56 protein-coding genes and 1 other annotated feature (2 of these 57 cut by a window edge) are annotated in these 57671 nt (G+C 44.4%); of the genes, 13 read left to right on the top strand and 43 right to left on the bottom strand.

The window, feature by feature from the left end:
* Positions 1 to 126: the beginning of a DUF441 domain-containing protein gene (locus tag UJ203_RS00940; RefSeq protein WP_010335274.1), read on the bottom strand. It extends 339 nt beyond the left edge of the window; the window shows 126 of its 465 coding nt (coding positions 1-126); it begins with the start codon at positions 124 to 126; the stop codon falls past the left edge of the window.
* 95 nt (positions 127 to 221) lie between these two features.
* Here UJ203_RS00940 and ytvI point away from each other — a divergent pair, with 95 nt between their 5' ends.
* Complete coding sequence (gene ytvI, locus UJ203_RS00935; protein WP_105953419.1) at positions 222 to 1337, top strand: sporulation integral membrane protein YtvI; 1116 nt, start codon at positions 222 to 224, stop codon at positions 1335 to 1337.
* 30 nt (positions 1338 to 1367) lie between these two features.
* Here the strand turns inward: ytvI and UJ203_RS00930 are convergent, their stop codons facing one another.
* From UJ203_RS00930 to dnaE, 7 genes are all read right to left on the bottom strand, one after another.
* On the bottom strand, positions 1368 to 1751 hold the full coding sequence (locus UJ203_RS00930; RefSeq protein ID WP_322008417.1) for an FxsA family protein: 384 nt from the start codon (positions 1749 to 1751) through the stop codon (positions 1368 to 1370).
* 96 nt (positions 1752 to 1847) lie between these two features.
* Complete coding sequence (pyk, locus tag UJ203_RS00925) at positions 1848 to 3605, bottom strand: pyruvate kinase (RefSeq protein WP_105953418.1); 1758 nt, start codon at positions 3603 to 3605, stop codon at positions 1848 to 1850.
* Positions 3606 to 3648: 43 nt separating this feature from the next.
* Positions 3649 to 4608 carry a 6-phosphofructokinase gene (gene pfkA, locus UJ203_RS00920; RefSeq protein ID WP_024122459.1) on the bottom strand — a complete coding sequence of 320 codons (960 nt, stop codon included), beginning with the start codon at positions 4606 to 4608 and terminating at the stop codon, positions 3649 to 3651.
* Between the two features lie 185 nt (positions 4609 to 4793).
* On the bottom strand, positions 4794 to 5771 hold the full coding sequence (accA, locus tag UJ203_RS00915; protein ID WP_024122460.1) for an acetyl-CoA carboxylase carboxyl transferase subunit alpha: 978 nt from the start codon (positions 5769 to 5771) through the stop codon (positions 4794 to 4796).
* Entirely contained in the window at positions 5756 to 6628 is an 873-nt protein-coding gene (gene accD / locus UJ203_RS00910) for an acetyl-CoA carboxylase, carboxyltransferase subunit beta (protein WP_044153863.1), read from the bottom strand. Before accD ends, accA begins: the two co-directional genes overlap by 16 nt.
* A gap of 334 nt (positions 6629 to 6962) precedes the next feature.
* Positions 6963 to 8195: an NADP-dependent malic enzyme gene (gene maeB, locus UJ203_RS00905; RefSeq protein ID WP_095714225.1), complete on the bottom strand. Its 1233-nt coding sequence runs from the start codon at positions 8193 to 8195 to the stop codon at positions 6963 to 6965.
* 136 nt (positions 8196 to 8331) lie between these two features.
* On the bottom strand, positions 8332 to 11679 hold the full coding sequence (gene dnaE / locus UJ203_RS00900; RefSeq protein ID WP_322008415.1) for a DNA polymerase III subunit alpha: 3348 nt from the start codon (positions 11677 to 11679) through the stop codon (positions 8332 to 8334).
* Positions 11680 to 11819: 140 nt separating this feature from the next.
* Between dnaE and ytrH the strand changes: the two genes are divergently transcribed.
* The 3 genes from ytrH to UJ203_RS00885 all read left to right on the top strand — a co-directional run bounded on the left by ytrH (position 11820) and on the right by UJ203_RS00885 (position 12953).
* The gene (gene ytrH / locus UJ203_RS00895; protein WP_024122464.1) at positions 11820 to 12161 is read left to right on the top strand and encodes a sporulation membrane protein YtrH; all 342 of its coding nucleotides are present in this window, start codon (positions 11820 to 11822) and stop codon (positions 12159 to 12161) included.
* A complete protein-coding gene (gene ytrI, locus UJ203_RS00890; protein ID WP_024122465.1) occupies positions 12158 to 12661 on the top strand; it encodes a sporulation membrane protein YtrI in 504 nt (167 codons plus the stop codon). Before ytrH ends, ytrI begins: the two co-directional genes overlap by 4 nt.
* A 100-nt stretch (positions 12662 to 12761) precedes the next feature.
* Positions 12762 to 12953: a hypothetical protein gene (locus UJ203_RS00885; protein WP_010335284.1), complete on the top strand. Its 192-nt coding sequence runs from the start codon at positions 12762 to 12764 to the stop codon at positions 12951 to 12953.
* Between the two features lie 17 nt (positions 12954 to 12970).
* Here the strand turns inward: UJ203_RS00885 and nrnA are convergent, their stop codons facing one another.
* A complete protein-coding gene (gene nrnA / locus UJ203_RS00880) occupies positions 12971 to 13912 on the bottom strand; it encodes a bifunctional oligoribonuclease/PAP phosphatase NrnA (RefSeq protein ID WP_322008414.1) in 942 nt (313 codons plus the stop codon).
* A 131-nt stretch (positions 13913 to 14043) separates the two neighbouring features.
* On the opposite strand from nrnA, the gene UJ203_RS00875 reads away from it, so the two are divergent.
* A complete protein-coding gene (locus UJ203_RS00875) occupies positions 14044 to 14346 on the top strand; it encodes a YtpI family protein (RefSeq protein ID WP_024122467.1) in 303 nt (100 codons plus the stop codon).
* 19 nt (positions 14347 to 14365) lie between these two features.
* On the opposite strand, the gene UJ203_RS00870 is transcribed toward UJ203_RS00875, so the two are convergent.
* From UJ203_RS00870 to sppA, 14 genes are all read right to left on the bottom strand, one after another.
* Entirely contained in the window at positions 14366 to 15685 is a 1320-nt protein-coding gene (locus UJ203_RS00870) for a CBS domain-containing protein (protein ID WP_044153858.1), read from the bottom strand.
* A 117-nt stretch (positions 15686 to 15802) separates the two neighbouring features.
* The gene (locus tag UJ203_RS00865) at positions 15803 to 16486 is read right to left on the bottom strand and encodes a metal-dependent hydrolase (RefSeq protein WP_105953403.1); all 684 of its coding nucleotides are present in this window, start codon (positions 16484 to 16486) and stop codon (positions 15803 to 15805) included.
* Positions 16487 to 16549: 63 nt separating this feature from the next.
* Complete coding sequence (locus UJ203_RS00860; RefSeq protein ID WP_322008413.1) at positions 16550 to 17317, bottom strand: SDR family oxidoreductase; 768 nt, start codon at positions 17315 to 17317, stop codon at positions 16550 to 16552.
* Between the two features lie 128 nt (positions 17318 to 17445).
* Positions 17446 to 17577, bottom strand: a complete 132-nt coding sequence (locus UJ203_RS00855; protein ID WP_010335290.1) for a hypothetical protein — start codon at positions 17575 to 17577, stop codon at positions 17446 to 17448.
* Between the two features lie 64 nt (positions 17578 to 17641).
* A complete protein-coding gene (gene argH, locus UJ203_RS00850) occupies positions 17642 to 19027 on the bottom strand; it encodes an argininosuccinate lyase (RefSeq protein ID WP_322008412.1) in 1386 nt (461 codons plus the stop codon).
* Entirely contained in the window at positions 19024 to 20235 is a 1212-nt protein-coding gene (locus tag UJ203_RS00845) for an argininosuccinate synthase (protein WP_024122485.1), read from the bottom strand. Before UJ203_RS00845 ends, argH begins: the two co-directional genes overlap by 4 nt.
* 168 nt (positions 20236 to 20403) lie before the next feature.
* Positions 20404 to 20916 carry a molybdenum cofactor biosynthesis protein B gene (locus UJ203_RS00840; RefSeq protein ID WP_322008411.1) on the bottom strand — a complete coding sequence of 171 codons (513 nt, stop codon included), beginning with the start codon at positions 20914 to 20916 and terminating at the stop codon, positions 20404 to 20406.
* A 78-nt stretch (positions 20917 to 20994) separates the two neighbouring features.
* Positions 20995 to 22182 (bottom strand): acetate kinase, encoded by a 1188-nt coding sequence (locus UJ203_RS00835; RefSeq protein ID WP_024122488.1) that lies wholly within the window; start codon positions 22180 to 22182, stop codon positions 20995 to 20997.
* A 347-nt stretch (positions 22183 to 22529) separates the two neighbouring features.
* On the bottom strand, positions 22530 to 23516 hold the full coding sequence (locus tag UJ203_RS00830) for a class I SAM-dependent methyltransferase (RefSeq protein WP_322008410.1): 987 nt from the start codon (positions 23514 to 23516) through the stop codon (positions 22530 to 22532).
* A gap of 61 nt (positions 23517 to 23577) precedes the next feature.
* Entirely contained in the window at positions 23578 to 24081 is a 504-nt protein-coding gene (gene tpx, locus UJ203_RS00825; protein WP_010335298.1) for a thiol peroxidase, read from the bottom strand.
* Between the two features lie 109 nt (positions 24082 to 24190).
* Positions 24191 to 24646 carry a GerW family sporulation protein gene (ytfJ, locus tag UJ203_RS00820; RefSeq protein WP_024122491.1) on the bottom strand — a complete coding sequence of 152 codons (456 nt, stop codon included), beginning with the start codon at positions 24644 to 24646 and terminating at the stop codon, positions 24191 to 24193.
* A gap of 13 nt (positions 24647 to 24659) precedes the next feature.
* Positions 24660 to 25340 (bottom strand): DUF2953 domain-containing protein, encoded by a 681-nt coding sequence (locus UJ203_RS00815; RefSeq protein ID WP_105953399.1) that lies wholly within the window; start codon positions 25338 to 25340, stop codon positions 24660 to 24662.
* A 75-nt stretch (positions 25341 to 25415) separates the two neighbouring features.
* Complete coding sequence (locus tag UJ203_RS00810; RefSeq protein WP_322008409.1) at positions 25416 to 25910, bottom strand: RDD family protein; 495 nt, start codon at positions 25908 to 25910, stop codon at positions 25416 to 25418.
* Between the two features lie 12 nt (positions 25911 to 25922).
* Positions 25923 to 26930: a signal peptide peptidase SppA gene (gene sppA, locus UJ203_RS00805; protein ID WP_044153849.1), complete on the bottom strand. Its 1008-nt coding sequence runs from the start codon at positions 26928 to 26930 to the stop codon at positions 25923 to 25925.
* Positions 26931 to 27114: 184 nt separating this feature from the next.
* Between sppA and UJ203_RS00800 the strand changes: the two genes are divergently transcribed.
* The gene (locus UJ203_RS00800) at positions 27115 to 27918 is read left to right on the top strand and encodes an NAD kinase (protein ID WP_024122495.1); all 804 of its coding nucleotides are present in this window, start codon (positions 27115 to 27117) and stop codon (positions 27916 to 27918) included.
* Between the two features lie 34 nt (positions 27919 to 27952).
* Here UJ203_RS00800 and UJ203_RS00795 read toward each other — a convergent pair whose 3' ends face one another.
* From UJ203_RS00795 to UJ203_RS00775, 5 genes are all read right to left on the bottom strand, one after another.
* Positions 27953 to 29545: an amidohydrolase gene (locus UJ203_RS00795; protein WP_322008408.1), complete on the bottom strand. Its 1593-nt coding sequence runs from the start codon at positions 29543 to 29545 to the stop codon at positions 27953 to 27955.
* Between the two features lie 19 nt (positions 29546 to 29564).
* Positions 29565 to 31154 carry an acyl-CoA synthetase MbcS gene (gene mbcS, locus UJ203_RS00790; RefSeq protein WP_105990208.1) on the bottom strand — a complete coding sequence of 530 codons (1590 nt, stop codon included), beginning with the start codon at positions 31152 to 31154 and terminating at the stop codon, positions 29565 to 29567.
* Between the two features lie 177 nt (positions 31155 to 31331).
* Positions 31332 to 31541 (bottom strand): alpha type acid-soluble spore protein SspA, encoded by a 210-nt coding sequence (gene sspA / locus UJ203_RS00785; protein ID WP_014114778.1) that lies wholly within the window; start codon positions 31539 to 31541, stop codon positions 31332 to 31334.
* 92 nt (positions 31542 to 31633) lie between these two features.
* Complete coding sequence (gene thiI / locus UJ203_RS00780; protein WP_024122498.1) at positions 31634 to 32839, bottom strand: tRNA uracil 4-sulfurtransferase ThiI; 1206 nt, start codon at positions 32837 to 32839, stop codon at positions 31634 to 31636.
* A 3-nt stretch (positions 32840 to 32842) separates the two neighbouring features.
* The gene (locus tag UJ203_RS00775; protein ID WP_227598053.1) at positions 32843 to 33988 is read right to left on the bottom strand and encodes a cysteine desulfurase family protein; all 1146 of its coding nucleotides are present in this window, start codon (positions 33986 to 33988) and stop codon (positions 32843 to 32845) included.
* 192 nt (positions 33989 to 34180) lie between these two features.
* Here UJ203_RS00775 and brnQ point away from each other — a divergent pair, with 192 nt between their 5' ends.
* Positions 34181 to 35521: a branched-chain amino acid transport system II carrier protein gene (gene brnQ, locus UJ203_RS00770; RefSeq protein ID WP_024122500.1), complete on the top strand. Its 1341-nt coding sequence runs from the start codon at positions 34181 to 34183 to the stop codon at positions 35519 to 35521.
* A gap of 89 nt (positions 35522 to 35610) precedes the next feature.
* On the opposite strand, the gene ezrA is transcribed toward brnQ, so the two are convergent.
* Positions 35611 to 37299 carry a septation ring formation regulator EzrA gene (gene ezrA / locus UJ203_RS00765; RefSeq protein ID WP_105953393.1) on the bottom strand — a complete coding sequence of 563 codons (1689 nt, stop codon included), beginning with the start codon at positions 37297 to 37299 and terminating at the stop codon, positions 35611 to 35613.
* Between the two features lie 196 nt (positions 37300 to 37495).
* Between ezrA and hisJ the strand changes: the two genes are divergently transcribed.
* Positions 37496 to 38302 (top strand): histidinol-phosphatase HisJ, encoded by an 807-nt coding sequence (gene hisJ / locus UJ203_RS00760; RefSeq protein WP_105953392.1) that lies wholly within the window; start codon positions 37496 to 37498, stop codon positions 38300 to 38302.
* Here hisJ and refZ read toward each other — a convergent pair.
* Positions 38286 to 38921, bottom strand: a complete 636-nt coding sequence (gene refZ, locus UJ203_RS00755; RefSeq protein WP_010335311.1) for a transcriptional regulator RefZ — start codon at positions 38919 to 38921, stop codon at positions 38286 to 38288. The genes hisJ and refZ overlap by 17 nt on opposite strands.
* A gap of 129 nt (positions 38922 to 39050) precedes the next feature.
* Here refZ and UJ203_RS00750 point away from each other — a divergent pair, with 129 nt between their 5' ends.
* Positions 39051 to 39539: a GAF domain-containing protein gene (locus UJ203_RS00750; RefSeq protein WP_024122502.1), complete on the top strand. Its 489-nt coding sequence runs from the start codon at positions 39051 to 39053 to the stop codon at positions 39537 to 39539.
* A 44-nt stretch (positions 39540 to 39583) separates the two neighbouring features.
* Here UJ203_RS00750 and UJ203_RS00745 read toward each other — a convergent pair whose 3' ends face one another.
* Positions 39584 to 41326: a diguanylate cyclase domain-containing protein gene (locus tag UJ203_RS00745; RefSeq protein WP_322008407.1), complete on the bottom strand. Its 1743-nt coding sequence runs from the start codon at positions 41324 to 41326 to the stop codon at positions 39584 to 39586.
* Positions 41327 to 41620: 294 nt separating this feature from the next.
* Between UJ203_RS00745 and rpsD the strand changes: the two genes are divergently transcribed.
* Positions 41621 to 42223, top strand: coding sequence for a 30S ribosomal protein S4 (rpsD, locus tag UJ203_RS00740; protein WP_024122504.1), 603 nt, complete (start codon positions 41621 to 41623; stop codon positions 42221 to 42223).
* Between the two features lie 21 nt (positions 42224 to 42244).
* Here the strand turns inward: rpsD and sr7p are convergent, their stop codons facing one another.
* The 3 genes from sr7p to acsA all read right to left on the bottom strand — a co-directional run bounded on the left by sr7p (position 42245) and on the right by acsA (position 45839).
* Positions 42245 to 42373 carry a small protein SR7P gene (gene sr7p, locus UJ203_RS00735; RefSeq protein ID WP_024122505.1) on the bottom strand — a complete coding sequence of 43 codons (129 nt, stop codon included), beginning with the start codon at positions 42371 to 42373 and terminating at the stop codon, positions 42245 to 42247.
* A 131-nt stretch (positions 42374 to 42504) separates the two neighbouring features.
* The gene (gene tyrS / locus UJ203_RS00730) at positions 42505 to 43773 is read right to left on the bottom strand and encodes a tyrosine--tRNA ligase (protein WP_322008406.1); all 1269 of its coding nucleotides are present in this window, start codon (positions 43771 to 43773) and stop codon (positions 42505 to 42507) included.
* A gap of 48 nt (positions 43774 to 43821) precedes the next feature.
* Positions 43822 to 44063, bottom strand: a binding site (T-box leader).
* Between the two features lie 54 nt (positions 44064 to 44117).
* Positions 44118 to 45839, bottom strand: a complete 1722-nt coding sequence (gene acsA, locus UJ203_RS00725) for an acetate--CoA ligase (protein ID WP_322008405.1) — start codon at positions 45837 to 45839, stop codon at positions 44118 to 44120.
* A gap of 160 nt (positions 45840 to 45999) precedes the next feature.
* Between acsA and acuA the strand changes: the two genes are divergently transcribed.
* Genes acuA through UJ203_RS00710 form a run of 3 tightly spaced genes read left to right on the top strand, consistent with a single transcriptional unit; the run spans position 46000 to position 48466 of the window.
* Complete coding sequence (gene acuA / locus UJ203_RS00720) at positions 46000 to 46632, top strand: acetoin utilization protein acetyltransferase AcuA (protein ID WP_069487059.1); 633 nt, start codon at positions 46000 to 46002, stop codon at positions 46630 to 46632.
* Between the two features lie 26 nt (positions 46633 to 46658).
* The gene (locus tag UJ203_RS00715) at positions 46659 to 47303 is read left to right on the top strand and encodes an acetoin utilization AcuB family protein (RefSeq protein WP_095714527.1); all 645 of its coding nucleotides are present in this window, start codon (positions 46659 to 46661) and stop codon (positions 47301 to 47303) included.
* Positions 47300 to 48466: an acetoin utilization protein AcuC gene (locus tag UJ203_RS00710; protein WP_059335601.1), complete on the top strand. Its 1167-nt coding sequence runs from the start codon at positions 47300 to 47302 to the stop codon at positions 48464 to 48466. The genes UJ203_RS00715 and UJ203_RS00710 overlap by 4 nt, the downstream gene beginning before the upstream one ends.
* Positions 48467 to 48477: 11 nt before the next feature.
* On the opposite strand, the gene motS is transcribed toward UJ203_RS00710, so the two are convergent.
* The 9 genes from motS to UJ203_RS00665 form a co-directional block, all read right to left on the bottom strand.
* On the bottom strand, positions 48478 to 49206 hold the full coding sequence (gene motS, locus UJ203_RS00705) for a flagellar motor protein MotS (RefSeq protein ID WP_105953385.1): 729 nt from the start codon (positions 49204 to 49206) through the stop codon (positions 48478 to 48480).
* Positions 49196 to 50014: a flagellar motor protein MotP gene (gene motP / locus UJ203_RS00700; RefSeq protein ID WP_322008404.1), complete on the bottom strand. Its 819-nt coding sequence runs from the start codon at positions 50012 to 50014 to the stop codon at positions 49196 to 49198. Before motP ends, motS begins: the two co-directional genes overlap by 11 nt.
* 69 nt (positions 50015 to 50083) lie before the next feature.
* Positions 50084 to 51088: a catabolite control protein A gene (ccpA, locus tag UJ203_RS00695; protein ID WP_024122513.1), complete on the bottom strand. Its 1005-nt coding sequence runs from the start codon at positions 51086 to 51088 to the stop codon at positions 50084 to 50086.
* A gap of 281 nt (positions 51089 to 51369) precedes the next feature.
* Positions 51370 to 52446 (bottom strand): bifunctional 3-deoxy-7-phosphoheptulonate synthase/chorismate mutase, encoded by a 1077-nt coding sequence (locus UJ203_RS00690; RefSeq protein WP_024122514.1) that lies wholly within the window; start codon positions 52444 to 52446, stop codon positions 51370 to 51372.
* A gap of 234 nt (positions 52447 to 52680) precedes the next feature.
* Positions 52681 to 53007 (bottom strand): bacillithiol system redox-active protein YtxJ, encoded by a 327-nt coding sequence (gene ytxJ, locus UJ203_RS00685; RefSeq protein WP_322008403.1) that lies wholly within the window; start codon positions 53005 to 53007, stop codon positions 52681 to 52683.
* Between the two features lie 24 nt (positions 53008 to 53031).
* On the bottom strand, positions 53032 to 53487 hold the full coding sequence (locus UJ203_RS00680) for a YtxH domain-containing protein (protein ID WP_044153829.1): 456 nt from the start codon (positions 53485 to 53487) through the stop codon (positions 53032 to 53034).
* 30 nt (positions 53488 to 53517) lie between these two features.
* Positions 53518 to 53937, bottom strand: a complete 420-nt coding sequence (locus UJ203_RS00675; RefSeq protein WP_024122518.1) for a DUF948 domain-containing protein — start codon at positions 53935 to 53937, stop codon at positions 53518 to 53520.
* 162 nt (positions 53938 to 54099) lie between these two features.
* Positions 54100 to 55398, bottom strand: a complete 1299-nt coding sequence (murC, locus tag UJ203_RS00670; RefSeq protein WP_059352187.1) for a UDP-N-acetylmuramate--L-alanine ligase — start codon at positions 55396 to 55398, stop codon at positions 54100 to 54102.
* 246 nt (positions 55399 to 55644) lie between these two features.
* A protein-coding gene (locus UJ203_RS00665; RefSeq protein WP_322008402.1) for a DNA translocase FtsK crosses the window boundary here: on the bottom strand, positions 55645 to 57671 show its 3' portion. It continues 871 nt past the right edge of the window; the window shows 2027 of its 2898 coding nt (coding positions 872-2898); its start codon lies beyond the right edge, outside the window; it ends in the stop codon at positions 55645 to 55647.

Genomic DNA, 57671 nt, shown 5'->3' with positions numbered 1-57671 from the left:
TTTTTGGTCAAGTCCCACGATTTTAATGATCAAAAGGACTGATACAGCAAAAAGCAGCGATTGATTTTTTGCGATAAGTGCAATAGCCAAGAGTAATATTAAAAATAAATTCGCTTGTGTAAACACGCGTCATCCCTCCTTTAAGATGAATGTATTCATATACAGCCGTACCGTGAATAAACATAACAATAGGACATGCTGATGAGAGGAGGATCGTTTTTGTGAATCAATCCTATATCACTATTTTTTTCCGAACCCTCTTTGTCGTGTCGCTTACAGCCGGATCAGCAGCCGCTGTTTATTATTCGTTTCCGTTAACATATCCGTTCCTCATTGCCCTTATTCTTTCAACAGCGATTCACCCTGTTGTAGACTACTTGGACAAGGTGACGGGATTCCCGCGAACTTTAAATGTCATCGGCGTGCTTGCCTTTTTTCTGCTCGCGGCGTTCGGTGTGCTGACCATTGTGGTAGCAGAAATCGTAACAGGGACTGCATATCTTGCAAAAACCCTTCCCCCGCATATCAGCACATTTATCTCTTATTGTGAAAAACTGTTTACCACTCATATCCAGCCGCTCTATCACGAACTGACCGTTTTATTTCATGAATTGGAGACCAACCAGCAGGCTTCCATCGTCACTCACATTCAGACACTTGGAGATTCCGCTGCCAAAAACGCAGGACTGCTGCTGTCTCACATTCTTGAAATGATCCCGAAGTTTTTCGCGCTGCTTCCGAATACCGCGGCTGTTTTGATATTTTCACTTCTTGCTACATTTTTCATGACAAAGGACTGGCACAAGCTGAAAGCGATGCTCGTTTCAGTGCTGCCGGATCGAATAACAGCAAACGGAAAGGCGATCAGCAGCGAGCTGAAAAAAGCAATGACCGGTTTCATTAAAGCGCAGGCTGTTCTTGTATTCCTTACGATGGTCATTGTATTCATCGGTCTTTCTCTCTTAAAGGTTGAGCATGCAGCAACGATTGCTTTTTTAATCGGGCTAGTCGACCTTCTCCCTTATTTAGGAGCAGGATCCGTCTTCGTGCCGTGGATTTTGTATTTATCGATTACAGGCCAGCTTCCTCAAGCAATTGGAATTGGTGTGCTGTACCTTGTCGTACTCGTTCAGCGGCAGCTGACAGAGCCGAAAATATTAAGCAAATCAATCGGAATCGATCCGCTGGCAACACTCATTGCCCTCTTTGCCGGCTTTAAATTGTTCGGATTTTTAGGACTGATTGCCGGTCCTGCCGTTCTCGTCGTCATCCAGGCTTTTATCACAACTGGTGCCTTAAAGGAAATATGGTCCTACATCACTGTCCAGCAAAAATAAAACAGCAGCCCATGATGCAGGCTGCCGTTTTTATTTTATAATGATCCGCTTGTTCTTCGACATGCCTCTCAGCCATTTGAACAGGATCGGCTTACACCAGCTGCGGGTGAACGGGATAAGCAGGCATGCGCCGGCCAGATCTGATAAAAAGCCTGGAAGCATCAGCAAAAGGCCGCCAATAAAGATGCACAGGCCGTCAGCAATCGTTTCACCAGGCATCTTGCCGTATTGAAGGTCACGCTGAACCTTGAAGTAAACTTCAGTTCCTTGTTTTTTGGCAGCTGCTGCCCCAATGATCCCGGTCAGAATCATCAAAAGAACCGTCGGAAGAATACCGATCAGCTTGCCCAAAAATAGAAATATGCCGATTTCAATTGCCGGAAACACAATAAAAAGCAAAAATAAAAACCTCATCTCCAGCCCCCCACATGTGTAAAACGCCTTCGTTCAAAAATAGTGACAAATAGAGAAAAGGAAGGGAATACGCTCCCTTCCCATTTTCAGATGTGATTAAAGTACACTTGCACGGCCTTGGTAGACTGCCCCTCTAGAAGCGTCAACCGTAATATCCTGGCCTTCTGTCAAAATCGATGTCGCATTTTCCAAACCAACAATAACCGGAATGCCGAGGCTTAATCCGACTACTGCAGCATGGCTTGTCAAGCCGCCTTCTTCTGTAATAAGGGCAGACGCTTTTTCAAGAGACGCGATCATGTCACGGTCAGTGCTAGTTGTAACCAAAACAGCGCCGTCAGTCATTTTTTGTTCGGCTTCTTTCGCGTTTTGCGCAATGACAACCGGACCGTAAGCTGATTTGCGGCCGATACCTTGGCCTTTAGCGATGATATCGCCGACAGTATAAACTTTCATCAAGTTCGTTGTTCCTGACTCACCGACAGTACCTGCTGTAATGACGATCAGGTCACCATTTTTTACAATTCCGCTGTGTAATGATTTTTGCACAGCGTCTTCCAGCATCTCATCAGTTGAGCTTGCATTTTGACCGCTTTCTGCGAAAACGCCGGATACAAGAGCGAGTTTTCTGGAAACAGAATCATTTACAGTCACAGCGACAATCGGTGCCTGCGGGCGGTATTTTGCAATCATACGCGCTGTATGGCCGCTTTCAGTTGGCGTTACAATCGCAGTAGCATTCAAGTTAATGGCTGTATGTGCAACAGATTGGCCGATTGCATCAGTAATCGTCATGCCTACCTGGTCTCTGCGCTTTGAAAGAATCTCTTTGTAATTCAGCGCCTCTTCAGAACGGGATGCGATGTTGTGCATCGTTTGAACCGCTTCAACCGGGTAGTTTCCGGCAGCTGTTTCACCAGAAAGCATGATCGCATCTGTGCCGTCGAAAATTGCGTTTGCGACGTCACTCGCTTCCGCACGAGTCGGACGCGGGTTGCGCTGCATGCTGTCAAGCATTTGTGTCGCTGTAATAACCGGTTTGCCCAGTGCGTTGCATTTTTTAATCAGATCTTTTTGCACGAGCGGCACTTCTTCAGCCGGGATTTCCACACCTAAGTCTCCGCGCGCAACCATTAAGCCGTCAGACACTTCGAGAATAGAATCGATGTTGTCTACGCCCTCTTGGTTTTCAATTTTAGGGATAATTTGAATATCCTGAGCATTATGCTCCTCAAGAAGTTCACGGATTTCAAGCACGTCAGTAGAACGGCGTACAAAAGACGCAGCGATGAAATCCACTCCTTGCTCAATACCGAAAACGATATCTCTCGCGTCTTTCTCAGTAATACCGGGAAGGTTGACGCTGACACCCGGCACGTTAACGCCTTTTTTGTTTTTCAGTGTTCCGTTGTTTAGTACTTTTGTTTTGATTTCGCGTTTAGCGGCATTCACTTCAAGTACTTCAAGACCGATAAGCCCGTCATCTAAAAGAATCGTTGAGCCTTTTTCAACGTCCTCTACTAAACCTTCATACGTTACTGAAATCTTATCAGTTGTTCCAACTACCTCGTCCATTGAAACGATAAGCTCTTTGCCTGTTTCAAGCTCAATAGCACCGTTTTCCATTGTATGTGTACGGATTTCAGGGCCTTTTGTATCAAGCAGGATTCCGACGTTTTTGCCGAGCTTTTTGCTCGCTTCGCGGATATTTTTAATACGTGCTCCGTGCTCCTCAAAATCTCCGTGAGAAAAATTCAAACGAGCCACATTCATTCCTGACTCCATTAATTTCGTAAGCATTTCAATACTTTCACTTGCCGGACCGATGGTACAAACAATTTTTGTTTTTCTCAATTCGTTCACTTCCTTCTGAAATCTTCAGCCTTCTGCTGCATTCTTAAATAGACAGTTCTTTTGAAAGCTGATACATGTTTTGCTCAACTGTGTGTTTTTGATCCAGTATTTCTATAATATCATGGTCTACAAGCTTATTGTTTTGTATACCTACACAGCGTCCGCCTTTTCCTTCAAGCAGCAGTTCAACCGCATACGCGCCAAGTCGGCTTGCCAGAACACGGTCAGCAGCACTTGGGGAACCGCCGCGCTGGATATGGCCTAATACAGATACCCTAGTTTCAAGATTTGTTTCTTCTTCAATGCGTTTCCCGAATTCAACACCGCTGCCTACCCCTTCGGCAACGATAATAATACTGTGTTTCTTCCCGCGCTCATGACCGCGTTTTAGCCGGGCAATGATTTCGTGCATGTCGTAATCAGCCTCAGGGATCAAGATTGATTCCGCACCGCCTGCAAGTCCGGCCCATAATGCAATATCGCCGGCGTGGCGGCCCATCACTTCGATCACATATGTACGTTCATGAGAAGTCGCTGTATCGCGAATCTTATCAATTGCGTCAATTACTGTATTTAAAGCTGTGTCGAAACCGATTGTAAAATCAGTACCCGGAATGTCATTATCAATTGTACCCGGTACACCTACACACGGAAACCCGTGCTCCGTTAATTTCTTCGCACCCATATATGAGCCGTCTCCGCCGATAACGACAAGCCCTTCGATACCCAGCTTCTTCAAGTTTTCGATCCCTTTTTCACGGCCTTCAACCGTTTTGAATTCAGGACATCTTGCTGTATAAAGCTTTGTTCCTCCGCGATGAATAATATCACCTACAGAACCGAGCTCTAGCTTTTCAATCTTTCCGCTGATCAATCCTGAGTATCCGTTATAAATGCCGTAAACTTCAACGTCATGATAAATCGCTTTTCTGACAACTGCGCGAACTGCTGCATTCATTCCCGGGGAATCCCCGCCGCTCGTCAATACCCCTATACGTTTCATTCTCCATTCACCTCAGCAAACATATATGATTAAAACATAACATGATCATTGCCCTAAAAACAATGAAAAGGGATCTCCATCCTCCCTATGAAACCTTACCTATTATACAATTAAATAAATTGTTTTTAAATAAAATTTAAGGAATGTCACAAAAAATAAACGTGAGCCAAAGGCTTCACGTTTATTTAGTTTACCCCGATATATTGATCTTCAATCGATACTTTCCCAATTGCTTTGTATTTTTCATAGCGCTGCTGAATTAATTCTTCTTCATTCAGCTTCAGCAAAGTCTTTAACGATTGTTTAAGGGTTTCATCCATGTAGCTTGCCTGCAGCTTAATATCGTGGTGCGCTCCGCCTTTTACTTCTTTTATCATATGATCTATAATACCTAATTCTTTTAAGTCAGGCGCAGTGATTTTCATTGTTTCCGCCGCTTTTTTGGCAAGACTGGAGTCCTTCCATAAGAGTGCCGCAGCACCTTCAGGAGAAATAACAGAATAAGTAGAGTTTTCCAGCATATGCAAGTGGTTGCCCACACCTAAACCTAGAGCTCCGCCGCTTCCGCCTTCGCCGATGACGATACAAACAACAGGCACTCTAAGGCCGGCCATTTCAAACAGGTTTTTGGCGATTGCTTCGCTTTGTCCTCTTTCTTCAGCTGCTCGTCCAGGGTATGCCCCCTTCGTATCAATAAAACAGATAATCGGTCTGTTAAATTTATCAGCCTGTTTCATCAGACGAAGCGCTTTACGATAGCCCTCAGGATGAGGCATTCCAAAGTTGCGGACCAGGTTTTCCTTCGTGTCTTTTCCGCGCTGATGACCGATAACTGTCACAGGCAGGCCGTGAAACTTGGCAATACCGCCTACAATGGCTTCATCGTCTCCGTACGCTCTGTCTCCGTGACATTCAAAAAAGTCTGTAAACAGGTAATGAATATAATCAAGTGTTGTCGGACGGTCCGGCAGACGTGCGATTTGAACACGGTCCCAAGGCTTCAGATTTTTATAAATATCATCCTGAAGCTTAGCCAGACGGTCTTCAAGCCGTTCGATTTCTGCACTCAGATCCATTTCCGAATCCTGGGTGAATTTTTTCAATTCGGCGATTTTGGTTTGCAGTTCAATCACCGGTTTTTCAAATTCTAATCTTGCAGCCACTCAATGTCACCTCCTGTTTGATGCATATCCAGCAGATTCTCTAACGTTTTTTTCATGTCGTCGCGGTGAATAACCGCATCAAGCTGTCCATGTTTTAATAAGAATTCCGCCGTTTGGAAATCCTCCGGCAGTTTTTCGCCTATTGTCTGTTCGATAATCCTTCTTCCGGCAAAACCGATCAGCGCGCCGGGCTCCGCAAAATTATAATCGCCAAGAGAAGCAAAGCTTGCCGATACCCCGCCGGTAGTCGGATGCGTCATGACTGAGATAATGAGACCCTGTTCCTCACTGAATAATTTTAAGGCAGAGCTTGTCTTTGCCATTTGCATAAGGCTTAATATGCCTTCCTGCATCCTTGCACCGCCGGAAGCAGTAAAAATAATAAACGGAACTTTATCCGCTTTTGCTTTTTCAATCGCAAGCGTGATTTTTTCGCCGACGACAGAGCCCATGCTGCCCATACGGAATGAAGAATCCATTACCGCGACAACAGCAGGAAATCCCCCGATGGTGCCCTTGCCTGTGACAACAGCCTCGTTTAAGGATGTTTTCTCGCGATCTTTTTCAAGCTTTTCCAGATATCCCGGGAAACCGAGTGGGTTTTCCGATAACATCCCCTGATTGAATTCCTCAAAGGACTGTTCATCCATCAAGCTTTCGATACGCTGTTTTGCATTCATTGGGAAATGATAATCGCAGTTCATGCATACCCGCATATTTTTATCCAACTCTTTAGTGAGCATGATTTTTTTACACTTAGGACATTTTGTCATAATGCCTTCCGGAACATCGTGCTTCGCTTGATCTGACGGTACGGAAGCATACTTTTTCTTTTTAGTGAATATATCCTTTAACAAATGATTACCTCCCTTTTGTGAAGGGTTCTCTTCACCGCATGCCATCCAGACAGATAGACTTGCTAATAACTTTACCGAAACTATTGTACTTTTTTTGTCAAACGCTGTCATCCTCAATTCGACAACTTTTTATCCGCAGACGCGTGCGGACAGACTCATGATAAACCTGATAAATCGTTGAACCAGTAAGGTTGGTAACGTATTCAAAAATCATGTTAAACTCGGCTGAAATTTTTTTAAGTCCTGACCCCAAAAAAATTTCAGCCGCAAGTTTAACTTGAGAACAGCGCGCCGGTCTCCGCCAACGCGCTGCCATTTTTGGAATGAATTAAAATTATTCGCCAATAATCGTAAGTTTTCTGGTTTTTTCTGCAACTTCTTCAGGATCTACAGTAATTCTTGCCACTCCTGTTTCCATCGCCGCTTTCGCCACAGCCTTAGCCACAGCTGGCGCAACACGTTTATCAAACGGTGCAGGGATGACGTACTCTGGGCTAAGCTCATCGTCTGATACTAGTGAAGCAATGGCTTCAACCGCTGCAATCTTCATTTCTTCGTTAATGTGAGTGGCGCGCACGTCAAGCGCTCCGCGGAAAATTCCCGGGAAAGCAAGCACATTGTTTACTTGGTTCGGGAAATCTGAGCGGCCTGTTCCGATAACGCTTGCTCCAGCTTCACGCGCATCTTCCGGCATAATTTCCGGATTCGGGTTTGCCATTGCGAAAATGATCGGATCTTTTGCCATGCTTTGTACCATTTCTTTTGTTAGCGCACCTTCGACAGACACACCGATAAATACATCAGCACCAGCGATCACATCTTCCAAAGAGCCGTCTTTACGGTCTTGGTTTGTGAATTTCGCCACCTCGTTTTTAACATCGTTCATACCGTTCGGACGCCCTTCATAAATGGCTCCTTTTGAATCGCACATCACGATGTCGCGCACGCCGAAATGGTAAAGAAGCTTGATGATCGCAATACCTGCAGCACCGGCGCCGTTGGCGACAACTTTGATTGAAGACATGGATTTGCCAGACAATTTCAGCGCGTTTACAAGGCCAGCTACTGTGACAATTGCTGTGCCGTGCTGATCGTCATGGAAAACCGGGATGTTCGTTTCTTTTTTCAGACGCTCTTCAATGATGAAGCAGTTTGGCGCAGCGATATCTTCAAGGTTGACACCGCCAAATGTCGGTTCAAGCAATTTAACGGTTTCGATGATTTTATCAACATCATTTGTGCCCAAAGCAATTGGGAACGCGTCTACGCCGGCAAAGCTTTTGAAAAGAACGGCTTTACCTTCCATAACAGGAAGTGCGGCTTCAGGGCCGATATTTCCAAGGCCGAGCACAGCTGTACCGTCTGTCACAACTGCTACCATGTTCCCCTTCATTGTATAATCATATACTTTGTTAATGTCTTCATGAATATCCTTACATGGTTCTGCTACACCCGGGGAATAAGCAAGGCTTAAATCTTTCGCATTTTTAACCTCTACTTTAGATTTGGATTCGAGCTTCCCCTGGTTCACTTTATGCAGATGTAATGCTTCTTCTCTTAATGACATTCTCCTAAACACTCCTTAATGGAATTTTTTGATTCGTATGCTGCTGCATTGATTGCTGCATTCTGCGGAGTTGATCTATCAGAATATTTAAACAGAGTAACATAATTGCTCCAATTGTATAACAAAAAGCGAATGGTTACCACTGTTTTAAAACGACGTTTTTTTGACCTAACAGCTCTTTTAAGCGGTATAACACCTGGTGATCCGCATCGATATGGAACGCCTCAGGAAGCTTTATCGTCTGTTTTTGCCTTTCATAATAGAGATAAACGCCGGTTTCCCCCTTATGCTCCAGCAAAATGCGCTTGATCTTTGTCAGGATCTCCTGACTGTGCTGACTGCTTTCTATCTTCATATAAACCGATGGCGCTTTTTCAGCATTCATATTTTCCAGCAATTCCGCTCTGGACATAATAAACTGGACTTTTTCCTGCCTGATTTCACATTTCCCTGCTGAGAACAATAGAGCGCCCTCTCTTAAAACCGGGGAAAGCTGTCTGAATTGTTCAGGGAACACAACGGCTTCCATTTCGCCGGTCTCATCACTTAACGTTAAAAACGCCATGTTTTGACCTGTTTTTGTCCGAATCGTTTTGATTTTCGACAGCAGGACACCGAGTGAAACCTGCTTTTTAACAGCCTGCTGAGCCTGCTGAATGGGTACCGCTCCTCGCGCTGTCAGCTGGTTTCGAAAGGCAGAGAGCGGATGATTTGAAAAATAAATACCGAGCGTTTCTTTTTCAAATGCAAGAATATCCACAAGCGGAAGCTCCTCGGTTTCCACGTACTTTGGTTTAATGGAAAACGATTCTTCTAAAAACAATCCCATTTGGTCATCGTCCGCGGCGAATAGCTCAGCATGCTCTAACGCAACGTCAATCGATGCGAGCAGCGTAGCCCGGTTTTGATTGAATTCGTCCATTGCACCAGAAAATATGAGTGCTTCAAGCGTTTTGCGATTTACGCTTTTTGACGGCACGCGAAAGCAGAAATCGAAAAGATCTTCAAATGGTTTCTCTTTTCTTGCTTTATATATATCTTTGACTGCTGAGACGCCTACACTTTTTATCGCACGGAGGCTGTACCTGACAGCTCCGTCTTCAACTGTAAACGGATAGCTGCTTTTGTTCACTGACGGAGGAAGGATACGAATCCCGCTCCCCTTCGCTTCGTAAAGATATTGAGCTATTTTATCCTCATTGCCAATGACGCTTGTAAGCAATCCGCACATAAAATATAAAGGATAATGAGCCTTCAAATACGCAAGCTGGCAGCCGATCATGCTGTATGCCACCGCATGGCTTCTGTTGAAGCCATAGTTTGCGAATTTGACGATTAAATCGTAGACTTCATTTGCAGTGTCTACAGAATACTCCTTTTTTAAGCACCCTTCAACAAAATGGCTTCGCTCTCGGTCAAGAATGTCTTTCTTTTTTTTGCTGACTGCACGTCTGAGCAGGTCCGCCTCGCCTAAAGAAAATCCTGCCATACGCGAAGCAATCACCATAATTTGCTCCTGATAAACGATGACGCCATACGTATCTTCCAATATCCCTCTTAAATCTTCATGGGGATAATGAACCGGCACGCGCCCGTGTTTACGGTCGATAAATAACGGAATATTTTCCATCGGGCCGGGCCGGTACAGTGCGTTTACCGCGACAATATCTTCTAATCCTGAAGGCTTAAGCCTTTTCAAAACGCTTCTCATTCCTGAGGATTCAAGCTGGAAAATCCCTGTCGTATCCCCTTTTGACAGCAGGGAGAATGTTTTTTCGTCTTGATAAGAAATACTCGAAAGATCTATTTTAATATTTTTTTCTTTTTCAATCATTGAAGTGATGGACTCGATGAGTGTCAGGTTGCGCAAGCCCAAGAAATCCATTTTCAAAAGGCCCAGATCTTCGAGGTGATCCATCGCGTATTGCGTTAAATAGATCCCTTCATGTCCTTCCTGAAGCGGGACAACATCAGTTAACGGTTCCTCACTTAAGACAACGCCGGCCGCGTGGGTTGACGTATGTCTCGGAAGACCTTCTATTTTTCTGGCAATCGTAAACACTTGCTGAAGCAGACTTGACTCACTGAGTCGCTTATTCAGCTCCGGCGATTGCTTTCTCGCATCATCCAAGGTCATGCCCGGCCTTGAAGGAATGAGCTTCGCAAGCTGATCCGCTTCCTTCGGGCTTACACCGAATACCCTTCCGACGTCCCGAAGCGCCGCTTTTGCCGCCAGCGTCCCGAAGGTAATAATCTGGGCGACGTGCATTGCGCCGTATTTCTGCTGAACGTATTGAATGACCTCGTCCCTTCTCGTATCCGGAAAGTCGATATCAATATCCGGCATACTGATTCGCTCCGGGTTTAAAAACCTCTCAAACAGCAGGTGATGCTTGATCGGATCAACGTCCGTGATATAGAGGACATAAGCTACGAGCGATCCCGCCGCAGAACCCCTTCCCGGTCCTGTCACAATCCCTTTTTCATGGGCGTGCTTCATAAAATCCCATACGATCAGAAAATAATCGCTGAACTTCATCCGCTTGATGACATCAAGTTCATATTGAAGACGCCGAATATACTGTTCATCTGGTGTATCGAAGCGGCTGCGAAGCCCTGTCATACAAACATCCGTCAAATAATCATCCGCGGATGTACCGTCTGGAGTCGGAAATGACGGCAGGCGGGTCTGTCCCAGACTGACGTCAACCCGGCATTGTTCTGCAATCTCAACAGATGCTTGCAATGCCTCAGGATGCTCTTGGTATATAACACGCATTTCATCAATGGATTTCAAGTCGAGATCCGGCATCTCTTCGTTTGATGCCTCAGTGAGTTTTTCACCTGACTTTATCGCTTTCAAACAGCGATAGGCAGCCTGATCTTCTTTCCTTATATAATGAACATCGCCTGTCGCCGTGACCGGAATTCCCGTTTCTTCAGACAGCCGGAGGATTTGCTCAGATAAGAATTTATTTTCTTTAAACGGCTGAAAGGATAAATAAAAAGCACCTTTTCCGAATATAGACTGAAAATGAAGTGCGGCTTGAGCGGCCTGGTCAAACAGCCCTCCTTCAAGCAGCATTTCAATATAGCCCTTCTCGCCGGGGGTGATCGCAATAATGCCTTCGCGATAGCTGTTAAGCCATTTTGGCTTCAGGCCGTTTTTTGATTTCGATTGCAGGACGCTGCTGATTTTCAGCAGATTTTGATAGCCTGTATTTGATTTTGCCAGCAGGACGAGCGGGTAGGCTTCGAGCTCGTCATCATCTGTGAAAACAGAAGCCGTCAAGCCGATAATCGGGTTGATCCCCCTCGCCTTGCATGCTTTATAAAATTGAATAGCTCCGTACATGACATGATCATCTGTCAGCGCCAAAGACGCATATCCGAGCCTGTCAGCTTCACTGACGAGCTCTTCCACAGCCGCGGCGCTGTTTAGCAGGCTGTACCCGCTATGCACTTGCAGGTGAACAAAAGACATGCTATCACCTCTTTCTCCATTACGATCCATTTCTTTCTTCATTATAAGTCGGGTTTTCAAAAGAAACAAATGTTCTTTTTCGAGTCGTCATCATACTTGTCCCGAATGCTCAATATGATATAAAAGGTGAGGTGATCAAGATGGATCAGGAAGCTGGTTTTATGGTAAATTTTATCAACAGTTATTTTATAGCATTAGGGGTGCTGATTGGAGGCGCACTCATTGGAGGCCTTGGAGCATATTTGGCAGGCGAAGCCCCGCTTACGGTCATTACAAAGCTTGCGAACAGATTAAAAATATGGGCGCTGGTCGCCGCTATCGGCGGTACATTCGATGCGGTATACAGCTTTGAACGGGGTATTCTTGAAGGCAATACGAGAGATTTATTCAAGCAGATTCTTCTCATTATCTCGGCCATGGGCGGGGCGCAAAGCGGCTGGCTTATTATTTCATGGCTGACGCAGGAGCATATTTCTTCATGAGAGTGCCGCAGCATTACAAGAAACCGGGATGGCAGCGTTTTTTTGCAGGTATGATGTGCGGAGCCGTGATCAGCTGGTTTTTTTTCCTGTTTACATACGGAACATTCCAGGAGGAGCAGGTTTCCCTCATCGAAAAACAAAAAGAGCACGTCAAAGACTTGAACGACCAAATTTCCATCTATCAGGAAGACCTCCACAAACTAAATGAAGACAATAAAAGAAAACTGCTTATTCAAAGCGTCGATGTCAAATTGCTGAATGGAGAAAAATATAAAATTTCGCAGCCTGATAAAACAAAATTCGAGGAGCATGTAAAGGATGATATTTCAGAGGTCATTACAAAGGATATAGAAAGCGTCTATAAAACAAAGGAGCTTTTAAAACGGACAATTGAAAATAAAGTCTATACGATCAATGAAAAAAAATATGAGGCAGCCGTCAAGGAATTAATTATTTACACAAGGCTTTCGGTAGAAATCGAAATATCATTCGCGACGTAAATATGGAATTTTTTTAAATTTTTCAAACTCCTGTCGCTTTTTCCCATTCTTTTTTATAAACTATAAATGAGGCTTAATAGCGAAAGGAGGAGGAAGGGAAATGGAGGTTTACAGTGACCGTCAGTTAGCAAAAGATCAAGCAGCCCGACTCAGACAAGGTTTTTCTGCCTATGCCGAAACAAACTCACTCGCTTCCCTCATCAAAAAAGAACTTCAATCTCACAATCTCCAAGTCTACGAGGACCTTACTGAGTTCGGCTGCTGGTTCATCCCCGTCACAGATGAACACTAAGAGAGAGGGTCTCCCCTCTACTTGTGTTCTTTACATAACGTCTCCAGATCAGCTAAAATCTGTTCCGCTTTATCCCAGCTGTAAATGGAGGCGCCTGAAGCCAGAGGATGCCCTCCGCCGTTATATTTCCGGGCGAGTCCGTTAATAACAGGCCCCTTTGAACGGAATCTGACTCTGATTTGATCGTCTTCTTCTATGAAAAACACCCATGCGCGAATACCTGAGATATTTCCAAGCGTCCCGACAAGCTGCGACGCTTCAGAAGCCGTTGTGCCGAACCTTTCAAGAGTATCCTTTTTGATGAAAACAGAAGCAGAGCCATTTTCAGACAAAGACACATTTTGATAGATATAGCCGTTAAGCTTCACCACATTCAGTTTTGTTTCATACAATTGATTAAACAGCTCTGAAGAAGAGAACGGATACTTAATAAGCTCGCCTGCATATTTTAATGTTTTTTCCGTTGTATTGGGAAATAAGAAGCGTCCGGTATCACTGACAATGCCGGCATAGATCAGCTTTGCGGCTTTTGTATTCAGCTTCCAGCCGTGCTCTTTTCCTTCTAAATACAGCTCGTATATCATTTCACTCACTGAGCTTGCATTCGTATCGACCCACAGAAGATCGCCGTAAGGATCTTCGTTCGGATGGTGGTCGATTTTCATTAGTTTGGCGCCTGATAAATAACGCTGATCGTCGATTCTTTCCTGATTTGCCGTATCGCAGACGATCACAAGGGCGCCTTTATATGTTTCATCGTCCACCTCATCGAGGGTATATAAGAAAGAAAGGGACGGTTCTGGTGTGCCGACCGCAAAAATATTTTTTTCAGGATACGTTTCACGCAGGATTTCCGTAAGTCCGCACTGAGATCCGTAGGCATCCGGGTCAGGGCGCACATGTCTATGTAAGATAATCGTGTCATATAATGATATGGTTCTGATCAATTCTGTTTTCATTTGATACTCCTTTATTGTTTTTTTTTCATTAAATCACATTCTCTGCCGACGGAAAAGAAAAATAACGTCAAAACCAAGCCCGTTTTTGTATAGAATGGGTTTGTAAACTTTTATGATGGAGGATTTCATTTATGCTGGTTCTTGTTTTTTTGATTGGGCTTTCAGCCTGCTTTTATGTGTACTATAAAGTAAAAGGCGTACGGGCAAAGCAATCTTTGGAAAAAGAAATCTTTTCAGCAAAATCTAGCATGGCTTTAGGATCGCTGGTGCTGTTTTACGGACTCAATCAAATGATATTATTCCATTCAGTATTAACGTTAGTAATCGGCGGCATTTTTATCGTCATCGGAGCCGGAAGCGCATGGGCAGGTTATAAAGCCTACAGCCATTACAACCCCCTTCACGCCAAAGAAGCTGAAAGAGATCACGCGTAAGGGGCGCCTGAGACGTCCCTTAGCTTCTTTCCATCAGCTGAACCATCAGCATTGCTTTAGATACGATATGGCCTTGGCTGTGCACTTCAACTTCCATTTTTCCGAACTTTCTTCCAGCCTCTAAAATGCGCGGCTTGACTTCGATGACCGACTCCATCTGCACAGGCTTCAAAAAGAAAATGGTGATGCTTTCTATCACTAGTTCGCCGCGTTTTTTCGAGCGCAAAAACCGATTGGCCGCTTGCGTCAAAATGGTCGTAAACACGCCATAAGAAATCGTCCCCAGCTGATTTGTCATTTGCGGTGTTACTTCATACTGATAAACCGTTTGATCCTGTTTATCCTCATCCTCATCTTTAAATCCTCTTGAGACGATATCATCAAGCTTTTCCCCGACTTGAGGCTGCTTTTGAATCATTTGAAGAGCTTTCAGCACGTCTTGGCGGCTGATCATGCCTATCAGCTTTTGGTGTCCGTCAGTGACGGGCAGCACTTCGATCCCTTCCCACACCATCATTTGCGCCGCTGAGGCGACAGACGTTTTTCCAATAACCGTAACCGGATTTTTTGTCATGACTTTTTCAATGGGTGCATTCCGGTCGTGACCTGCGATATCTTTCGAAGTCAAGATCCCGTGAATTTTCATTTGTTCGTCGACAACCGGGAAACGCCCATGGCCCGTTTCAAAATTTTTCTCATACCATTTTTCAAGTTTATCCTTAGGTGAAAGATATATCGTACGGTCAGCGGGCGTTAAAATGTCCTCCACCAGAACGATTTCTTTTTTGATCAGCTGGTCATAAATCGCCCGGTTAATCATAGCGGCGACTGTAAAGGTGTCATAGCTCGTGGATAAAATCGGCAGCTCAAGCTCGTCTGCCAGCTGCACGATGCTGTCATCTGTATTAAATCCGCCCGTTACAAGTACAGCGGCGCCTGCCTCAAGCGCCTGTCTGTGTGCATTGATTCGATTTCCGACAATCAAAAGATTCCCGGCTGCGGTATACCTCATCATCGCATCCAGCTCCATTGCGCCTATGACAAATTTATTTAATGTCTTATGGAGTCCGGCCCGGCCTCCGAGCACTTGTCCGTCTATGACGTTTACAACCTCTGCATATGTAAGCTTTTCGATATTTTCTTTTTTCTTTTGTTCAATTCTGATTGTTCCGACACGTTCAATCGTACTGACAAAGCCTTTATTCTCTGCTTCCTTGATCGCTCTGTACGCCGTGCCTTCACTTACTTTCATTTCCTTTGCGATTCTCCGCACAGAAATTTTTTCACCGACAGGCAGCGAATCAATATATGTTAAAATTTGTTCATGCTTAGTTGCCAAACCTTTCACCTCTAAGGGACAGTCTTCTGCTTTTATTATAAGGGCTCGGATGATTGATTCGCAATGAGGCAGGAAAATAAAAAGCATCTCCTGATTTTCAGGAGATGCTTTCAGCGTTTAAAGCTCAATCGTTTCACCGACGGCCATGACTTTTCCGACTCCGCCCGGCAGGCTGTCTGCAAATGCTTCCGGGTCTTGCTCGATGACCGGGAATGTATTGTAATGAACCGGTACAACTTGTTTTGCTCGCAGCCATTCTGCAGCTAGTTTGGCGTCTTCAGGCCCCATCGTAAAGTTGTCGCCGATCGGCAGGAATGCAAGATCAATATGGTTCAGCTCCCCGATCAGCTTCATGTCAGAGAAAAGAGCCGTATCGCCGGCGTGGAAGATCGTTTTGCCTTCGACAGTCAGCAGAATACCTGATGGCATGCCTGTGTAGGTGATCGTTTTATTTTCTTCGTCAGTGATGGCAGATCCATGAAAGGCCTGTGTAAGCTTCACTTTTCCAAAATCAAACTGATGGGAGCCGCCGATGTGCATAGGGTGAACATTTAACCCTTTCCATCCCAAATATACAGCCAGCTCATTCGGTGCCACAACCAGCGCGTTATTTTGCTTTGCGATTTGCTCAGTGTCGCCCACGTGGTCATTGTGGCCGTGAGTCAATAAGATAGCGTCCGCTTTTGCATCCTCCGGCTTCAAGTCGGTTAACGAATTTCCTGTCAAAAACGGGTCAAATAAAATATGGTGGTCATTCGTTTCTACTGCAACTACAGAATGTCCGTGATACGTTACTTTCATTTCCTTCACCTCGTCACTTTGTTTTTGATGTTTTCATTTTCCCTTTTTAAGATGCTGAAAAACTTATGTGGATTGATTCTTGTTAATCACATTGAGGCCCCCGGTTGCTTCAATTACAGTTCCTGTCACCAGGTCTGAGTTCTCTTCGCACAAAAAGGCAATGATTCTGGCGATATCTTCACCGGTGCCGGATCTTCCTATCGGCGTTTTTTCTTTGCCGATACGCTGTCTGGCTTCCTCAATTGACGCTTCCTTCATGTCGCCGACAATGTCGCCCGGGCAAACCATATTAGCGGTTATGCCCGATTCAGCTTCTTCTATCGCAATTGTTTTTGTTAAAGAAGCCAATCCCACTTTTGCGGCGCCGAAAGCGGAGCGGTGAAGCCAGCCGGGTGCGTGTGCCGCGCCTTGAAATCCGTACGTGATGATACGCCCGAATTGCTGTTTTCTCATGACCGGAATAACCGCTTTGAATAAGTGAAAGACGGCGCTTAAATTCCCTTCCAGCATATCGTACCATTCGTCATCGGTATAATCAGCTAACTTTTTTCGTTCAAATATGTATGGCCCCGCGTTGTTAATCAAAAAGTCAATTCTCCCGAAGCGGTCCAAGGCAGCGTCTGCGATGCGCAGCAAATCTTCTTTTTTGGTGACATCACCTTTTACAAATTGCAGCCGGTCAAGGTAATCAGGACAGGCTTCCTTCAGGCGGCTTACTGCCTCTTCATCCTGCCTGTAATTCACTGTTACTGAATACCCCTTTGCAAGCAATGTTTCAGTCACTTTGCGGCCTAATCCCTTCGAACCGGCAGTAATTAAAGCATGTCGCACATGAATACCTCCCAAAGCAACGTCGCCGCTTTTCAATAAAGTGTTTCTTCTTCTACTTTACTATAAAAGGCCGTCAATATCACTTTTTACACTTTGCCATACAAAAAAAGCTGCCTATAATAGACAGCTTATTCCGCAGAAGATGAAGGCTCTTGATCCGGGATATCCACATAACCGCTTTGATATGCTTCGGAAATGAGCCTTGTTGTCTCCTGGCTTTCTTGTTCATCATAAATATAGCGTTCCGGTTCTTTTTTCATCCTTCTGCCTCCCATCATTATAGGGGTAGGTTGGCTATAATGACGGGATTTTATGAAGGAAATTTTAACAAACTCCGGCAGCCACGCAAGCTTTCGCCTTTACGAGCGCCTCCTCTACCTGTTTGAAGCCCGTGCCTCCTGCGCTCATTCTTTTTTCGACCGCATGATAAGGATCCAAAACAGTGTAAATATCCTCTTCGAAGAGATCGCTCGCCTTCTGAAAATCGTCAAACGGCATGTCGCTTAAATAGATTCCTTTTTCGATGCATGTATACACAAGCTTTCCGACCACTTCGTGCGCTTCTCTGAATGGCATTCCTTTCTTCGCTAAATAATCAGCCAGTTCCGTCGCATTTGAAAAGTCTTGTTTTGTCGCTTGCTTCATGACGTCTTTGTTAACAGTCATTGTTTGAATCATGCCTGTGAAGATTTGCAGGCTGCCTTCGACCGTTTTCACCGTGTCAAACATGCCCTCTTTGTCTTCCTGCAGGTCTTTGTTATATGCGAGCGGAAGGCCTTTCATGATCGTAAACAGCCCTATCATGTCACCGTACACGCGCCCTGTTTTGCCGCGGATCAGCTCAGCCATATCCGGGTTTTTCTTCTGCGGCATCATGCTGCTTCCCGTTGCATACGTATCGTCTAGCTCAATGAATTTAAACTCCTGCGAGCACCACAGAATGATTTCTTCAGAGAAACGGGAAAGGTGCATCATCAGCATGCTGCTGTTGCTTAAAAATTCCAAAATGAAATCTCTGTCGCTGACGCCGTCGAGGCTGTTTTCATAAATGGTATCAAAGCCGAGCAGCTCTGCTGAATACTCACGATCGATCGGGAAGGTGGTACCCGCGAGCGCTCCGCATCCGAGCGGAGATTTGTTGATCCGCTTCATTGAATCCTGAAAACGTTCCTTGTCGCGCTCCAGCATCCAGAAATACGCAAGCAGATGGTGAGCGAATGAAATCGGCTGGGCGCGCTGAAGATGAGTGTAGCCCGGCAGAATGGTTTCAACATTTGCTTCTGCCTTATCAATGAGCGCGCCTTGGAATGCCTCTAGCAGCTCGATAATGTGAGTGACATGGTTTTTCAGGTACAAATGCATGTCAGTTGCCACCTGGTCATTCCGGCTTCTTCCGGTATGCAGCTTGCCGCCGAGAGGGCCGATTTCGTCAATGAGCATTTTCTCAATGTTCAAATGAATATCTTCATAATCAACTGAGAACTCTAATGCACCGTCTTCTGCTTTTTGCAAAAGGGCATTCAGTCCCTCACGGATTTTCAGCTCTTCTTCTTCTGTCAGGATACCGCATTTTTTCAGCATGGCAGCATGTGCGAGAGACCCTGTAATGTCTTCGGTCACTAAATGTTGGTCAAATGATATGGACGCGCCGAATTCGTCGACCCATTTTTCCGGTGTTTTTTGGAATCGGCCTCCCCAAAGCTTCTTCATGCTTTAATCTGCTCCTTCTTTTTCACGATGCTGTTCACTTTTGTCGGAAGTCCCCAAAGCTCGATAAATCCGATTGCCGCATGGTGGTCAAACGCATCGTCTTTTGTATATGTTGCAAGCTTTTCATCATATAGAGAGTATTCTGATTTACGCCCCTCTACAATCGCATGGCCTTTAAACAGCTTCACGCGAACGATGCCTGTAACGTGTTTTTGCGTTTCTTTTAAGAAAGCGTGCAGCGCGTCTTTTAAAGGCGAGAACCATAAGCCGTTGTAAATGATTTCTGACAGCTTTTGTTCGATGGCCGGTTTAAAGTGCGCGACCTCTTTCACTAATGTCAAATCTTCCAGTTCTTTGTGTGCTTTGATAAGGGTCATTGCACCCGGGCATTCGTATACTTCACGGGATTTAATGCCGACAAGGCGGTTTTCTACGTGGTCGATACGTCCGACACCATGCGCGCCTGCAATTTCGTTCAGTTTTAAAATTAATTCAGAAAGTGAGTAAGAGACGCCGTCGATGGATACAGGCACGCCTTGTTCAAATGCGATTTCTATGACTTCCGGTGTATCCGGTGTTTTTTCCAGCGGCGCTGTAAGGTCGTATGCTCCTTCTGGCGGAGCAGCCCACGGATCTTCTAAAATGCCGCACTCATTTGCGCGTCCCCAAAGGTTTTGATCAATGGAATATGGGCTGTCAAGATTAATCGGAATCGGAATGCCGCGGCTTGCCGCATATTCAATTTCTTCTTCACGAGACCATTGCCATTCCCGAACCGGAGCGATGACTTCAAGGTCAGGATTCAATGATTTAATTGATACCTCAAAACGCACCTGGTCATTTCCTTTCCCTGTGCATCCGTGCGCAATTGCCTGCGCCTCTTCTTTTTCTGCGATCTCAACTAATTTTTTTGCAATAAGCGGCCGAGACAATGCGGACACGAGCGGATATTTCCCTTCATACATCGTGTGAGCCTGCAAAGATAACAGCGCGTAATCCTGGGCGAATTCTTCTTTTGCATCGATCACGTAAGAATTTGTTGCGCCGACTTCAAGCGCTTTTTGTTGAACAAACGCCAAGTCCTTGCCTTCGCCGACATCCAGACAGCAGGCGATGACATTATACCCTTGCTCTTGAAGCCATTTTATCGCGACGGAAGTGTCGAGACCCCCTGAGTATGCTAATACGACTTTTTTCTGTTCTGCCATGATAAAAATCTCCTCTCAACCCTGTTTCTTTTGTATAAAAATAAATTATATTTAATAAAAATACATTTTGTATGTATACACTTTAACAAGTAAGTTCCTTTTTTTCAAGCCTTTTATTAAAAAAACTTCACCCATTTTTCCAGGTGAAGTTCCGTAGTATTTATTCATTTACTTGTCTTTTCTGATTTCTCTGACCACATGGGCGATCTCCGGAATAATCAGCTTATTCATCGCCAGCTTTACCGCACCGCTGGAGCCTGGCGTTGAAAAAACGGCTGTATGTTGGATAACGCCGGCTGTGGCTCTTGACATGATCGCACTGGAGCCGATGTCTTCTGTATAACTGAGCATCCTGAATATTTCTCCAAAGCCGGGCAGCTCTTTAGAAAACAACGGCGTAATGGCTTCAATTGTGACATCACGATTCGCTATGCCTGTCCCCCCGTTTAAGAGTACCGCGTCTGTATGTTCATCCATACAGCCCGCAAGCACAGCACGCTGCAGAGCATCCTTTTCGTCTTTTACAATTTCATATGCAGCGATCTGATGGCCGGCTTCTTCTAAAAATGAGATCATCAGCCTGCCGCTTTTATCCGTTTCTTCCGTTCTCGTATCACTGACAGTAATCACTTTGCACCGGACAACATCGGGTGCTTCTTGTTTATGCTCTTGAACGCTCATTGGCTCACCTCTTTGTTTTTTGTCTACCTTTATCATGCTTCAACAAAAAAGCACATTCAAGAGAATGTGCTTTTTGCATTATTTAGCTAAACGAACAACGTCTCGTGCAATCATGACTTCCTCATCAGTCGGAATGATCATAACTTTTACTGGAGAATGAGGGTAGCTGATGAACGCTTCCTCACCGCGTACGTTATTAAGCGCAGGATCCCAGTATACACCCATAAATTCCAGACCGCGAAGAACGCGTTCTCTGACTTCTACGCTGTTTTCACCGATACCGGCAGTAAAGATAATCGCATCAACACCGCTCATTCTGGCAGCGTAAGAACCGATGTATTTGTGGATGCGGCTCGCAAAGACTTCAAGCGCAGTTTCCGCGCGCTCATTTCCTTGTTTCGTTGCTTCAACGATGTCACGAAGATCGCTTGAGAAACCGGAGATGCCAAGCAGTCCGCTTTTTTTGTTTAATGTATTCAGTACTTCGTCAGCTGTCTGGCCTGTTTTCTCCATAATGTATGGGATAAGGGCAGGATCGATGTTTCCAGAGCGTGTACCCATTGCAACACCGGCAAGCGGCGTGAAGCCCATAGATGTATCAATTGATTTTCCGCCTTCAACAGCTGCAATACTTGCGCCGTTGCCAAGGTGGCAGGAAATCAGGCGTAAATCTTTTAACGGACGGCCGAGAAGCTCTGCCGCACGCTCAGTCACATATTTATGAGAAGTGCCGTGGAAGCCGTATTTACGGATACCGAATTTTTCATAGTATTCGTATGGCAGGCTGTACAGGTAAGACTGTTCAGGCATTGTTTGGTGGAATGCCGTATCAAAAACAGCAACCGCAGGAACATTTGGAAGCACTTCTTTGAAGGCTTTAATTCCGACGATATTTGCCGGGTTGTGCAGCGGCGCCAATTCAGAAATGTCTTCGATCTCCTGAATTGTTTCGTCCGTTAATAAAACGGAATCGCTGAATTTTTCTCCGCCGTGTACCACGCGGTGTCCAATTCCGTCAATTTCATTTAAATCTTTGATAATGCCGAATTCTGTCAGCTTATTAAGCAGCATTTTAACCGCTACCGCATGATCAGGTATATCAGTTACTTCTGTATTTTTTTCGCCGTTTACAGAAATCGTGAACACACTGTCGGCGATACCGATTCGTTCAACTAAGCCCTTCGTTAAAACGGTTTCTGAAGGCATTTCGAAAAGCTGAAATTTCAAAGACGAGCTTCCTGCGTTAATTGCAATAATTTTGGACATGATTGACGCTCCTTTTTACTCTGTATCAACATCTTCGTTTTTCGTACTTTTTTCCCGGGTGAATCATCATTTTCTCCCGAAAAATATCTGACTTTTCCATTTAAACATTGTCATGTCGGCTTTTCAAGTCAACTTGTGTATTGATAACGCTTACAATAAGAAGTCGTTATTTTCAGACACATTACCTATGCGCTTAACATTGATTAACGCTTACATTCGGCAGTTTCTCCTTTCGTATTTTGTGTTTTGAAACCCTATTCAATTCGTTTATCTGCCCCCAGATATCCATACAAAAAAAACAGCTTAAGCTTCCTCATATGACGGACGCTCAAACTGTTTTTCATTTTCTATTTTTCCTTAGTAAACCACGCATCTATTTGCGCCATCATATCGAGCATCGCCTTCTGGTTGGAGAAAGACGGCAGATTCGCAAGCAGAATTTGGTTTGGCGCTTTCGTCTCTTCATCCGTTTTCTGAAGCACAAGGATACTTTTGGCATGGGCTTCGTCTTTAAAAATTGATTTCGGCAGCTGCAATAGTGCATTGATATGAACCTTGTCCTTGAAAAACTGCTTCAGCTTGTTGCTTTGAGAGCTTTCAAACAAATGATTCGGGATCATAAAGAACAGGTAGCCGCCCGGTTTCGTATGCTTGACGCTTTGCTCAATAAACAAATGATGGGCGAAGGAATGGCCTTCATCCGCTTTCAGTTCAAAGGCTTTTGCCCCTTCGTCATTCGGATAATAGCCAACCGGCAGATCGCATATCACTGTGTCAACCGGATCGATAAACAGCGGCTCGAGGCTGTCCTGGTGGAACAGTTCCAGCTCTTTTTTTAGAAGGTTCGCCTGATCATAGGCGATTTTCAAGAGCACGTCATCTATCTCTATGCCATAGCTTTTCGCCGTATTTTCAGACAGCTGGTTTAACACGGTGAACAGAAGATTTCCCGTTCCGACAGCCGGATCAAGAAGCGTTAACTCCTTTTTTCCTGCCATAAATTTATTTACCAGATAACTGATAAAAAGCCCGATTGTGTCCGGCGTCATTTGTCTGTTTGGATGGGATATATCCTTTAATCCCTTTAGGACGGCAAGCTGGAATGCTTTGCGCACCCACTCGTGCTCATATGTGTCAAATTCGGCTTTTTCAAGCAGTGCTTGAAGCTTTTCAGCCTTCTCCTTCGGCAGCTTCAGCTGATCCGTTTTTTCAAGAAAATACATTTCTCCCGCTTCGGCAAGCGCTTCTATATATGAAATCTGCAATTCATTTTTTATGATGATCGCGGCATCATCCAGCAGCCCGTATACCGCACCTACATGATCGTTTTGCATAATGTGTTCCTCCTTGCCATGAAAAAAGCTCCGGCGGCAGCCTGGAGCTTTTTTCACCTGCTTACTTCAATAATGCCTTGGCAGCCTCAATCGGCTCTTCATAATTCGGGTGGTTCGTTGCTTCGCTTACATATTCAGCGTAAACGACTTTTCCGTTCTCATCAAGCACAAATACGGAACGCGCAAGCAGACGAAGTTCTTTTATGTATACACCGAACGCTTCGCCAAATGACATGTCTTTGTGGTCTGACAGAGTTTCTACTTTGTCAATTCCGTTTGCTCCGCACCAGCGCGCCTGTGCAAATGGAAGGTCCGCACTGATTGTATAAACATTAACATCTCCAAGCTTTGCAGCCTCTTCGTTAAAACGGCGGGTTTGTGCATCGCAAACGCCTGTGTCAATTGAAGGGATAACAGAAATAATCGTTACTTTTCCTTTCATGTCAGCTAACGATTTTTCTTCAAGGCTGTTTGTCAGCACTGTGAAATCAGGAGCTTGATCCCCTACTTTCACTTCTTGTCCGACAAGCGTAACCGGACCGCCTTTAAATGTAATTTCAGCCATTATAATTCCTCCCTTTCGTATGTATGTCTCTATCATAGTAAAGTTTCTTGCAAACTGCAAAGTTTATGCCAAAAAAAAGTTAACTGCGGCCGCCGCAGTTAACCCTTCTTTAATAATTCATATTGTTCATTTGGTTTTGATTTTGGCCTTGGTTTTGATTCTTGTTATTTTTCTTAAACATTTGCTGTATGCGTTCCAGTGTTTGAGGGGCTGCGTCTAGAATTTTCTCAATCAAATGAGTATTTTCATCTAAATGAAGCATTCTGATGCCAGTCGAACCGACAATTAAAAACGCGATCGGCGTAATGGACACACCGCCTCCGCTTCCGCCTCCGAAGGGCAGTTTTTGTTCTCTTGTTTCATCGTCTTCCGATTTTTTCTCAGCCGGCTTGCCGCCAAACTCGCTGCCGCCTGCGGCGAATCCGAATCCGACTTTAGAAACGGTTAAAATCACGCTTCCATCCGGTGTTTCAACCGGATCCCCGATGATTGTGTTAACATCAATCATTTCCTTCAAGTTTTCCATTGCGGTTTTCATTAAACCTTGGATGGGATGGTCTGCCATATACGCTTCCTCCTTAAACTGATGAATCATTCTTTGAAGTCATTCGAGCCGACGGATTTTTCTTTAATACAGAAAGCTCCCGTCCGTATTTGACGAATTTGAAAGCTGCAAGCATAGCATGTCCAAAGCGAAAAAAGAATATACACTGAAAATGGGTCTTGGAAACAGGGACTTGAAACGATGGAATCACTTCATAAACAGGCTTATTCACAAAGTCTAAATGGTCATGAAGCATAGCTGCGATACCGCCTTTGACTCCCCATACGGCACCCGTTAACACACCTGTCACTGCTGCGTCATGAACCCCGACAACTGTGATCCATTCGAGTTTTGTGATATGCAAATGCGCCATAAAAGAGGCGCTGATTTTCCTTAACTTGGTGACATGATGCAGAAGCATTTCAATTTTATTGATGCTTTGCTGCACATCATCAAACGTAATTTTTTTCTTGCTGCTGCTTTTTTTCACTTTCGATTTTGTGTTCTGTCTGATATCGACTGTTCCGTCATCTTTGTTCACCTTAATCGCCGGAATTGTTTTTTTAATCCGAACCAGGCCAAACAGCGTTGTAATTTTCAAAGTTATTTTGTCATTATCCTCAGCATGAAGATACTCCGCGGCAACATGAATTTTCATTCTGAGAAGCAGCACGATACCTATAAGAATAAGAATGGCTGACAGCACATATACCATATTCTTCACTTCCTCTAGGAAGCATTATCGCCCATTCAGCAAAAAATAAACCCGGACGGGGTCCGGGTTTGGCTGTTATTTACGATATAATTTTTCGTGCACCACAGTTGTATCAGCAATGTAATCGTGAATCCCCTGTTTTTTAGGAGAAAAAGCGACGACGATATATAAAATCCAAATCTTATCAATATACCGCCCGACCACTTCACGGAAAATCACAGTGCTCCATGTCAGCTTATGGCCCTGCTTGACAGAAATTACTTTGAGGCCGAACACCATTTTTCCGAGCGTTTGCCTGAAGTATTTGGTCATCAGCGCAAAATATGCCAGATAAACGAAAAGCGTTGTGATGCTGTACGCTGAGATGGTAAACATGCCGGATGTTTTCGGCAGATCCAGTAAAGTAAAGATGGGAGAAACGATTAAATGGTTTAACCCCCACACAACGAGCCAATCAAGCAGGAAAGCCCAAAAACGGACCCAAAAGCCCGCATATGCGTGTGTGAGCTGTTCCACTTGATCCGGGCCTGTGATGTCGCTGCGCTCTAACTCTTCAAATGTCGCATCCATTATTGATCCCTCCTACTTCGCATAGAGATACATCATTCTCGGCGAACCGGATTGTGAAAGGACTTCTCTCATATTCAGAAAATCAATTTCACTTTTAAACATTTTGTTCGCTCCCATGGTAAACAGAGAGCCTAATCCGAAGCTTTCCTCGTAAGAGACGACAGAAGCGTTTTTCAAGTTTTTATGGTCCTTTTTCATGGCCGCAATTGTATCATCATAAAATCCAAGTTCATCCACAAGATTCAGTTTTTTCGCCTGCCGCCCGTCATACACGCGTCCGTCCGCGATTTTCTTTACCTCCGCTTTCGATATGCCGCGGCCTTCTGAAATGACATCAACAAAGCCTTCATAGGAGTTATCAACCATAGATTGCATGATATTTTTTTCTTCTTTTGTCATCTCACGGGAAGGAGACATAATATCCTTGTGAGCCCCGCTTTTAATGGTCTCAAAAGAGATGCCGAGCTTATCAGCCAGCTTTGAGTAATTCACGCTCTCCATGATAACCCCAAGAGATCCTGTCAGGGTTTCCGGTGTCGCAAAAATTTTATCGGCAGCTGTTGAGATATAATAACCTCCGGAAGCTGCCATCGATCCCATTGACACATAGATTGGTTTTTTTGTTTCTTTTTTTACCTCTTCCAGTTTTTTATGTATTTCGGCGCTTTCATACACTCCGCCTCCCGGAGAGTTTACCTTGAGTACGATCCCTTTTACCGCATCATCCTCTTTTGCCTGCTCAAGGTTTTTTAAGAATGTTCGGTGGTTATACCCGTCTGAACCGAGCAGACTGCTTGAATCACCATTATCCTGAATGGTGCCGCTGACCTCCAAAACGGCGATTTTGCTGGAAAGGCTTCCGTTTTCAAGCGTCACTTCCTGGGATTCATCTGTCAGTGACGTAAGGTCTGTTTGAGCACCCTTGACACTTTCAAAGAAACTCATTGAGATACTGACGATGATGGACACGCCAAAAATTCCAAGGGCGATCACTAATGCGATCCATCTTTTTGCATTCATTTTTTCTCCTCCTTTTTCCCAAACTCTCTCATTATACGATTCAAATGAAAAAATGTTTCATTGATGAGAAAGCTCCGGCTTAACGGGCTGCCGGCAAACGTGGTACACTTATGACCAAAGGTATTTTATCACAAATACTGGATGGCAGAAAAACTTAAATATGACAGCAAAGGGGAAATGGGATATGACCGATCATCGCCGTAATGTTTATTTTTTTCACAAACAGGACCAGGAAACAAACAAACAAGTCAGCTCCTTAACACAATTGGCTGAAGAGAACGGATTTACTGTTGTCAATCAGCCTTCTGACGCCAATATTATTGCCAGTGTAGGCGGAGACGGTACATTTTTGCAGGCGGTCAGAAAGACGAATTTCCGTGATGACTGCTTATACGTCGGCATCACCAAAAAGGGGAAAGCTCATTTATACTGTGATTTTAATAGTGATGAGCATGAAAAAATGGTGGATGCGATGACGTTTGAACAAATTGAGGTCAGAAAATATCCGCTGATTGAAGTGACAGTGGATCAGACAAGTCCTTTTCATTGTTTAAACGAAGTTTCCATTCGTTCGAGCATAATTAAAACCTTTGTGATGGATGTGCTGATTGACGATCTGCACTTCGAAACGTTCAGAGGAGACGGGATGATTATTTCCACGCCTACAGGCAGCACAGCTTATAATAAGTCTGTGGCCGGAGCCGTCGTTGATCCGCTGCTTCCCTGCATGCAGGTGACGGAGCTTGCTTCGCTTAACAATAATACCTACCGCACTCTAGGCTCTCCGTTTGTCCTCAGCTCTGAACGAAAGCTGACGCTTCGTGTGGTGCAAGCCGGAAATGAACACCCGATTATCGGTTTGGACAATGAAGCACTCAGCACAAGAAACGTGAAAACGATTGAAATCAAGCTGTCTGATAAAAAAATAAAAACAGTGAAACTAAAGGACAATTCATTTTGGGAGAAAGTAAAACGGACATTTTTATAGAAAAAGAAAAGGACAGGCTATCCGCCTGTCCTTTTTACTGTTGATTCTCATATACAATCTGACCGTTGATAACGGTTTTTTCTATCTTTAAAAGATGAAGCTGTTTCGGGTCAATTGTAAACGGATCTTCACTGAGAACGGTAAAATCCGCGTCATACCCTTCGGCTATTTTCCCTCGTGTCTGCTCTTTGTAAATGATCTCAGCACTTCCTGCTGTATAAAGCCTGATAGCTTCATATACTGTTAAACACTCGCTTTCGTTATAGCTCGGACCGTTCTGTTCGCGGCTGCTTGTCCGGAGCACCGCAGACTGAATGCCGAGAAGCGGCTCAACAGGCTCAATCGGAGCATCAGAACCCCCTGCACATAAAATGCCTTTAGAGATCAGTGTTTTCCAAGCAAAAGCTGTTTTCATACGGCCTTCTCCAAGACGGTCAATCACCCACGGAAAATCACTGGCGACAAAATGAGGCTGAAGATCAAGAGCAATCGGCATGCGTGCTGCTTTTTCAATCAGCTCATCATTCAGCACCTGAGCATGGATCAGGCGATCATGCCGGCCGCTTTTTGGCGGATGCTGCTCGACAGCCTGCAGCACTTTTTCAAAGGCAAGGTCGCCGATGGCATGGACGGCAACCTCCATTCCTTTCTCTCTCGCTTTTTGAATGAGGCGGCTGAGTGTTTCATCATCATGGACTTGAACACCGTTTGTGGAAGGATCGTCATGATACGGTTCTTTTAACAAAGCTGTTCTCCCGCCAAGCGCTCCATCAGAAAATAGTTTCATCGCACCGAATTCAACGTACGGGCCAGACGGCTTCTTCATTTGCTCCCACCGATCAACCGCTTCATGATGAACGAGCAAATGACAGCGAAACGGATACTTTCCGCTTGCCGCAGCCTTCTCATAAGCTTTCATCGGAACGGACACATCGCCGTAATAAGACAAATCTTCCGAATGGCCGCCTGTCAGGCCTTTTGTCCAGCAATCCTGAATGGCCGCTGTAAGCGCCTGATCAACATAGTGCTGAGATACAGGCGGAACGGCTTGCAGGACCAGATCCTGCGCCTTATCAAACAGAAGCCCCGTCGGCTCGCCGTCTGCATCTCTGCCAATCACTCCGCCATCGGGATCAGGAGTGGCTTTTGAAATTCCTGCGGCTTGCAGCGCCGCAGAATTGACCGCTATTGCATGCCTGCATACCCTCTTGAGCAGGACGGGCCTGTCCGGGAATAAAGGATCAAGGTCATGCTTCGTCAAATAAGCCGGCTTCTCGAATTGATTTTCATTCCAGCCCTCTCCAATGAGCCAATCGTCTTCAGACAGGCTCTCTTCTCTTGCCTTCGCAGCCTGCAGCACAGTTTCTTTAGATGTAAACGAAGACAGATCAAGCTGGAGCTGTTTTTCTCCGTGCCCGATCAGATGCATATGACTGTCGACAAATCCAGGAAACATGACTGCTCCGTTCAAGCTGATGTCTTTTGTTTCCGGTGAACTGTATTTCTTCTTCAGACTCTCATAGCTGCCCGTACCTTTTATGACACCATCCTCAACATAAACAGCCTCCGTTTGGTGGCCTTCTTCGAGCATCGTATAAATGAAACCGCCGTGCCATATCGCCTTCATTCACGTTCACTCTCTTTCTTTACGCCTTTTTATTGGCTTTGAGCTGTTCTTCACGTTTTCTTAATTCTACTCGTCTGATTTTTGCAGAAGCCGTTTTCGGCAGGCTTTCGACAAATTCAATCTCTCTTGGATATTTGTATGGAGCCGTAATGGTCTTCACATGATTTTGCAGAACTTTGACAAGCTCATCACTGCGTTTTTCGTGATCTTGCAGGACAACGTATGCTTTAACGATGGAGCCTCTGATTTCATCAGGGCTTGCGACGACAGCACATTCTTTGACTTCCGGGTGCTTCACGAGCGCGTCTTCCACTTCGAATGGCCCGATCGTGTAGCCGGAGCTGATAATGATATCGTCATTCCGGCTTTCAAACCAGAAGTAACCATCCTCATCTTTTCTTGCTCTGTCTCCTGTCAGGAAATAATCGCCGCGAATTTGTGTTTTCATTCTGTCCGGATCTTTAAAATATTCTTTAAAGAGCGCCGGGGTGCTGAGGTGAACAGCGATATCACCAACCTCACCAGTTTTGCAGATTTCACCGTCTTCATTGATGATTTCCACCTGATTTCCCGGTGTCGGTTTTCCCATGCTTCCCGGTTTAATATCCATATCCTTTAAGACACCGACTAAAAGCGTGCTCTCTGTTTGACCGTATCCGTCTCTGACCTTGACGCCGAAATGCTTTTGGAACACGTCAATCACTTCGCGGTTGAGCGGCTCACCGGCTGAAACAGCGCTGTGCAGGGCTGAAAGATCGTAGCTATCTAAGCCTTCTACCTTAGCCATTAAACGGTATTCCGTCGGCGTACAGCAGAAGACATTGATTTTGTAGCGGTTTAAAAGCTCTAAATATTTTTCAGCTTTGAATCTGCCTTGATACACAAAACCTGTTGCTCCGCTTCCGAGTACCGCCAATAGCGGACTCCACACCCATTTTTGCCAGCCTGGCGCAGCAGTCGCCCATACGGTATCCTGTTCAGAAATATCAAGCCAAGCGCCGGCTGATGTTTTTAAATGAGCAAATGCCCATCCATGTGTATGTACAACACCTTTCGGCTGTCCCGTTGTTCCGGAAGTATAAGACAAGAACGCCATGTCTTCTCTTGTTGTATCAGCAGTTTGAAAACGGCTTCCATCCGCATCAATCGTTAATAGATTTTTCCATCCGGCATCATTTTCGCCAATAGAAAGTTTAATCAGGCGGTCTGCAGTACTGACATCACGGAAAGCGCCAATAAATGCAGAATAAACAATAGCGCCTTTCACTTCGGCATGTTCAATCCGGTATTCAAGATCTTTCGCACGAAGCATTTCAGAACAAGGAATAACGACCATTCCCGATTTCAGGATAGCCAGATAAACGGCATAGGCTTCGAGCACACGCGGCACCATTACAATCAGTTTATCTCCCTTTTTAAATCCAAGATCAGCCAGAGCCGCACCGATTTTATTTGTTTCTTCCATAAGCTTTTCATACGACCATGATTTTTGTTTGCCCGATTCATCCTCCCATAATAGGGCGGTTTTTTGTCCAGTTGCACTGAACTTTTCGATTTCATTAACTAAATTGTATTCCATTGGGGCAATTAAATCTTCTCGTTTCAACACGAACAACTCCTCACTTTCTCCACCCATTATACATAAATACATGCCGTTTCCGTAAGGATATGCCTAAAAACAAGCTCCATAAACATCGGTTTTTATAGGCCGCTGGTCCTTTTTTATAAAAAAACGAAAAAGAGTGGGGAAAAACCCCACTCCTAAGCCATTATGTGAAATTGTAAATTAGAATTGTCCTCCGCCCATGTTTTGTTGAGCAAAAGATACAAGACGTTTTGTGATCTCTCCTCCAACAGAACCGTTAGCGCGAGAAGTTGTTTCTGCTCCAAGGTTTACACCGAATTCAGAAGCGATTTCCAATTTCATTTGGTCGATAGCTTGAGCAGCTCCTGGTACTAAAAGGTTGTTGCTGTTACCTGAGTTATTGTTAGCCATGTGTCTCACCTCCTTGTGAGTATAGAATGTGTTAAAACACATGGCTTCATACAGAAAATCTTTGGTAATTGTATACAGGAGCCGGCTCTTAGTTAAAAGAGTTCTGCGAATTTGTCGTTAGCTTCTTGTTCGCTATATAATGTCATTGTTTCAATGTGATCAACCGCCTCTTGAATCAGCGGTTCAAAATCCACAAAGCTCTCAAAGTGTTCGATTTTTTCTTTTTTCGGGCGTGTTTTCGGACTTGGCGGCGTAAAGATCGTGCAGCAATCTTCAAATGGCTGGATGCTTGTTTCGTATGTGCCGATTTCCCGTGATATTTCGATGATTTCTGTTTTATCCATGGCGATTAACGGACGCAGAATCGGTGTAGACGTAACCGCATTAATCGCGTACATGCTTTCAAGCGTCTGGCTCGCTACCTGTCCGAGGCTTTCCCCCGTAATAATGGCGAGCCCGTTTCTTTTTTCTCTGATTCTGTCGGCAATTTGAAGCATTAAGCGGCGGGTTGCCGTCATCGTATAGTTTTCAGGAATTTGTTTTTGGATCAGCTCTTGCGTCTTTGTAAACGGAACGATATGAAGCGTCATGCTTCCTCCGAAGCGAGACAGACACTTCGCTAAGTCCATCACTTTTTGTTTCGCACGTTCGCTTGTGTATGGCGGGCTGAAGAAATGGACAGCTTCTACTGAGAGTCCTCTTTTCATTGCGTAAAAACCGGCTACCGGGCTGTCAAAACCGCCGGAAAGCATCAGCATCGCTTTCCCTGCTGAACCGACAGGAAGTCCGCCGGCGCCTTTTTCATTGCGAATCGTCAAAAAGGTTGCTTCCTCCCTGATTTCAATTCTGAGCGGAATGTCTGGATTGCGGACATCAACTGTCAGCCCTTCTGTATTTCGCAAAATATGGCCGCCGATTTCAGCGTTCATTTCATTCGTATCTAATTCAAACTGTTTATACGCTCTCTTTGTCGCGACTTTAAACGTATCACCAGGCTGATATTGATCCTTGATCGCCTGCAGGGCAGTTGTCTTAATATCATCAAGGCGGCTCTCACACTTAATGGCCAGACTGAAGCTTTGAATGCCAAACACCTGTTTCAAATGTGGAAAAAGAGCCTCAGGGTCCACTCCATTTAATGTAATCGTCATACGATCCCGATTAGAAAAGTATTTTAATGTCGGATAGTCTTTCAGGACAAGCCTGACGTTTTGCTTTAAACGTTCAATAAAGCTTTTTCTGTTTTTTCCTTTGGTTGATATCTCCCCAAAACGAATTAATATATGATCGTAATTCATGTTCTACCTCATCATTTTTTTTAGTTTTTTGATGCCAGGCACAAGCGCGTTCATAAATGGCTCTGTCACATCGCTTGTCTGGCTGTAGTTTAAGCTGATTCTGATGCTGCTTCCGGCGATCTGCTCTCCCTTGCCCATCTGTAACAGGACTTTGCTCGGTTTATGTTCCTTTGCCGAGCAGGCTGATGTCGTTGAAACGAATATATCCTTTTCCTCCAGCATGTGCAAAAGCACCTCCGCTTTTATGCCCGGCACAGAAAAATTAATGATATGCGGAGCGCTATTGAATTGAGGCGTATTTAAGACCACACCGTCTGAATCACTCAGCCTTTTCATAAACAATTCCTTTGCGGCCGCCATTCTTTCAAGGTGATGATGATAATCATCAGCCGCAAGATTGATGGCTTTGGCCAGTGAAACCGCACCTGCTGTATGCTCGGTTCCTGCACGTATGCCTTTTTGCTGAGAGCCGCCTGTTATCAGCGGGATAAGACGCGTTCCTTCCTTTACTAAAAGTGCACCTGTCCCCTTCAGTCCGTGGAATTTATGGCCGGATATGGAACAAAGATCAATGCTGGCATTCTCGATCGCCAAGGGAACTTTAAAGATGCCTTGCACATAATCGACGTGAAACAGAATGTTCGGATACTGCTTCAGCACTTCTCCGGCCTCTTCAATCGGCTGCACGGAGCCAACTTCATTGTTCACATGCATCATGCTGACAAGCACGGTATCCGGCCGAATCGCATCTTTCAGTTCCTTAATGGACACAAATCCATCTTCATTTACTGAAAGATAAGTTACTTCAAACCCGAATAGCTCTGTCAGCTGCTCCAAAGATTCAGTAACGGACGGATGTTCGATAGAAGTGGCAATGATATGTTTGCCTGTTTTTATCTTTGACAAAGCGGCTCCTTTTAAAGCCACATTATTAGCTTCTGTAGCACCTGACGTAAATACAATATCATAATTCTTTAGGCCCAAGGCTCTTTTTATTTGATTTTTGGCTGCCTGAAGCAGCTGTTCCGTTTCGGCTCCATATCGGTGCAAAGATGAAGGATTGCCAAAATATCGGCTGCTAGTCTGTTCATAAACGTTCAAGACTTCATTATACGGTTTGGTCGTTGAACTATTATCTAAATATATCATCTTTTTTTACTCCTTTATGAAAGCGGTACAAGGTATGATATTTATGTTACCATAACAAAATTTAATAGAAAATTACAAAAAGCTAGTATTGACTTCTAAATTTTTTACCATATAATAAGATTTGTTCGTTTCGTCATATTATCTGACAATTAATTGACAGAATATTTTAACATAATTATTAGGAGGATTTTCATGAAACACTCACTGCCTGTCAAAGATACCATTATTATTGGTTTCATGCTATTTGCGCTATTCTTTGGAGCAGGAAATATGATTTATCCGCCGGAACTTGGACAAGCAGCCGGACACAATGTCTGGAAAGCCATCGGCGGATTTTTACTGACCGGGGTAGGTCTGCCTCTTCTCGGAATTATCGCTATCGCATTAACCGGCAAGGATGCTAAAGGACTTGCTGATAAAGCTCACCCTGCATTCGGTACAGTATTTACTGTTGTGCTTTATTTATCAATCGGACCATTATTCGCCATCCCGAGAACAGGAACCGTTTCTTATGAAATTGGTGCAGTTCCGTTTCTGGCTGGCGTTCCTGAAAGACTGTCTTTATTAATTTTTACACTCATCTTTTTCGGCATTACTTACTATTTAGCGCTAAACCCAACTAAAGTCGTGGATCGAATCGGAAAAATTCTTACTCCAATTAAATTCACAATTATTTTAGTGATTGTTCTCAAAGCGATTATCACGCCTATGGGCGGTTTAGGTGCAGTAACGGAAGCATATAAAGGAACACCGGTATTTAAAGGATTTTTGGAAGGCTACAAAACAATGGACGCGCTTGCTTCAATCGTATTTGGTGTTGTCGTTGTAAATGCTGTGAAAAGCAGAGGCGTTACACAATCAAAAGCTCTTGCCGCAGCTTGTATTAAAGCCGGAATAATTGCTGCATTAGGGCTGACATTCATTTATGTTTCTCTGGCCTACCTAGGTGCAACAAGCACAAACGCAATCGGGCCTGTTGGTGAAGGAGCTAAGATTTTATCAGCATCGTCCCATTATTTATTCGGTTCATTAGGAAATATCGTACTTGGATCAGCTATCACAGTCGCGTGTTTAACCACAAGCGTTGGGCTTGTCACTTCTTGCGGCACATATTTTTCAAAGCTTATCCCTGCGTTATCATATAAAGTTGTCGTTACCATCGTCACTTTATTCAGCCTGATGATTTCTAATTTCGGGCTTGCTCAAATTATCGCTTTTTCAGTTCCTATTTTATCAGCTATTTATCCGCTTGCCATTGTCATTATCGTTCTTTCATTTATTGATAAGCTCTTTAAAGAAAGACGTGAAGTTTACATTGCATGCTTAATCGGTACAGGATTATTCAGTATTTTAGACGGAATAAAAGCAGCAGGCTTTTCGCTCGGAGCTCTAAATACGTTTTTAAATGAGAATCTGCCGCTATACAGCCTTGGCATCGGCTGGGTGATTCCTGGAATCATCGCTGCCATTATCGGCTATATTCTTACCTTTTTCATCGGTACATCCAAACAACAGCTTAAAGAAATAAGTTAATGTTATGGTCGCCTGCGTTACTGCGCAGGCATTTTTTTAATAAAAAAGAGCCCGCTCATAAACTGCGGGCTCTTTTTTACGATCTGAATTTAAGCGGATAAATCTGCTTTTATTTTTTTCACAGCACCTGGCGCAGCTTTCTCTACAGCTGCAGCCGCAATTTCATAGGATTCTTCATAATCATAAGCGTAAAACCGTCTTTCCGCTTCTTTCAGCTGTTCAGATAAAATATGGTTCTGGCTTCTGAATCGGTTTCCGAACTGAATGATTTTTTCAATCAGCATAACCTGCTCTACCAGTTCCTCTGATTCCCGGCTTGCCCTGTTCACGATATCTTCCGCTTGTTTCAGGTGGGCTCCGGCTTCTTCCATATTTAAAGGAATTTCGTTTAATTGATTGACCGTTTCTTGAATGTGATGATGGGCGTTTTCCAGCATCTCTTGAATATGACTCGGGATGCCCGGGATGTTGCTTGTCTTCAGCAGTCTTGCTGTTTCAGAAATTGTTTTTTTCAGATTGCCAAGTGTCTCTCTCGCCTGCAGTTCTTCTTTTCTAAGAGCCTGCAGCTTTTCACGGTAATCCGTATGGTCTTTTTTCACTTCTTCAATCTGCTTCTCAATTGATGCGACCTCTTCAACTAAAAGAGAGTAGGCGACATGATCTGCATCCAGCTTATCTTTTACTGACGCAAGCAGCTTGCCGACTTCATCAATGCGCTTTTCAAAGGCCTGCTGTTTGCCTAGCTCACCAGCTGTCAGTCTGTAGCTTTCCTTCACCAGTTCAGTTTCCGCCTTTGTCTGCTCCTTCTCTTCTTTCAGCTTATCGTAAGCAATGATCAGCTCAGGCATTTTGCTTAACACAGATTGGCCTGCTTCAACTTCACCCTCGAGCTGCTGGTAAACAGATTGAATATTTTCGTCTATGAGCTGCAGTATGGCAGATGCTTCATCAATATCCAGCTCAGTCATCAAAACATGTTCTGCCCGTTTCAGCTGATTTGACAGATTTTCCAGTTCCTTATCAATCTGGATATGCTCAAGCTTATACCCTTTCTCTTTCATTTCGCGATATCCGTCTTTGAGCTTTGCAATCTGGCCCGGCAGCGTCTGCTTGCAGTCGGCTAACAGTTTCGGCACATCATCTATGTACGACTGAAGCCGTTCTAGATTGCGGTCCTGCTCAAGGAGAACTTTTCTTGCAGTAATATAGTTCCCGCCCTCTGTCTCTTCTTCAAACTGTTTGATCCCGCTCCAAATCTCGTCAAGATCTGCTTCAAGGCTGTCATAAAGCTCTCCGTAAAGGTGGCTGTATGCCAGCAGGTTTTTTCGGGACTTTGAGTAGCGTTCTCTTACCTGTTCAATCTCTTCGCGGCTCTTTTCTTCACTTGTGACGAGATTGCTGATTTCCCGGAGTATCTTTTCAATGTTCGATTCCGCCGCTGTCAGGAGATCGTCGATATGAACGAGCACTTGATTGGCTTTTTTAAACCGGTATTTGTCCGCGCATTCTTCGGCATCATAAAGGAGCTCTTCAACTTTCGGCATATGGGCAGTGACAATCTCATCCCATTCTTCACGCCATTTCTCAAAGAACTCTTCTGTCTGCCCCGTCATTTTCAGATGTTTAATTTTGGACATTTCTTCCACTATCGATCGATTGAGAATTTCAATCTTCCAAGATTCCAAACGATCAATTTCCGTGTAGATTTTTTTCCTGAAAAAGTAGCCCGCCGCAAACAGCGCGAGCAGTACAATTAATAATCCAATGACAAACTCCATAATGAGCCCCCTTGCTGTTAACCTTAATCTGTCAGGGTGTTTTATTTATTCAGAAAGATTTCAGGATATGTATTGAGAAAAACTGTCGTTTTCATTGTTATTATGATACCATGTAACCAACATTTTTTGAGCAGAAATCAAAAACTTTTTGTGCAAAATCGGCAGGATTTGACTATTTTTTCACGAGGTGACACCAATGCTAAAGCGAGACGGACATATTCACACACCATTTTGCCCTCACGGAACAGCAGACACACTCAGACAATATGCGGAGGAAGCGATAAAAAAAGGCTTTCAATCAATTACGTTTACAGAGCACGCTCCTTTGCCTCCCTCTTTTACCGATCCGACACCGCAAAAAGACAGCGCAATGGCGCAAGCCTCTTTGGAACGCTACATTAATGAAATTTCCGGATTAAAAAAAGAATATCGCGGACAGCTTGACATACGGACCGGGCTTGAAGTCGATTATATTGCTGAATACGAAGATGAAATCAAATCGTTTCTGAATACATACGGCCCATTTTTAGATGACTGTATCTTATCCGTTCATTTTTTGCGCACAGGCTCGTCCTATCTGTGCCTCGACTATGATGAGCATACATTTAAAAAGCTGATCTCAGAGTGCGGAAGCATCGAAGCTGTATATGAACTGTATTACCGCAGCATTTATTCTTCTATTGTAGCATCTCTCGGCGCCTATAAGCCAAAAAGAGTCGGTCACATCACACTCGTTAAAAAATTCATCAGGCTGTTTCCTTATAAAATGTCCGATCATATTCGCAGACTTGCTTCTGAGTGCCTGAACGCTGTCAAGGAAAACGGAATGGAGCTCGACTTTAATACATCAGGTCTGAGAAAAACATACGCGGGGGATATTTATCTGGAGGATTGGATGATTGAGGCGGCGAAGCAAAAAAACATCCCGCTTGTATTCGGGTCTGATGCCCATCAAGCGGGTGATGTCGGATACGCGTATGAGAAATTTACTGAACTGCGCTAATTTGTGACCGCATGTCTCCTGTCCGGAATACGCTTCTGATCCAAATCTTGATTTCTTCAAAATACATTTTATAAAAGTACGGCTCGTGCGGCTGCATATAGAGCACTTCTGAAATATATTGAGGCTGGAGATAGGGCATCATCAAGAGAGATTTTAATTGAAGAATAAAATGAGGCAGCGGCAGCGTTAAATGTTCTCGCTGTTTTTCTCCTTCCTCAATAATCAGCTGGAAGATATACTTTTCCTTCATCAAGTACGTCGACATTATTTCTCTTATTAAAGTCGAATCAATGGTGACTTCCCGGTAGACAAACCGAGTTAATTGACGATTGTTATGCTGATAGGATAAAATATCGAAAACCAATTGGAGAAGCTGTTCCTGCGTGCTTTGAAAAGAGATGTTGCCTGCCGCTGTTTCAAGTGTTTTATTGTAGCCTTCGTAAAACTCTGAAACTAAGTGTTCCATCAAACCTCCTTTGCCTTTAAAATAGTAGGAGATGTGCGCAACATTTACATCAGCTGACTTTGCAATTTCACGGACAGATGTGCCAGAAAATCCTTTTTGGTTAAAGAGCATGACAGCAGATTCAATAATTTTGTCTTTGGTGCTTACTTTCATACCGGCTCACTCCTTCCTCTTGTTACAAATTCAAGGCGGAGACCGGCTGTTCCTGTAAGAACTTATCGACAAATGCCGGCAGAAAAGCCGGGATTTTGTTTTATATTATAGAAAAAGTGAGGGTTTTCCATGTTTCATGTCGAACAACAATCTGGAGATAAAGAAAAAGACTATCAGCTTCTGCTCAAACAGCTCGAAGCCATAACAGAAGACGAAACAGATCAAATTGCAAACTACGCAAATGCGTCAGCACTGCTTTATCATTCATTGCCTGAGGTCAACTGGGCCGGTTTCTATTTTGCTAAAGAAGGGGAAGGACAGCTTGTGTTAGGACCGTTTCAAGGTCTGCCGGCATGTGTTCGTATTCCTTTCGGCAAAGGCGTTTGCGGAACAGCATATGCAAACGGAAAAGCAGAGAGAGTTGCGGATGTAAACGCATTTCCGGGACATATCGCCTGTGATGCAGCATCTCAATCAGAAATTGTGCTTCCGATTCATGTAGACGGAAACCTAGTCGGCGTTTTGGACATTGACAGCCCTGTCAAAAACCGATTTGATGAGATCGATGAAAAGTATCTTACACAATTTGCAGAAATCCTTGAAAAAGCTTTAGTGTAGAGCATACAACAAAAGCCCAAAACATGTAGCGTTTTGGGCTTTTTTCATTTTATCGACTCGTGAATCATCAAACGGTTTTTCCCGCTGCGTTTCGCGGTGTAAAGCGCTTCGTCGGCCTCGTGAACAAGCTCCTTCAAGGATTTTTTCGATTCTGAGTCCCAGCAGGAGATTCCGCATGAAATGGTCACCTCAGGCTTCGTGCTTTTTCTCACCGCACAAACAAGCCTTTCGGTAATCCGTTCCCCGACAGCTACCGTCACATTCGGAAGGTAAACCGCCAGCTCCTCGCCCCCCCAGCGGGCGCCGACATCATGCTTTCGAATATTGCTTTTGATAACGGAAGCGACTTGTATTAAAATCTCGTCCCCTGTCTGATGTCCGTACGTATCATTTACATTTTTAAAATTATCAATATCAACAAGAATAAAAACGCCTTTTTGATGAATTTTCATGCTGTATTGGATTTTTTCATCTAAATAGACTCTTGAATACAGCTCTGTCAGCTGATCCGTTTTCACCAGATGCTCAAGGCGGTCGCGAAGCATCGAATTGGTCACAGCCAGCGTTGCGTGATGAATCAGCGCTTGGAACAGCTTGTACATTTCAAATGTAAAAGCGTACATTTCCTTTTTCAGCAAAACGGCGAATCCCAGGAGCTGGTCATTCTCCATCATCGGAACAGCCATAAGTGAACCGTATCCGGCTTTCCCAAACACAGACTGTCCATTTCCGATAAAAACGCCATTCTCTCCTTCGTACAGTTTTTCTTTTATTTCATTATATATATCAGACGACTTCGTTTCTTTAAAAAATGCTGTGCTCCCGGGAAGCAGTGTCTGATGTTCAAAATGGTCAATATGGAAAAAACCCACTTCTTCAGCATGAAATGATTCAGCCATTCTCACAGCAAGATCGTTCATCGTATCCGTCAGCGTCAGCCGCTGGTTGAGACGGCGCGATGTTTCATTAATTAATTCCAAGTTTGCAATACTTGTTTTGGATTGTTCATAGAGCTGGGCATTTTCAAACGCCTTTCCCGCCGCATTTGCTATCAGTGACATTTCATCAAGGTACACGTCGGTAAGAGGACTGTCTCCCGCCCCACCTGCCATCAGAACGCCGTACGTTCCCTGCTGCCCTTTAATTGGGATGTAAGCGACCGTTTCATTTTTCCGCAAAATGTTCCCGGATAGATAGACTTTAAGCGCAAAGGAATCGGCATCTTCCCCTTCCATATACAGTTCCTTTGCAGGAACACCTATACATTGGTCCTGATCATGAGAAATAAACAGAGAAAATTGAAACAGGGGAAACGTGGTGTGTAAGCTTTCAAGAAGCTTCTTCAACACTTCCGTCTGGTCGAGCAGCGAATGGAACAGTTCTGTCATTTTGTATATCTTTTTTTGATAGATTGTTTTGATATAAAGTCTTTCCTGTTTCATTGACTGATTCAAAAAAGAAGAAATCAAATCCGGAAGCTCTTCCGGAAACACTCCGTCCTGCCTGCATGTTAAATGAAAGCTCCTGCCGGAGACATGATCCTCGATAACATAAAATGAGGCATTTATTTTCGATGCAGAAAAATGCACTTCATCCTCTGTCATTTGTGCCATGTGATCAGATGGAGACGGTATAAGGGATACGCAAAGTGATGGAAAATATGTTTGAATAGCCGATGTCAGCCATAAAAGAGAGTCGGTGAATGAGACCTTTTCAGATTTGGTTAATAAAAAATCGAGCAAATGATAACGAAAGGCGGGTAATTGATCTTTTGTTTGTTCTATCATGTTTTATCACCTAAAAAGTTTACCACTAATTTTTGTTTATTATATCATAAACAGCAAAGCGATAATGGATGAATGGTTGACTTCAAAACAAATAAATTATATAATGACCTTTGTGTGAAATATTGCAGCCTTTTTGTTCAGCTTCTATGTTTTCATTTTGTTCCTTATCAGTAAGGTGTATCGTGTAACTCTCTGCTGCTGGAGCGAGGATACATGAAAACAAAATGTACATGGTCGAATAGAACAGACGGTTTTTATTTTCCACAAAAATAAAACCAAAGGAGGAGTCACATTATGGCTCGCTATACAGGTCCATCTTGGAAACTGTCCCGCCGTCTAGGAATCTCTCTTAGCGGAACAGGAAAAGAATTAGAAAAACGCCCTTACGCTCCAGGTCCACACGGCCCAGGACAACGTAAAAAATTATCAGAATACGGTTTGCAATTGCAAGAAAAGCAAAAGCTTCGTCACATGTACGGTGTAAACGAACGTCAATTCCGCACACTGTTTGACAAAGCTGCAAAAATGACTGGTAAACACGGTGAAAACTTCATGATTCTTTTAGATTCTCGTCTTGATAACGTTGTGTACAAGCTAGGTTTAGCGCGTACTCGCCGTCAAGCTCGCCAATTGGTTAACCATGGCCACATTACTGTAGACGGAAGCCGCGTTGACATCCCGTCTTACCAAGTAAAAGCTGGTCAAACAATCGGTGTTCGCGAAAAATCAAGAAACCTTTCTATCATCAAAGAATCTGTTGAAGTAAACAACTTCGTTCCTGAATACCTTACTTTCGACGCTGAAAAGCTTGAAGGTACATTCACTCGTCTTCCAGAGCGTTCTGAACTTGCTCCGGAAATTAACGAAGCGCTTATCGTTGAGTTCTACTCTCGTTAATCGTTTAAAAACCCCCTGCCGCTATGCGGTCGGGGGTTTTTTTTCGTCTGATTCTTCTACCGTTTCCTGCTGGACAACACTTTCTCTGGTCTGCTGCTCCCAATAATCCCGCTGTAATCTTTCTTTGGCGATCGTACACATGAGATTCACGGTGAGCTCTCCCTCCTATTGAAAAGGTGGTGAATGGTCGTGTTTGCCCTATCTAATATACTCTTTCCCTCAAATTCCTATGCGCTAAACCAAAAACATCCTTTGCCAATTAAGCAAAGGATGTTTTTTTCTTATTTATATGTGACAAGGAAGTATTTTTTCTTCCCGCGGCGCAGAACAGTAAATTGATCTTCAATGCGGTCTTCAGCAGATAAGATATAGTCAATTTCTGTCTGGCGTTCACCGTTAATGTAAACGGCTCCGTTTTTAATATCTTCACGGGCTTGGCGTTTAGACGGTGACAGTTTCGATTCAACCAGCACATCTACGAGTGACAGTTCTTCAGCACTGTCTTTTTCTAGAGAAGGCACATCTTTAAAACCGATTTTTACGTCTTGGGCAGAAAGCTCTTTAATATTGCCGCTGAACAATGCTTGGGAAATATTAATCGCTTGCTCCAGTGCCTCGCGTCCGTGAACGAGCGCTGTCACTTCTTCTGCCAGGCGTTTTTGCGCTTCACGCTGTTCAGGTGCTGTTTCAGTTTTTTCAGCATATTCTTCGATTTCTTCCTTTGAAAGGAACGTGAAGTATTTTAAATATTTCACTACATCACGGTCGTCTGTATTGATCCAGAATTGATAGAACTCATATGGGGACGTTTTTTCTTTATCAAGCCAAATTGCGCCGCCTTCGGTTTTTCCGAATTTTGTGCCGTCCGCTTTCGTTACAAGCGGAATGGTAAGACCGAATGCTTTTGCTCCTTCTTCTTCAGATTTTCTGATCAGCTCAAGGCCAGCTGTAATGTTGCCCCATTGATCGCTTCCGCCGATTTGCAGCTTACAGTTTTTCTCTCTGTACAGGTTTAAGAAATCATAAGATTGAAGAATCATGTAGCTGAATTCCGTGTAAGAGATGCCGGATTCGATTCTGGAGCTGACTGTATCTTTTGCCAGCATGTAATTGATGCCGAAGTTTTTGCCGACGTCACGAAGGAAGTCGATCACATTCATGTTTCCGATCCAGTCGTAGTTATTTGCCATAACAGCCGGGTTTTCCGCTGATTCAAAATCAAGAAATCTTGAAAGCTGATTTTTGATTTTTTGCGACCATTTGACAACGATATCAGCCGTGTTTAACGTACGCTCAGCTTTTTTTCCGCTCGGATCGCCGATTAAACCCGTCGCGCCGCCCACAAGCGCAATCGGATGGTGCCCCGCAAGCTGAAAACGGCGGAGTGTTAAAATGGGCAGCAGGTGCCCGATATGCAAGCTGTCTGCTGTCGGATCAAAGCCTGAGTACAGGCGGATTTTTTCTTCGTTCAGCTGTTTATTCAGTCCTTCTTCATCCGTCATTTGCTGAATCAATCCGCGGAAGGATAAGTCTTCAAGTAAGTTTGTCATGAGATAAAGCTCCTTTTTTAATAAAATAAAAACGCCCCTTCGTGTAAACGAAGGGACGATTGATTATCGCGGTACCACCCTACTAATAAGAGCATACATACAGCTTTTCGCTCTTATCACTTTGCCTGATAACGGATCAGGTCCGTTCTTTCACTACTGAAAGCCTGAGCGGCTTTGTTTGCAAAAGCGGTTCATGAGTGTATTCGACATATCCGTCTGTGCTGATTTTCACCGGCCATCAGCTCTCTGGAACGTAAGGATATTCTACTTGTCTCAATCTTTACCTTTTCATATGAAGCTATATCATTTTTAACATAAATAAAATCCCGTGTCAACGGCGCCTTTTAATCCTCCATCGTTGACAGGTCTCCGGCCGGAAGATTCAGCTCCCACGCCTTCAGCACACGTCTCATGATCTTACCGCTCCGTGTTTTTGGAAGCTTATCCTTAAATTCAATTTCACGCGGAGCCGCATGGGCTGCAAGACCTTGTTTGACAAATTGGCGGATTTCTTCCTTCAGTTTATCAGATGGCTCAAACCCTTCTCTGAGAGCGATAAAGGCTTTGATGATTTCGCCGCGCACGGGATCAGGTTTTCCAATGACCCCCGCCTCCGCAATTGCCGGATGTTCGACAAGCTTGCTTTCCACTTCAAATGGTCCGACACGCTCACCGGAGGTCATGATGACATCATCCACTCTGCCTTGGAACCAAAAATACCCTTCATCATCCATGTAGGCAGAATCACCCGACACATACCATCCGCCAGGCATAAAATAAGATTCGTATTTTTCAGGGTTGTTCCAAATCGTGTGCATCATAGAAGGCCAGCCCTTTTTAATGGCAAGGTTCCCCATTCGATACGGCGGAAGCTCGTTCCCCTGATTGTCAACGATTGCTGCTTCTACACCGGGAATCGGTTTTCCCATCGAGCCTGGTTTAATATCCATGCAAGGATAGTTGCAGATCAGCTGGCCGCCCGTCTCTGTCATCCACCATGTATCATGAATCCGTTTATTAAAAACTTTATGCCCCCATCTGATCACTTCCGGGTTTAAAGGTTCACCGACACTCAGCACATGGCGGAGTGAAGTCAGATCATATTTGGCAGCCATCTCATCTCCGGCTCCCATCAGCATTCGAAAGGCAGTCGGCGCGCTGTACCAGACGTTTACGCCAAGCTGCTCAATCGTTCCATACCAGCTTTCCGGGCTGAATCGTCCGCCGACAATCACATTTGTCGCTCCATTCAGCCACGGCGCAAAAATCCCGTACACCGTTCCAGTCACCCAACCTGGGTCGGCCGTGCACCAGTAAATGTCCTCTTCCTTTAAATCAAGGACCCACTTTCCTGTCTGATACTGCTGAACCATCGCCTCATGAACATGAAGCACACCCTTTGGCGTACCCGTAGATCCTGATGTATAGTGAAGCAAATAGCCGTCTTTCCTGTCCATCCATTCAATGTCCAGTCTTGTGCTCTCATGCTTAGCCACTTCATCATAATGAATGATGTTTGTTCCGCTCTGTTCAGCCTGGCCGCCGACTATGAATATATGCTGTAAATCAGGCAGCTTGTCAACCGGAATCCTTTCCAAAAGCTCAGGCGTCGTGACAACAACCTTTGCCTCGCTGTTTTGAAGCCGGTCCTTAACAGCCCCCTCCATAAACGCTTCAAATAACGGCCCGGCGATTGCGCCGATTTTGATAGCGCCTAGCATAATAAAATAAAGCTCGGGTGATCTCGGCATAAAAATAAAAACGCGGTCCCCTTTTTCCACATTTCCATACCGTCTCAGCACATTCCCGGCTCTGTTTGTTTCTTCTTTCATTTCTTTAAATGTGTATTTTTCATCCCGTTTTGCGTCCTTATAATAAAGCGCTACTTTGTTTTTCCGAAAAGATTCGGCGTGGCGGTCTATCGTTTCATAAGCCGCGTTCAATTTCCCTGTCTTATGCCAAGAGAAATGTTTCTCCGCTTCGGACCAATCAAATTGCCGATACGTTTCTTCGTAGTTTTCTAGGTTATGATCCCCCTCTATAGCTGGTAACGCTTTCAAATTCATGTCCAAACATCCCCCTTTGCTGAAGTTGTCACATTTATTATAGTATATATTCATATTCTTCTCAATTTTTAAAATATAAACCATGTTGAAAACGCTTTATAATTTGTTATTCTTAAAGGAGGCATGTATTTTTTATAGAAATTGATGGGACGGTGAATCAGTGGAACATCATAAAACATATCACTCTGCAAACATCAAAACAGCAACCGGCTCCTTACTGATAGAAGGGCCTGTCTCTCCAGAAGACTTGGCAGGTTATGAGTTTCATAAGGATTTGACCGCATTTCGGCCGCCCCGGGAACAGCATGAAGCATTAGTCGATATTGCCGGCCTTCCTGAGGGACGCATTATCATTGCCAGAGACGGCCAGGCCATTGTCGGCTATGTGACGTATCTATACCCTGACCCGCTCGAAAGATGGTCAGAAGGAAATATGGAGGATTTGCTTGAGCTCGGAGCCATTGAGGTGGCGCCGGAATACCGGGGATGTTCTGTCGGAAAAACACTTCTGACCGTCAGCATGATGGACGAACAAATGGAGAACTACATTGTGATGACGACAGAGTATTACTGGCATTGGGATTTAAAAGGGATGAAAAAGGATGTGTGGGAGTACAGAAAGATCATGGAGAAAATGATGAACGCAGGCGGATTGGTCTGGTTTGCCACCGATGAGCCAGAGATCAGCTCTCATCCTGCGAACTGCCTGATGGCGCGCATCGGAAAAAACGTCAGCCAGGAATCAATTGAACGATTTGACAGGCTCCGTTTTTATCATCGTTATATGTATTAACTGACACTGACAAAGGGGAAAAGATAATGATTGTTGAGCAAATCATGAAAAAGGATGTCATCACATTAACGAAAACGGATACGCTTGAAACGGCAATACACAAGCTGAAGGAATTTCATATCAGGCATTTGCCTGTTATTAATGAAGACCGCCATGTGATTGGGATGATTACAGACAGAGATATGAAACAGGCCAGCCCCAGTATTTTTGAAGAAAGCAAACGCAGCCGTTTTCTCACACGAAGCGTTGAATCCATTATGAAAAAAGACGTCGTGTGCGCCCATCCGCTTGATTTTGTTGAAGAAATATCAGCAGTTTTCTACGAGCACGGCATCGGCTGCCTTCCAGTCGTGCAGCATCACAAGTTAATCGGCATTCTGACAAAAACCGATTTGCTGCGGACTTTTGTGAAGCTGACAGGCGCTGACCAGCCCGGATCGCAGGTTGAGATAAAAGTAAATGACATCACAAAAAGCCTCGCCGATATCAGTGGCCTCTGCCAAAGACTTCAGGTAAAAATACTGAGCGTTCTTGTCTATCCCCATGACGATTCCGGCGCAAAGGTGCTTGTATTCCGTGTCAAGACGATGAATCCGCTGCCGTTTTTGCAGGAATTGCAAAAAAACGGGCATCTCATCGTATGGCCGTCAGAGCACAGGGATCAGCTATGAGGGACAGTGTGTTTATTTATTCTCCCTCTTATCAGACTTATATGTTTCATCAGGAGCACCCCTTTAATCAGCAGCGTGTTCTGCTGACATATGATTTGCTCAAATCGATGGATGCCTTTGACGAGGGGGATATCGTCAGTCCCCGGCTTGCGGCGGAAGATGAGCTGGCTCTTGTGCATACGGACGATTATATTCAGGCAGTACAGCTTGCCGGCGCCGGAAAACTTCCACCCGAAGAAGGGGAAAGCTACGGGCTCGGCACTGAAGATACACCCGTCTTTGCAGGCATGCATGAAGCGGCCTCACTATTAGTCGGCGGAACCTTAACAGCTGCGGATTATGTCATGTCTGGACAAGCACTGCATGCTGCCAACCTTGGGGGAGGCCTGCACCACGGATTTCGCGGAAGGGCTTCGGGATTTTGCATATACAACGACAGCGCTGTAGCGATTCAGTATATTCAGAAAAAATATCAAGCCAAGGTGCTGTATATTGATACGGACGCCCATCACGGAGACGGTGTGCAATTTGCGTTTTATGATAATCCCAACGTATGCACCCTGTCCATTCATGAAACGGGACGGTATTTATTCCCCGGAACCGGTCAGATTCAGGAAAAAGGCAGCGGAAAAGGCTACGGATATTCCTTTAATATCCCGCTTGATGCGTTTACAGAGGATGATTCATTTATTGAGGCTTACCAGACAGCAGCTTCAGAAATCGCCGCTTATTTTCAGCCGGATGTGATTATCAGCCAAAATGGAGCTGATGCCCATTACTACGATCCGCTGACACATTTGTCGGCAACGATTGCCATTTACGAACAGATTCCGCGGCTTGCTCACGCTTTAGCGCATCAATATTGCGGCGGAAGATGGATCGCCGTCGGAGGAGGCGGATATGATATTTGGCGTGTGGTGCCCCGTGCCTGGGCCCGAGTATGGCTTGAAATGAAAGGGATCGATCCGGGACATGACATTCCATCTGAATGGATCGCAAAATGGCAAAAGCAATGCCCAGTCACCCTCCCGTCCAGTTGGAGCGATCCCGCCGATTTATATCCGCCGATTCCACGCAAGCCAGAAATTACAGAGAAAAATGCCCAAACCGTCAGCAAAGCGTTATATGCGATACGCTCAGAGCGTCAGGAAAAAACAAAATAAAAAAACGACCTTCACGAAGAGGTCGTTTTTGATTTTTTGATGACGATTTCTACACGTCTGTTTTCCTTCATGTGTTCATTTGTTTTGTTATCCTTTACAGGCTTTGTATCCGCATAGCCAACAGCGATAAATCGCTTCGACGGGAGTTTCTCTTTTGATGTGAAATATTGAATGACTCCGCTTGCCCGTGCTGCGGATAGCTCCCAGTTAGACGGATACCTGTACGTTGAAATATTTCGGCTGTCTGTATGGCCCTCCACCTGAATATCATTTGGAATAGTCTGAAGAAGAACTGCAATTTGGTGAAGAAGCGTTTCAGCATTTTCCAACACTTTAGCCTCACCTGAATCAAAAAGCACTGCTTCCTGAAGAACGAGCACGACACCGCGTTCATCCCGCTTTGCTGTCATTTTCGCCTTCAGCTGGTGCTCTTGAATGTATGTATTCACTTTTTGCAGCAGTTGATCCTGCTGATTCTCTTGCTTCTTTGCATCGGCTGACGGCGTGTCTTTTTGATCGATGGCTGTTTGGTCTGGCTGAAGTCCGCTGCCTTCCTTTTGGATCGAGTTCACCGCTGCTTTAAATTTCTGCAGATCAATCTGCGACATCGAAAAAAGTAAAATAAAGAACACAAGGATCAGCGTCACCAGATCTGTAAAGGTGACCATCCAGCCCGAGGATGATTGATTGTTTTTCCCGTTTCCATTCCTTCGTTCAAAGCGGTCTCTTCTAAGCTTCATGTACAGATCCCTTTTTTGTCTTTACTTGATTATGCTGCTTCCGCCATTCTTCCCGAGAACTGAAAACGACGAGCTGGCTTTCCAGATTGCGCGGATTTTTTCCGGAATGTATCCCGATGATACCTTCCACCATCACCTGTTTGATGAAGATTTCGCTTTCTGTTTTTTCTTCGAGCTTAGCCGCAATCGGGTTAAATACCATGTTTGCCAGCAATGATCCGTATAAGGTCGTCAAAAGTGCAACAGCCATATTCGGACCGAGCATATCAGGGTCATTTAAGTTTTTGAGCATCAGCACCAGCCCGACCAGTGTCCCGATCATGCCCCATGCCGGAGCAAATTCCCCCGCCTTCTCCAAAACACGCCGGCCTTTGCGGTGCCGTTCCTCCATTGCTGCAATTTCTGAATCCATGACAAGCCGAATCGTTTCTTCATCCCAGCCGTCAACCGCCAGAAGCAGCCCCTTTTTCAAGAATGGATCTCTGATTTCTCTGGCCTGGTCATCCAGTGATAAAAGCCCATGTTTTCGCGCATGATCGGAAAGGGAAACGAAGGTTTTTACAAGATCTTTTACATTGTCTTCCTGGCGGATAAATGCCTGCTTTAACACAGTGGGCGTTTTTTTCAGCTCTCTCGGCGGAAAACTGATAAAAACAGCGGCGCAAAGCCCTCCTGTTACGATAAAGAAAGAAGTCAGATCTAGAAAAGAGCGGAAACCGCTTACTCCCGATCCGGAAATAATTCCAATCACAATCATAATCGTTCCTAACACAAAACCAACAGGTGTAAGATAATCAAAACGTTTCATCATTTCTCCTCACTCATACGAAAAAAGCAAGAATCCACCTTAGAGGTGAAGCTTGCTTTCTTGTTTTTCTTATGACTTGGTTGACTGTCTTAACTCTATACGATGCGGCAATTCGACAATATGCTCTTCCACCGGCTCTTTATTCATGAGCTTTGTCAACAGTCTCATGGCAACCGCGCCAATATCATACGTCGGCTGAACTACTGTTGAAAGCTGCGGTCGAACCATCAAGCTTAATCTCGTATTATCAAAGCCGATAATGTCGAGATCTTCAGGAATGGAAAGGCCTTGATCCTGTGCGGCATGAATAATGCCGAGCGCCATTTCATCAGTTGCGGAAAGAATCGCTGTCGGTTTTTTGTCCAGGCTCATGAGGTGCTGAAGCGCCTCTAGTCCGGAATCATACGTGTAATCACCTTCAGCAACAAATTGTTCATTAAACGGAAGATTCGCCTCTTCAAGCGCCCGTTTGTAGCCTTGCAGTTTCTTTGAGCGGTTGATCGGTTCTGTCATCGGGCCGGAAACAAACGCAATATCAGTGTGCCCCTTATCAACCAAAAGCTTCACCGCGTCATAAATCGCCTGTTCGTAATCAATTGCGACTGATGGTGTTTCACCTTGCTCTTCAACAGAAGCGGCAAGCACGATCGGCACTGGCGAACGCTTAAATTCCGCTACATGCTCGTCCGTAATGTTTCCGCCCATAAATACGATGCCGTCGACCTGTTTGCCGAGCATTGTGTTTAATAAGTGCAGCTCTTTCTCCAAGTTTTGGTCAGAGTTGCTCAAAATGATGTTATATTTATACATTGTCGCGATATCTTCAATTCCGCGCGCAAGCTCTGAATAGAAAATGCTTGAGATATCAGGAATGATGACACCTACAGTTGTTGTTTTTTTGCTTGCAAGCCCTCTTGCCACCGCGTTTGGACGGTAGCCGAGACGGTCAATGGCTTCCAAGACTTTTTTTCTCGTTGTCGGTTTTACATTCGGGTTTCCATTCACGACACGGGAAACGGTTGCCATGCTTACATTAGCTTCTCTCGCTACGTCGTAGATCGTAATATTGCTCATCCTAAAACCACTCCTTTTACTGGATACACTTATCCTTATCTATAGCATAAACACTTTATGTAGAGAAATGTCATAATGTCCGAATTTATGTCGTTTATGATTTGTAAGCGTAAGTCAGTAGTCTACATTATTTTTCATTATTCATCAAATTTAAATACTTCTCATGAAATTATACACGTTTTTATAGATGATGAAAACGTATACGTGAGTTTTATAATTAAATAAACGAGAAAGCGCAAAAAAAGGCCGCATATGCGGCCTTTTGTATTGATCTCATTCCATTAGGCGTTGACTTTCACCATTGGTTTCAGTTCATTCAGCCATTTTTCGAATTCAGGGATCGCCATTTGCTGAGCAGAGTCAGAAAGTGCGACTGATGGATCAGGATGAACCTCTGCCATTACGCCGTCAGCACCGATCGCTAAAGCGGCTTTAGCTGTCGGAAGAAGGAGGTCGCGGCGGCCTGTTGAATGCGTCACATCAACAAAGACCGGCAAATGCGTTTCCTGTTTCAGAATTGGCACAGCTGAAATATCGAGCGTGTTTCTCGTTGCTGTTTCGTATGTTCTGATACCGCGCTCACAAAGGATAATTTGATCATTGCCTTGTGCCATAATGTATTCAGCTGCATTGATGAATTCCGAGATCGTTGCAGCAAGTCCGCGTTTCAGAAGGACAGGCTTTTTCACGGAACCTGCAGCTTTCAGCAATTCAAAGTTTTGCATATTACGCGCACCGATCTGAATTACATCAATGTAGTCAAGCGCTTCTTCAATATGAGCCGGAGTTACGATTTCGCTGATAACAGCCAGATCAAATTCGTCCGCTACACGTTTTAAGATTTGGAGTCCTTCTACACCGAGGCCTTGGAAATCGTATGGGCTCGTACGAGGCTTAAAGGCTCCTCCGCGAAGAATTTTAATCCCTTGTTTTTTAGCAGCCGCAGCCACTTCCGCCACCTGCTCATAGCTCTCAACCGCACATGGTCCGACGATAAATCTTTGCTGGCCGTCTCCGACTTTTTCACCTTTGATATCAACGATTGTATCTTCAGGTTTTTTCTTACGGGAAACAAGAAGCGCTTTGCTGTGGTCTTCCTCCTGAAGCTCTAAACCTGCTTTAAAGATTTCTTTAAAAATGTGCTGGATAGTAGAATTTTCGAATGGTCCGTCATTGTTTTCAATGATTTTATTTAACATTGTGCGTTCTCTGACAGGATCAAAGCGATTGACACCTTGCGCTTCTTTCGCTTTACCGATCTCTTTCACAACATTACCGCGCTGGTTGATTAATTTTAAAATTTGCAAGTTTAATTCGTCTGCCTGCTGCCTTAGAAGCTCTAATTCTGTGTTGCTCATTTTTTTCATCCTTTCCCTGCACATTCATTTTTTATTTTGTAGTTAACATGCATCTTACTATAAGTAAAACCAAATGGAAATACTGAAATACAAAATTTTTAAAAAAGTCTACTTTATTACCCAAACGCTTTTAAGTGATAAAGTAATGTATGATGCTATCGTACATGATGTGAAGAAAATGATCAATAGTTTTTTCAAAAAAAAAAGCGCCAGATCATATCTGGACGCTTTTTTCTAGGACAGATGCTGCTCAATCGTCGCTTCTGTAATTTGTGAATGTGAGGTATGCCACTTTACTTCACCGTTTTGGATCACGAAAACTTGAGGGCTTTCGTGCTTGACTCCGTATGTTTCTGCGATGAAATTTGACAGGGGCCGTGCCTCTTGTACTTGCAGATAGTAAGCTGGCACTTCTTCATGCTGATTTGCAAAGGCATTAAATTCTTGAAATGCGGCTTGGCTGATCGGGCATGTTAAGCTGTGCTTAAAAAACAAGAAAGTGTCTTCCTTTTCTGCAATACGCTTAAACTCTTCCTCAGATTGAATTAGCTGTTTTGCCATTAGTCAAGTCTGCTCCTTCCGGGCTCAGCGGTTGATGTGCTCGGCCTGTTTTTGTGCATCTTTCAGCTCGTCTTTTACGTCTTCTTTCGTTTGGAGGACTTGATCTTTTGCTTCGTCAGCCGCCTGCATTGCTTCATTTTTCATATCTTGCATAGCAGATGATGACTCGGTATTTGCAGATTTTGAACGGTCTCTTAAATCTTTGACCTTGTTCATGATCTGTCCTGACTGATCGGCGACAAGCTGTGTGATGTTAGATGTTTTGTCTTTTGCAATGCTGACATATTGTGTGCCTTTTTCTTTTGCATCTGCCGTCATTTTATCTGTTTTATCCCGCAGAGCAACAGCTTGATTTCCGAGATCGTCGCGTAGTTCTTTCCCAGATTTAGGTGCTAGGAAAAGCGCAGTGGTGGCTCCGATGATTCCTCCGATTAAAGTACCGATTAAAAAATCTTTACTATTAATTCCATCTTTGCTCATCATTATTCCTCCTCAAAGTGTTTTTCTCTCTTAAAGAGCTGATTTCTTTCGCTTCCACTTCTCCCAAATTTCCATTGCTGCTTGGCTCCAGGTGACAACCTGATTGATTTTATCTTGGTTTTCTCTCACTGATGCCGATACAGACCCTGCCGCCTGCTTCATTGATGTATTGAACTGCTGCACAGAGGTTCCCACCCCTTGAACAGCATGAACGACCGTGTTCAGCTTTTCTGATTTTTCCTGAATATCTTCAGCCAAGCGGTTGGTCTTATGTAAAAGCTCGGCAGTTTCAGTGGTAATGCCTTTCATTTGTCCCTCCAGCCCTTCGAGCGTGGATGCAACATGTTTTAATGTCAGCTGCAGTGACTTTAGTGTTTTAGACAAATAGATCACTAAGACGAGAAATGCTACAGCGATTAGTGCAACGCTTAAATAAAGAATGATAATCATCTTAAACCTCCTTGCTGCAGGATATACTGCTGTTTACCCGTTTTGTAAAATCATAAACATATCTGTTGGGGTGTATACATATTATTCTCCATTACATTTGAAAAATCCTTTAAGAGGATGTCTCTTCAGATAAATAAAAAGCAGTGAAATCACTGCTTTTTATTATGCCATGACGTTTTCGTAGGCTCTCATATATTTTTGGATATCTCCTGCTCCCATAAAGATGAGAACGGCTTTATCATGGGCTTTTAAAACAGATGTATCATCTTCTGCAATCAGCTTGGCATTATGAATTTTTCCCTGCAGGTCGCCGATCGTCAGCTTTCCTGCGTTTTCCCGGGCTGACCCGAAGATGTCGCATAAATACACACAGTCTGCCCCGCTCAGGCTTTCAGCAAATTCATCAAGGAATTGCTGTGTCCGCGTAAATGTATGTGGCTGGAATACCGCAACGATTTCACGATCAGGATATTTCTGTCTTGCCGCCTCAATCGTCACTTTTATTTCTGTCGGATGATGAGCGTAATCATCAATTAACACTTGGTTTCCGAGCTGTTTCTCATTGAATCTGCGTTTGACGCCGCCGAATGATTTGAGGCCATGTTTAATAACGCTGGCGTCAATTTCTTCATAATGGCACAACGCGATGACCGCCAATGAGTTCAATACATTATGATGGCCGTACGCAGGAATATAAAATGTGTCATAGAATGTATTGCGGACAAAGACATCGAAAGTTGTCCCTTCTGTGCTTTTTACGATGTTTCTCGCTTGAAAATCATTTTCTTCTCCTGTGCCGTAATAAACGACAGGCACATTTGCATGGATTTTCGGCAGATACTCATCATCACCGCAGGCAATAATGCCTTTGTTAACTTGAAGAGCCATTTCCTGAAAAGCGTCAAACACATCGTCAATATTTGAGAAGTAATCAGGGTGATCAAAATCAATATTCGTCATAATCGCGTAGTCAGGCTGATAGCTTAAGAAATGGCGGCGGTATTCGCACGCTTCAAATACGAAGTATTCGCTGTTTTCATTTCCTTGGCCTGTTCCGTCCCCGATTAAGAAAGACGTCGGTTTTGCGTTTTGGATAACGTGAGCCAGCAGCCCCGTAGTCGACGTTTTACCGTGCGCACCAGTAACCGCGACACTGGTGAATTTTTTCATGTAGTCACCTAAAAACTTATGATAACGAATCACCGGAATTCCGTCAGACATCGCTTTTTCAATCTCAGGGTGCGTGTCTGGGAATGCATTTCCGGCGATAACTGTCATGCCGGGTTTGATGTTATCCGCGCTAAAAGGAAGAACAGTGATGTTTCTTTTTTCAAGCGCCGTTTGTGTAAAAATGAATTTTTCGATATCCGATCCTTGGACAGTATATCCATTATCATGAAGTATTTGGGCAAGCGGACTCATACCCGTCCCTTTTATTCCAACAAAATGATAAACAGTCATAATTGTACCTCCAACAAACGTCTATCTGTTCCCCAGTATATGACGTTCATTTCAATTTGCGACCGCGGCGGCTGAAAAGCCGCCTGACGGCGTATCCTTATATTTTTTGTTATGTTCAGTATCCGGTTATTTCTTTCCGATTAAACCTGAATATCACGATTTCTATGCCCATTTGCTGTAAAGCGGCATAGCTGTTAAATGCTCTATCCATTATCATACCATGTTTGCTGTGAAAATGAACCTATATTATTCGTTTATTAAATCACTTGCAGTGATCAGCACCTCTCGAGGCTTGCTTCCTTTCGCCTCAGAGATCATACCTTCCGCTTCCATCATATCAATCAGCCTTGCAGCCCGATTATATCCGATTCTGAATCTTCTTTGCAGGCTTGACGTGCTTGCACTGTTTTGCTCAACAACAAATTCGCACGCCTCATAAAACAGCTCATCCTCTTCCTTTAAGGCAGAGCCTTGTCTGACCAATTCTTCCTGTTCGAATAAATAAGTTGGCGGCAGCTGGTTTCTGACATGGGAAACGACACGGTCAATTTCCCGGTCCGATACAAAGTTGCCTTGAAGACGCACCGGTTTTCCAGAACCGTTCTCTAAAAAGAGCATGTCTCCTTTGCCGAGAAGTTTTTCCGCACCAGCCATGTCAATGATTGTTCGGGAATCAACCTGGCTGGAGACAGAAAACGCAATTCTCGTCGGGATATTCGCTTTAATCAGACCGGTAATGACATCGACTGACGGACGCTGAGTCGCGACTAGCAAATGGATTCCGCAGGCTCTTGCTTTTTGAGCAATCCGGGCAATGCTTTCTTCTACATCGTTTGGAGCTACCATCATCAAGTCGGCAAGCTCGTCAATGACCACAACTAAATACGGCAATTTTTCGCCCGTTTGGTGATCAGAGGTTAATTGATTGAAACGGTCAATATCGCGAACACCGGAATGGGCAAACAGTTCATAGCGGCGCTCCATTTCCTCAACGACCCATTTTAAAGCAGCTGTAGCCGCTTTGGCGTCGGTAATGACAGGGCTGACGAGATGAGGAATTTTGTTGTAAGGCGCAAGCTCTACCATTTTCGGATCAATCAGCAGCACCTTCACTTCACTCGGATCAGCTTTATAAAGCAGACTCACTAAAATCGTATTGATGCACACGCTTTTTCCCGATCCTGTAGCCCCGGCAATAAGACCGTGCGGCATTTTCTTCAGGTCAATGACTACAGGATTCCCCGAAATATCCAATCCAAGTGCTGCCGTAAGCGGTGACGTGCTCGTCCTGAAAGCAGAGCTGCGAATCATTTGGCGCAAATCAACCACCTTGCTCGTGCGGTTCGGCACTTCAATTCCGATCGTGTTTTTCCCCGGAATCGGCGCTTCTATTCGAATATCTCTGGCGGACAGGCTGAGTTTAATGTCATCAGACAGGTTGGTGATTTTATTCACCTTTACACCCGGTTCAGGGTGTACTTCAAATCTTGTGACTGACGGCCCTTGCGTTACATGAACCACATTGGCCCGAACGTTAAAGTTTTTCAAAGTTAAATCAAGCAGCTGACGCTGGTTTTCTATCCACGCAGTATCGTCCTGAACTTGTGCTGGCGGCACATCAAGCAGTGAGACATTTGGGAACACATAGCTTCCGCGGCGCTCCCCTGCTTTTTGCTGTTTATGCGCATCGCTTTTCAGCATCATAACATTAAAAGGAACAGACGGTCCCTTCTGAAGTGCTGGACTTCGTTCAGGATTGTTACCCGACTTCTTGGTTCTGTTCTGCTGTTCTGCTGGGACCGTTCGTCTTTCACCCGCAGAAATTTCTTCCTCCCGGCTTTCATCCTCCGCAGAATAGGATTGAGAATCCTCTTCTGTGCTATGTTCCGGTTCTGGATAGTCATTTATCTGGGCCGCGGATGCTTCAGGCTGGCTGATTTCCTCTATCACTTGAGCTGATGCAGCTTCCGGAATGATTTCTTCGTGAGCAGCTGTCTGGCTGTCTGACAGTTCCTCTGCTTCTTGCCCGGCATCTGCCACAGTCTCTTCCTCGTATCGTTCATTATGCAAGAAAGGCTGCTCATGCTCATGGATTTCCATTTGTTCTGCTGGGGCTGACATGGTGTCAGCAGTTTCTGGAACAGCTTTTTCACGAACGTTTCCTTCGTTGGCTGACGGCTCTTCTGCCTCAGTTTCAGCATCTGTCACAGCCTCTTCCCCATATCGCTCATCGGGTAAGAAATGCTCTTGATTTTCCGTTTGTTCTGCTTGAG

The organism is Bacillus sp. V26 (assembly GCF_034296245.1).
Lineage (GTDB): Bacteria > Bacillota > Bacilli > Bacillales > Bacillaceae > Bacillus > Bacillus halotolerans.
Note: the sequence above shows the minus strand (reverse complement) of the source record. Positions and strands in the feature narration are given on the sequence as shown.

Bases quoted from the DNA above. Each gene is read 5' to 3' on its own strand.
- UJ203_RS00930 (WP_322008417.1), bottom strand. From the start codon at position 1,751: ATGAGGTTTTTATTTTTGCTTTTTATTGTGTTTCCGGCAATTGAAATC.
- pfkA (WP_024122459.1), bottom strand. From the start codon at position 4,608: ATGAAACGTATAGGGGTATTGACGAGCGGCGGGGATTCCCCGGGAATG.
- maeB (WP_095714225.1), bottom strand. From the start codon at position 8,195: ATGTCATTAAGAGAAGAAGCATTACATCTGCATAAAGTGAACCAGGGG.
- dnaE (WP_322008415.1), bottom strand. From the start codon at position 11,679: ATGTCTTTTGTTCACCTGCAAGTGCATAGCGGGTACAGCCTGCTAAAC.
- ytrH (WP_024122464.1), top strand. From the start codon at position 11,820: ATGGATCAGGAAGCTGGTTTTATGGTAAATTTTATCAACAGTTATTTT.
- ytrI (WP_024122465.1), top strand. From the start codon at position 12,158: ATGAGAGTGCCGCAGCATTACAAGAAACCGGGATGGCAGCGTTTTTTT.
- UJ203_RS00885 (WP_010335284.1), top strand. From the start codon at position 12,762: ATGGAGGTTTACAGTGACCGTCAGTTAGCAAAAGATCAAGCAGCCCGA.
- nrnA (WP_322008414.1), bottom strand. From the start codon at position 13,912: ATGAAAACAGAATTGATCAGAACCATATCATTATATGACACGATTATC.
- UJ203_RS00875 (WP_024122467.1), top strand. From the start codon at position 14,044: ATGCTGGTTCTTGTTTTTTTGATTGGGCTTTCAGCCTGCTTTTATGTG.
- UJ203_RS00865 (WP_105953403.1), bottom strand. From the start codon at position 16,486: ATGAAAGTAACGTATCACGGACATTCTGTAGTTGCAGTAGAAACGAAT.
- UJ203_RS00855 (WP_010335290.1), bottom strand. From the start codon at position 17,577: ATGAAAAAAGAACCGGAACGCTATATTTATGATGAACAAGAAAGCCAG.
- argH (WP_322008412.1), bottom strand. From the start codon at position 19,027: ATGAAGAAGCTTTGGGGAGGCCGATTCCAAAAAACACCGGAAAAATGG.
- UJ203_RS00845 (WP_024122485.1), bottom strand. From the start codon at position 20,235: ATGGCAGAACAGAAAAAAGTCGTATTAGCATACTCAGGGGGTCTCGAC.
- UJ203_RS00840 (WP_322008411.1), bottom strand. From the start codon at position 20,916: ATGAGCGTTCAAGAGCATAAACAAGAAGCACCCGATGTTGTCCGGTGC.
- UJ203_RS00835 (WP_024122488.1), bottom strand. From the start codon at position 22,182: ATGTCCAAAATTATTGCAATTAACGCAGGAAGCTCGTCTTTGAAATTT.
- UJ203_RS00830 (WP_322008410.1), bottom strand. From the start codon at position 23,516: ATGCAAAACGATCATGTAGGTGCGGTATACGGGCTGCTGGATGATGCC.
- tpx (WP_010335298.1), bottom strand. From the start codon at position 24,081: ATGGCTGAAATTACATTTAAAGGCGGTCCGGTTACGCTTGTCGGACAA.
- ytfJ (WP_024122491.1), bottom strand. From the start codon at position 24,646: ATGGCAGACCATCCCATCCAAGGTTTAATGAAAACCGCAATGGAAAAC.
- UJ203_RS00815 (WP_105953399.1), bottom strand. From the start codon at position 25,340: ATGGTATATGTGCTGTCAGCCATTCTTATTCTTATAGGTATCGTGCTG.
- UJ203_RS00810 (WP_322008409.1), bottom strand. From the start codon at position 25,910: ATGGATGCGACATTTGAAGAGTTAGAGCGCAGCGACATCACAGGCCCG.
- sppA (WP_044153849.1), bottom strand. From the start codon at position 26,930: ATGAATGCAAAAAGATGGATCGCATTAGTGATCGCCCTTGGAATTTTT.
- UJ203_RS00800 (WP_024122495.1), top strand. From the start codon at position 27,115: ATGACCGATCATCGCCGTAATGTTTATTTTTTTCACAAACAGGACCAG.
- UJ203_RS00795 (WP_322008408.1), bottom strand. From the start codon at position 29,545: ATGAAGGCGATATGGCACGGCGGTTTCATTTATACGATGCTCGAAGAA.
- sspA (WP_014114778.1), bottom strand. From the start codon at position 31,541: ATGGCTAACAATAACTCAGGTAACAGCAACAACCTTTTAGTACCAGGA.
- thiI (WP_024122498.1), bottom strand. From the start codon at position 32,839: ATGAATTACGATCATATATTAATTCGTTTTGGGGAGATATCAACCAAA.
- UJ203_RS00775 (WP_227598053.1), bottom strand. From the start codon at position 33,988: ATGATATATTTAGATAATAGTTCAACGACCAAACCGTATAATGAAGTC.
- brnQ (WP_024122500.1), top strand. From the start codon at position 34,181: ATGAAACACTCACTGCCTGTCAAAGATACCATTATTATTGGTTTCATG.
- ezrA (WP_105953393.1), bottom strand. From the start codon at position 37,299: ATGGAGTTTGTCATTGGATTATTAATTGTACTGCTCGCGCTGTTTGCG.
- hisJ (WP_105953392.1), top strand. From the start codon at position 37,496: ATGCTAAAGCGAGACGGACATATTCACACACCATTTTGCCCTCACGGA.
- refZ (WP_010335311.1), bottom strand. From the start codon at position 38,921: ATGAAAGTAAGCACCAAAGACAAAATTATTGAATCTGCTGTCATGCTC.
- UJ203_RS00750 (WP_024122502.1), top strand. From the start codon at position 39,051: ATGTTTCATGTCGAACAACAATCTGGAGATAAAGAAAAAGACTATCAG.
- UJ203_RS00745 (WP_322008407.1), bottom strand. From the start codon at position 41,326: ATGATAGAACAAACAAAAGATCAATTACCCGCCTTTCGTTATCATTTG.
- rpsD (WP_024122504.1), top strand. From the start codon at position 41,621: ATGGCTCGCTATACAGGTCCATCTTGGAAACTGTCCCGCCGTCTAGGA.
- tyrS (WP_322008406.1), bottom strand. From the start codon at position 43,773: ATGACAAACTTACTTGAAGACTTATCCTTCCGCGGATTGATTCAGCAA.
- acsA (WP_322008405.1), bottom strand. From the start codon at position 45,839: ATGAATTTGAAAGCGTTACCAGCTATAGAGGGGGATCATAACCTAGAA.
- UJ203_RS00715 (WP_095714527.1), top strand. From the start codon at position 46,659: ATGATTGTTGAGCAAATCATGAAAAAGGATGTCATCACATTAACGAAA.
- UJ203_RS00710 (WP_059335601.1), top strand. From the start codon at position 47,300: ATGAGGGACAGTGTGTTTATTTATTCTCCCTCTTATCAGACTTATATG.
- motS (WP_105953385.1), bottom strand. From the start codon at position 49,206: ATGAAGCTTAGAAGAGACCGCTTTGAACGAAGGAATGGAAACGGGAAA.
- motP (WP_322008404.1), bottom strand. From the start codon at position 50,014: ATGAAACGTTTTGATTATCTTACACCTGTTGGTTTTGTGTTAGGAACG.
- ccpA (WP_024122513.1), bottom strand. From the start codon at position 51,088: ATGAGCAATATTACGATCTACGACGTAGCGAGAGAAGCTAATGTAAGC.
- UJ203_RS00690 (WP_024122514.1), bottom strand. From the start codon at position 52,446: ATGAGCAACACAGAATTAGAGCTTCTAAGGCAGCAGGCAGACGAATTA.
- ytxJ (WP_322008403.1), bottom strand. From the start codon at position 53,007: ATGGCAAAACAGCTAATTCAATCTGAGGAAGAGTTTAAGCGTATTGCA.
- UJ203_RS00680 (WP_044153829.1), bottom strand. From the start codon at position 53,487: ATGAGCAAAGATGGAATTAATAGTAAAGATTTTTTAATCGGTACTTTA.
- UJ203_RS00675 (WP_024122518.1), bottom strand. From the start codon at position 53,937: ATGATTATCATTCTTTATTTAAGCGTTGCACTAATCGCTGTAGCATTT.
- murC (WP_059352187.1), bottom strand. From the start codon at position 55,398: ATGACTGTTTATCATTTTGTTGGAATAAAAGGGACGGGTATGAGTCCG.